Annotated in this window: 43 protein-coding genes and 1 pseudogene (2 of these 44 running past the window's edge); 19 read left to right on the top strand and 25 right to left on the bottom strand. The window is 71.9% G+C overall.

Going from position 1 to position 57,671, the window contains the following annotated elements:
- The 5 genes from U8331_RS00675 to folE form a co-directional block, all read left to right on the top strand.
- Positions 1-3,410, top strand: partial view of a UvrD-helicase domain-containing protein gene (locus U8331_RS00675; protein WP_481131715.1) — the 3' portion only. The gene continues 301 nt to the left of window position 1, outside the view; 3,410 of the gene's 3,711 nt are visible here — the last part of the coding sequence; its start codon lies beyond the left edge, outside the window; its stop codon occupies positions 3,408-3,410.
- Positions 3,407-5,308, top strand: a complete 1,902-nt coding sequence (gene recD / locus U8331_RS00670) for an exodeoxyribonuclease V subunit alpha (RefSeq protein ID WP_481131714.1) — start codon at positions 3,407-3,409, stop codon at positions 5,306-5,308. Before U8331_RS00675 ends, recD begins: the two co-directional genes overlap by 4 nt.
- Before the next feature lie 67 nt (positions 5,309-5,375).
- Positions 5,376-7,067 (top strand): GGDEF domain-containing protein, encoded by a 1,692-nt coding sequence (locus tag U8331_RS00665; RefSeq protein ID WP_481131713.1) that lies wholly within the window; start codon positions 5,376-5,378, stop codon positions 7,065-7,067.
- 148 nt (positions 7,068-7,215) lie between these two features.
- The gene (locus U8331_RS00660; RefSeq protein WP_481131712.1) at positions 7,216-7,677 is read left to right on the top strand and encodes a hypothetical protein; all 462 of its coding nucleotides are present in this window, start codon (positions 7,216-7,218) and stop codon (positions 7,675-7,677) included.
- A gap of 173 nt (positions 7,678-7,850) precedes the next feature.
- Positions 7,851-8,441, top strand: a complete 591-nt coding sequence (gene folE, locus U8331_RS00655; RefSeq protein ID WP_481131711.1) for a GTP cyclohydrolase I FolE — start codon at positions 7,851-7,853, stop codon at positions 8,439-8,441.
- 311 nt (positions 8,442-8,752) lie between these two features.
- On the opposite strand, the gene U8331_RS00650 is transcribed toward folE, so the two are convergent.
- Complete coding sequence (locus U8331_RS00650; protein ID WP_481131710.1) at positions 8,753-10,030, bottom strand: acetyl-CoA C-acetyltransferase; 1,278 nt, start codon at positions 10,028-10,030, stop codon at positions 8,753-8,755.
- Positions 10,031-10,171: 141 nt separating this feature from the next.
- Between U8331_RS00650 and U8331_RS00645 the strand changes: the two genes are divergently transcribed.
- Positions 10,172-11,116: a hypothetical protein gene (locus U8331_RS00645; RefSeq protein ID WP_481131709.1), complete on the top strand. Its 945-nt coding sequence runs from the start codon at positions 10,172-10,174 to the stop codon at positions 11,114-11,116.
- A 406-nt stretch (positions 11,117-11,522) separates the two neighbouring features.
- Here U8331_RS00645 and U8331_RS00640 read toward each other — a convergent pair whose 3' ends face one another.
- The 5 genes from U8331_RS00640 to U8331_RS00620 form a co-directional block, all read right to left on the bottom strand.
- Complete coding sequence (locus U8331_RS00640) at positions 11,523-12,038, bottom strand: GNAT family N-acetyltransferase (RefSeq protein WP_481131708.1); 516 nt, start codon at positions 12,036-12,038, stop codon at positions 11,523-11,525.
- A gap of 37 nt (positions 12,039-12,075) precedes the next feature.
- On the bottom strand, positions 12,076-12,666 hold the full coding sequence (locus U8331_RS00635; protein WP_481132859.1) for a superoxide dismutase family protein: 591 nt from the start codon (positions 12,664-12,666) through the stop codon (positions 12,076-12,078).
- Between the two features lie 79 nt (positions 12,667-12,745).
- On the bottom strand, positions 12,746-14,176 hold the full coding sequence (gene ntrC, locus U8331_RS00630) for a nitrogen regulation protein NR(I) (protein WP_481131707.1): 1,431 nt from the start codon (positions 14,174-14,176) through the stop codon (positions 12,746-12,748).
- Complete coding sequence (locus tag U8331_RS00625; protein WP_481131706.1) at positions 14,173-15,249, bottom strand: two-component system sensor histidine kinase NtrB; 1,077 nt, start codon at positions 15,247-15,249, stop codon at positions 14,173-14,175. Before U8331_RS00625 ends, ntrC begins: the two co-directional genes overlap by 4 nt.
- 365 nt (positions 15,250-15,614) lie before the next feature.
- Entirely contained in the window at positions 15,615-16,220 is a 606-nt protein-coding gene (locus U8331_RS00620; protein ID WP_481131705.1) for a histidine phosphatase family protein, read from the bottom strand.
- Positions 16,221-16,300: 80 nt separating this feature from the next.
- Between U8331_RS00620 and U8331_RS00615 the strand changes: the two genes are divergently transcribed.
- Both U8331_RS00615 and U8331_RS00610 read left to right on the top strand, forming a co-directional pair.
- Complete coding sequence (locus tag U8331_RS00615; RefSeq protein WP_481131704.1) at positions 16,301-17,389, top strand: polysaccharide pyruvyl transferase family protein; 1,089 nt, start codon at positions 16,301-16,303, stop codon at positions 17,387-17,389.
- Positions 17,386-18,822 carry a Coenzyme F420 hydrogenase/dehydrogenase, beta subunit C-terminal domain gene (locus tag U8331_RS00610; protein ID WP_481131703.1) on the top strand — a complete coding sequence of 479 codons (1,437 nt, stop codon included), beginning with the start codon at positions 17,386-17,388 and terminating at the stop codon, positions 18,820-18,822. Before U8331_RS00615 ends, U8331_RS00610 begins: the two co-directional genes overlap by 4 nt.
- 272 nt (positions 18,823-19,094) lie before the next feature.
- Here the strand turns inward: U8331_RS00610 and U8331_RS00605 are convergent, their stop codons facing one another.
- The 4 genes from U8331_RS00605 to glnA all read right to left on the bottom strand — a co-directional run bounded on the left by U8331_RS00605 (position 19,095) and on the right by glnA (position 23,997).
- Entirely contained in the window at positions 19,095-20,117 is a 1,023-nt protein-coding gene (locus U8331_RS00605) for a glycosyltransferase family protein (protein WP_481131702.1), read from the bottom strand.
- 4 nt (positions 20,118-20,121) lie between these two features.
- Positions 20,122-21,006: a glycoside hydrolase 5 family protein gene (locus U8331_RS00600; protein ID WP_481131701.1), complete on the bottom strand. Its 885-nt coding sequence runs from the start codon at positions 21,004-21,006 to the stop codon at positions 20,122-20,124.
- Positions 21,007-21,082: 76 nt separating this feature from the next.
- Entirely contained in the window at positions 21,083-22,408 is a 1,326-nt protein-coding gene (locus U8331_RS00595; protein WP_481131700.1) for an inositol-3-phosphate synthase, read from the bottom strand.
- 179 nt (positions 22,409-22,587) lie between these two features.
- Positions 22,588-23,997 (bottom strand): type I glutamate--ammonia ligase, encoded by a 1,410-nt coding sequence (gene glnA, locus U8331_RS00590; RefSeq protein ID WP_481131699.1) that lies wholly within the window; start codon positions 23,995-23,997, stop codon positions 22,588-22,590.
- 260 nt (positions 23,998-24,257) lie between these two features.
- On the opposite strand from glnA, the gene U8331_RS00585 reads away from it, so the two are divergent.
- The gene (locus U8331_RS00585; protein WP_481131698.1) at positions 24,258-25,055 is read left to right on the top strand and encodes an undecaprenyl-diphosphate phosphatase; all 798 of its coding nucleotides are present in this window, start codon (positions 24,258-24,260) and stop codon (positions 25,053-25,055) included.
- Between the two features lie 382 nt (positions 25,056-25,437).
- Here the strand turns inward: U8331_RS00585 and U8331_RS00580 are convergent, their stop codons facing one another.
- Positions 25,438-26,073: a YbhB/YbcL family Raf kinase inhibitor-like protein gene (locus U8331_RS00580; protein WP_481131697.1), complete on the bottom strand. Its 636-nt coding sequence runs from the start codon at positions 26,071-26,073 to the stop codon at positions 25,438-25,440.
- Positions 26,074-26,371: 298 nt separating this feature from the next.
- Entirely contained in the window at positions 26,372-28,444 is a 2,073-nt protein-coding gene (locus U8331_RS00575; RefSeq protein WP_481131696.1) for a tetratricopeptide repeat protein, read from the bottom strand.
- 83 nt (positions 28,445-28,527) lie between these two features.
- On the opposite strand from U8331_RS00575, the gene U8331_RS00570 reads away from it, so the two are divergent.
- Entirely contained in the window at positions 28,528-29,331 is an 804-nt protein-coding gene (locus tag U8331_RS00570) for a lysophospholipid acyltransferase family protein (RefSeq protein ID WP_481131695.1), read from the top strand.
- Positions 29,332-29,372: 41 nt separating this feature from the next.
- Positions 29,373-30,392: a YheT family hydrolase gene (locus U8331_RS00565; RefSeq protein ID WP_481132858.1), complete on the top strand. Its 1,020-nt coding sequence runs from the start codon at positions 29,373-29,375 to the stop codon at positions 30,390-30,392.
- A 187-nt stretch (positions 30,393-30,579) separates the two neighbouring features.
- Here U8331_RS00565 and U8331_RS00560 read toward each other — a convergent pair whose 3' ends face one another.
- The 9 genes and pseudogenes from U8331_RS00560 to U8331_RS00520 form a co-directional block, all read right to left on the bottom strand.
- Complete coding sequence (locus tag U8331_RS00560; RefSeq protein ID WP_481131694.1) at positions 30,580-31,023, bottom strand: hotdog fold thioesterase; 444 nt, start codon at positions 31,021-31,023, stop codon at positions 30,580-30,582.
- Positions 31,024-31,181: 158 nt separating this feature from the next.
- Positions 31,182-31,379: a hypothetical protein gene (locus U8331_RS00555; protein WP_481131693.1), complete on the bottom strand. Its 198-nt coding sequence runs from the start codon at positions 31,377-31,379 to the stop codon at positions 31,182-31,184.
- 161 nt (positions 31,380-31,540) lie between these two features.
- Positions 31,541-33,457 carry a phospholipase D family protein gene (locus U8331_RS00550; protein WP_481131692.1) on the bottom strand — a complete coding sequence of 639 codons (1,917 nt, stop codon included), beginning with the start codon at positions 33,455-33,457 and terminating at the stop codon, positions 31,541-31,543.
- Positions 33,454-34,071 carry a YceI family protein gene (locus tag U8331_RS00545; RefSeq protein WP_481131691.1) on the bottom strand — a complete coding sequence of 206 codons (618 nt, stop codon included), beginning with the start codon at positions 34,069-34,071 and terminating at the stop codon, positions 33,454-33,456. Before U8331_RS00545 ends, U8331_RS00550 begins: the two co-directional genes overlap by 4 nt.
- Positions 34,068-34,544, bottom strand: a complete 477-nt coding sequence (locus tag U8331_RS00540; RefSeq protein ID WP_481131690.1) for a SixA phosphatase family protein — start codon at positions 34,542-34,544, stop codon at positions 34,068-34,070. Before U8331_RS00540 ends, U8331_RS00545 begins: the two co-directional genes overlap by 4 nt.
- Positions 34,545-34,665: 121 nt before the next feature.
- On the bottom strand, positions 34,666-35,295 hold the full coding sequence (locus U8331_RS00535) for a nucleotide-binding protein (protein WP_481131689.1): 630 nt from the start codon (positions 35,293-35,295) through the stop codon (positions 34,666-34,668).
- 74 nt (positions 35,296-35,369) lie between these two features.
- A complete protein-coding gene (locus tag U8331_RS00530; RefSeq protein ID WP_481131688.1) occupies positions 35,370-36,632 on the bottom strand; it encodes a hypothetical protein in 1,263 nt (420 codons plus the stop codon).
- 33 nt (positions 36,633-36,665) lie between these two features.
- Positions 36,666-37,291, bottom strand: a pseudogene (locus U8331_RS00525) (AEC family transporter).
- Positions 37,292-37,432: 141 nt separating this feature from the next.
- Positions 37,433-38,080 carry a tetratricopeptide repeat protein gene (locus U8331_RS00520; protein ID WP_481131687.1) on the bottom strand — a complete coding sequence of 216 codons (648 nt, stop codon included), beginning with the start codon at positions 38,078-38,080 and terminating at the stop codon, positions 37,433-37,435.
- Positions 38,081-38,242: 162 nt separating this feature from the next.
- On the opposite strand from U8331_RS00520, the gene U8331_RS00515 reads away from it, so the two are divergent.
- Together U8331_RS00515 and U8331_RS00510 are read left to right on the top strand one after the other, a co-directional pair.
- The gene (locus U8331_RS00515) at positions 38,243-41,974 is read left to right on the top strand and encodes an indolepyruvate ferredoxin oxidoreductase family protein (RefSeq protein WP_481131686.1); all 3,732 of its coding nucleotides are present in this window, start codon (positions 38,243-38,245) and stop codon (positions 41,972-41,974) included.
- Positions 41,975-42,149: 175 nt separating this feature from the next.
- Complete coding sequence (locus U8331_RS00510) at positions 42,150-45,095, top strand: bifunctional diguanylate cyclase/phosphodiesterase (RefSeq protein WP_481131685.1); 2,946 nt, start codon at positions 42,150-42,152, stop codon at positions 45,093-45,095.
- Positions 45,096-45,284: 189 nt separating this feature from the next.
- On the opposite strand, the gene U8331_RS00505 is transcribed toward U8331_RS00510, so the two are convergent.
- The gene (locus U8331_RS00505; RefSeq protein WP_481131684.1) at positions 45,285-47,231 is read right to left on the bottom strand and encodes a M61 family metallopeptidase; all 1,947 of its coding nucleotides are present in this window, start codon (positions 47,229-47,231) and stop codon (positions 45,285-45,287) included.
- A gap of 354 nt (positions 47,232-47,585) precedes the next feature.
- Complete coding sequence (locus U8331_RS00500) at positions 47,586-47,876, bottom strand: hypothetical protein (RefSeq protein ID WP_481131683.1); 291 nt, start codon at positions 47,874-47,876, stop codon at positions 47,586-47,588.
- 181 nt (positions 47,877-48,057) lie between these two features.
- Here U8331_RS00500 and U8331_RS00495 point away from each other — a divergent pair, with 181 nt between their 5' ends.
- The 3 genes from U8331_RS00495 (at position 48,058) to U8331_RS00485 (ending at position 50,593) form a co-directional block, all read left to right on the top strand.
- Complete coding sequence (locus U8331_RS00495; RefSeq protein WP_481131682.1) at positions 48,058-49,542, top strand: MATE family efflux transporter; 1,485 nt, start codon at positions 48,058-48,060, stop codon at positions 49,540-49,542.
- 68 nt (positions 49,543-49,610) lie between these two features.
- A complete protein-coding gene (locus U8331_RS00490; RefSeq protein WP_481131681.1) occupies positions 49,611-49,967 on the top strand; it encodes a type II toxin-antitoxin system prevent-host-death family antitoxin in 357 nt (118 codons plus the stop codon).
- Positions 49,964-50,593, top strand: coding sequence for an ATPase (locus U8331_RS00485; protein ID WP_481131680.1), 630 nt, complete (start codon positions 49,964-49,966; stop codon positions 50,591-50,593). Before U8331_RS00490 ends, U8331_RS00485 begins: the two co-directional genes overlap by 4 nt.
- Before the next feature lie 21 nt (positions 50,594-50,614).
- Here the strand turns inward: U8331_RS00485 and U8331_RS00480 are convergent, their stop codons facing one another.
- Positions 50,615-51,244 carry a DUF938 domain-containing protein gene (locus tag U8331_RS00480; protein WP_481131679.1) on the bottom strand — a complete coding sequence of 210 codons (630 nt, stop codon included), beginning with the start codon at positions 51,242-51,244 and terminating at the stop codon, positions 50,615-50,617.
- A 256-nt stretch (positions 51,245-51,500) separates the two neighbouring features.
- On the opposite strand from U8331_RS00480, the gene U8331_RS00475 reads away from it, so the two are divergent.
- Positions 51,501-51,992, top strand: a complete 492-nt coding sequence (locus U8331_RS00475; RefSeq protein ID WP_481131678.1) for a hypothetical protein — start codon at positions 51,501-51,503, stop codon at positions 51,990-51,992.
- A gap of 216 nt (positions 51,993-52,208) precedes the next feature.
- Positions 52,209-54,131 carry an N-acetylmuramoyl-L-alanine amidase gene (locus tag U8331_RS00470; RefSeq protein ID WP_481131677.1) on the top strand — a complete coding sequence of 641 codons (1,923 nt, stop codon included), beginning with the start codon at positions 52,209-52,211 and terminating at the stop codon, positions 54,129-54,131.
- A 69-nt stretch (positions 54,132-54,200) separates the two neighbouring features.
- On the opposite strand, the gene U8331_RS00465 is transcribed toward U8331_RS00470, so the two are convergent.
- Positions 54,201-55,301 carry an MFS transporter gene (locus U8331_RS00465; protein ID WP_481132857.1) on the bottom strand — a complete coding sequence of 367 codons (1,101 nt, stop codon included), beginning with the start codon at positions 55,299-55,301 and terminating at the stop codon, positions 54,201-54,203.
- Between the two features lie 580 nt (positions 55,302-55,881).
- Between U8331_RS00465 and U8331_RS00460 the strand changes: the two genes are divergently transcribed.
- Positions 55,882-57,671, top strand: partial view of a DEAD/DEAH box helicase gene (locus U8331_RS00460; protein WP_481132856.1) — the 5' portion only. It continues 892 nt past the right edge of the window; the window shows 1,790 of its 2,682 coding nt (coding positions 1-1,790); it begins with the start codon at positions 55,882-55,884; its stop codon lies beyond the right edge, outside the window.

Genomic DNA, 57,671 nt, shown 5'->3' with positions numbered 1-57,671 from the left:
ACCTCGCCATCGGCGGCGAAACCCGCGAGCGGCTCGCCCGCCGCCTGCGGCAGGCGGTGTGGGAGGTCGACCTCGCCGCGATCTTCACCATCCACGGCTTCTGCGCCCGCGTCCTGCGCGAGCACGCGTTCGAAAGCGGCCACGTCTTCGACCCGCCGACCCTGCTCACCGGCGACGCCGCGTTGCGCGAGGAACTCGCCGCCGACCTGTGGCGCGCCTTCGCGGCCGAACCCGGCACCGCATTGCTGCTGCCGCGGCTGTGGACGCAACCGGAGCAGCTGCAGGACGACCTGCGCGCGCTCCTGGCGCACGAGCCGTTGCGGCCGGAGCCTGCCGCGCCGGGTGGCGACCCGCTGCCGACCCTGCAGGCGGCCGGGCGCCGCTTGTCGGAGGCGTTCGGCGCGCACGGCGGCACCCTGCGCGAGGCGCTGGACGCGGCGGTCGCGGCGAAGTTCATCAACGCCACCATGTACAGGGCCGAGACCCTCGACGCCTGCTGGCACGCGCTGCAACGCTGGTGCGACCGCGGCGACGCGGTGGCCACGTTCGACGACCGGCTCGCGCGGCTCGGCACCCGCGTCCTGCGCGACAAGACCAACAAGGCCGGCCAGGGCCGCACCCCGCAGTCACCGCTGTGCGACGCCATCGACGCCTTCCTCGATGCGCGCGCCGCGCACGAGGCCTGGCTGCACGCCCACACCACCGCCCTGCTCCACCGTGTCCGCGACGAAGCCCGCGTGCGACTGGCCGAACTCAAGCGGGTGCGCCGGCTGCAGACCTACGACGACCTTATCGACGGCGTCGCCGACGCGCTCGAAAGCGAGCACGGCGGGGCGCTCGTGGACGCGTTGCGCGCGCAGTACCGCATTGCCCTGGTCGACGAGTTCCAGGACACCGATCCGCGCCAGTGGGCGATCTTCCGGCGGGTATTCGGCGGAAAGGCGGATGACGCGGTGGAGGCGCCCGCGAACCCGCCGGAACATCCACCGGCGCTGTTCCTGATCGGCGACCCCAAGCAGGCGATCTACGGCTTCCGCGGCGGCGACGTGCACACCTACCTGCAGGCGCAGGGCGATGCCGAACGCGCCCCGCCACTGGACCGCAACTTCCGCTCGCGTCCCGGCGTGCTCAGGGCCGTCGCGGCGTTGTATGCCGCCGCGCAGGCGCGGGCCGAGGCCGACGCCGGCGTGCCGCCGCCGTTCGTCGTCGACGGGATCGCCTTTCACGACGTGCAGCCCGGCGGCCACCGCAGCGACGCCGGGTTCCAGCGCGACGGCCGGCCGGCGCCGGCGCTGACCGTGCGCACGGTCGTCGATCCCGACGCGCCCGACGATCCCAATGAGCCGGCTGCCGGGACCGGCGGCCGGGGCAAGGACAAATCCGCCTCGATCGACGCCGACCGCTCGCGCGAGCTGGCCACCCGCGCCTGCGTGGCCGAGATCCACGCGCTGCTGCGCGAAGGTCGCGCCGGTACGGCCGTGATCGACGGCGGGCCGGTGGCGCCCGGCGATGTCGCCGTGCTCGTGCGTACCCACGGCGAAGCCAGTCGCGTGCAGCTCGCGCTGGCCGCCGCCGGCATCCCCGCGGTCGCCGCCGGCAAGCAGAGCCTGTTCGCGACCGCCGAGGCGCGCGACCTGCTCGCGCTGTTCGAGGCCCTGCTGCAACCGGCCGACGACGGCCGCCTGCGCGCGGCGCTGGCCACCGTGCTGGTCGGGCTGGACGCCGCCGCGATCGCCACGCTCGACACCGACGGCGCCGCCCACGCCGCGCACCAGCAACAGGCCCAGCATTGGCGCGAACGCTGGCAGCGCAGCGGCCCGCTGGCGCTGGTCGCCGACCTGTGCGCCGCGGCCGGCGAGCGCCTGCTCGGCCTGCTCGACGGCGAGCGCCGGCTGACCAACACCCTGCAGCTGGCCGAGCTGATGCAGGACGTGCAGGCGCGCACGCCCGGGCTGCACGGCCAGCTGGACTGGCTGCGCGCGGCGGTCGCCGAGGCCGACAGCGACGACGAGGCGCAGTTGCTGCGGCTGGAATCGGACGCGCGCCGGGTGCAGATCGTCACCCTGCACAAGAGCAAGGGACTGGAATACCCGCTGGTGTTCCTGCCGTTCGTCGGCATCGGCGGCAACGGCCGCAACGCCGCGCGTCACCTGGCCGTGCACGACGGCGAACGCCGCGTGCGGCACTGGAAGATCGACAAGGAGGCGCCGGCGTGGAAGGACGCCTGCCGCGAGCACGAACGCGAGGCGCTGGCCGAGCAGGCGCGCCTGCTCTACGTCGGACTGACCCGCGCCCGGCACGCGCTGTGGCTGGCCGAGGGCGCGTTCCACCAGCACGCCAGGACCCGGCTGGCGCCGATGCTGGCCGGACTGGACCGGGCGTCCGCCGCAGGCGACATCGTCTTCGACGACCGCCCGCTCGCCGCCGCGCCGGCGCCGCTGCCGCCGCAAGCGGAGGACGCGGTGCCCGCCGCCCGCCGTGTCGCGCGCACGATCGCGCGCGACTGGTGGGTCTACAGCTTCACCCAGCTGGCCCGCGCCGACGCCGGCGAGGCGGCCGGCGCGGTCGAGGCCGCCGCGACCGGTGCCGAGCGCGGCGCCGCCGACGAGGCGCTGGCCGATGTCGCCGCACCGCCGCCGGGCGCTTCCGGGGACGCGCAGGAGCCGGCGGGGCCCGCGTTCGACCCGCGCTTCGCCGGCAGCCGGTTCGGCAACGTGCTGCACGACGCACTCGAGCATGTCGCGTTCGAGCGGTGGGCGGGGTGGCGCGCCGGCGACCCGCCGCCGTCCGGCCAGGCGCCACCGCTGCGCACGGCGCTGCGCGACGGCGGCTACCCGGATGCCGACCTCGACGACGGCGTCGCGCTGCTGACCACGCTGGTCGGGCACACCCTCACCGTGCCGCTGCCGGAGGGTGGCCGGCTGTGCGACCTGGGTGCCGACGCACGCCGCGCCGAAATGGAATTCCACTTCGCCCTGGCGCCCACCCGGGTCGACGCGCTGATCGAGCTACTACACCGCCACGGCGTGCTGCGCGGGCGGCGCGCGTTCGGTGCGCGCCAGCGGCTGGAGGGGCTGATGACCGGCAAGATCGACCTGACCTATGCAGCCGGCGGCCGCTGGTACGTGCTCGACTACAAGTCCAACCGGCTGCCGGCCTACGACCCGGCCTCGCTCGACGCCGCGATGGCGCACAGCGAGTACGACCTGCAGGCGCTGCTCTACACCCTTGCGCTGCACCGCTGGCTGCGTTTCCGGCTCGGCGACGGCTACGACTACGCCCGCGACTTCGGCGGCGTGCGCTACGTGTTCAGCCGCGGGCTGGCCCAGGGCGAAGGGGTCCATGCGCACCGGCCGGTCCCGGCGCTGGTGCATGCGCTGGATGCGCTGTTCGCCGGGGGTGCGGCGTGAGCCTGCTCGACGCCCTGACCCGCGGCGGTCACCTGCGCCCGCTCGACCTCGCACTGGCTTCGAGCCTGCGCCGGCTGGATCCGGCCACCCCGGAGCCGGTGCTCGCCGGTGCGGCGCTGGCGTCGCTCGCGGTCGCGCAGGGCCACGCCGGGTTCGATCCGGCGCGACCGCGGCTGGTGGTCGATGCCGGGCTCGACTGGCCCTCCGCGCAGGACTGGGCCGCGGCGCTGTCCGCTTCGTCGTGGGTGTCGACGCCGACGCCGGAGGCGACCGCATCGAACACGCCGCTGGTGTTCGACGCCGGCTTGCTCTACCTGCGCCGCTATCGCGAATACGAGCGCCGGCTGGTGGCGCGGCTGCGGGCCTTGGCCCGCACGCCCGTCGACCCGCCAACGCCGGAGGCGCTGGGCGCGGTGTTCGCCGCGCTGTTCCCGCCCGGCACCGCCGACCCGCTGCAGGCGCGCGCCGCCGCGCTGGCGCTGCACGGTGCGCTGTCGCTGGTCACCGGCGGCCCCGGCACCGGCAAGACCACCACCATCGCGCGCCTGCTGGTGCTGCTGGTCGCCCGGGCGCGGCTGGCCGGTGCGGCAACGCCACGGATCGCACTGGCCGCACCGACCGGACGCGCGGCCGAGCGCATGGCCGAGAGCCTGCAGGCGGCGGCCGGGCGGCTGCAGGCGGACCCCGGACTCGATCCGGCCTGGCTGGAGGCGCTGCCGTCCGGCGCCAGCACCCTGCACCGCCTGCTCGGCACCATTCCGGGCAGTCCGCGCTTCCGCCACGACGGCGACCACCCGCTGCCGTTCGACGTGGTGGTGGTCGACGAGGCTTCGATGGTCGACCTGCCGTTGATGTGCAAGCTCGCCGAGGCGGTGCCGGACGGCGCCCGCCTGGTCCTGCTCGGCGACCCCGACCAGCTGCCGTCGGTCGAGGCCGGCGACGTGTTGGCCTCCATCTGTGCCGCCGCGGGGGTGGATGCGGCGTGGCCGCCGGTGCTCGCCGGCTGGCCGGGCGAGGGCGCGACGCGTCCCGCCGAACCCGCCGAGCCAGTCGCGCCGGCCGAGGACGGCTGGACCGGCGACCTGTTCGCGCCGGTCCCCGAACCCACGCGCGAGCGCGTGGCGCCGGGGGTGGACCGCCCCTTCCTGCACGGCCATCGCGTCCACCTGCGACGCGGCTTCCGCCAGTCCACCGGTTTCGACCTCGTGCCGATGGCCGACGCCGTGCGCGCCGGCGATGCCGACCGCGCGCTGGCGTTGCTGCGTGGCGGGTCGCTGTCGGGTGTGCATTTCCACGAGGACGCCGGCGATGCCCTGGCTGCCGGCGCGGCCACGTTGCTGCCTCACTTCCGCGCGCTGGTCGACGCGCGCGATCCGGGCGAGGCGCTCGCGCACGCCGGCCGGCTGCGTCTGCTGACCGCGCTGCGTGGCGGGCCGCAGGGCGCCCACGCACTCAACGCCCGGGTCGAGGAGGCGCTCGCCGGACCGCGTCCGCCAACGCAGTTCCACGGCCGGCTGCTGCTGGTGACCGAGAACAGCTATCGCCACCGCCTGTTCAATGGCGACATCGGTGTCTGCCTGCGCGACGCCCGCGGCACGCTGGTGGCGTGGTTTCCCGACGGCGCGGGCGGGGTGCGCCCGTTCCACCCGGCCGCGCTGCCCGCGCACGAGAGCGCGTTCGCGATGACGGTCCACAAGGCGCAAGGCTCCGAGTTCGACAGCGTGTGGCTGCAACTGCCGCGGCAGGACCACCGGGTGCTCTCGCGCGAACTGGTCTACACCGCGCTGACCCGCGCCCGCCGCGAGCTGCACCTGTGCGCGGGCGAGGCGGTGCTGCGTGCGGCGCTCGCCCGCCATGCCGAACGGGTGTCCGGGCTGGCGGTGCGGCTCGGTGCCTGACCTGGCGCATCGTCCGCGGGCGACGGCGATGCTGGGCTAGACTCGGCCGGCTCGGGGGAGGGGATCGATGTTCCGGAATTCGCGCTGGCGGCTCGCGCTGGGCTGCGTCCTGTCGTCCTGGCTGTGGCTGGCCTCCCCGGCGGCCGCGCAGGCGCTGCGTGTCGAGCTTCTGATGGGCGACGGCGGCATCGACGGCCCGCCGGCATCGGCGCCGGTGCTGGCGCGCGGGACCGCCGACGCCGGTCGCACCCTCGAATTGCCCTTGCCCCGCAGCGAGCACCACTACTGGTTGCGGATCACCCACGACGGGGCGCTCGCTCCGGAGTCGCGTGCGCTGCTGGTCCTCGACGGCCCCGCCGGGCTCGGGCCGGTGACCTTCCACCCGCCGGGCGCACCGCCGCGGGTGATTGCCGATTCGCGCAACGGCGGCTCGCCGCTCCTGCGCCGCGGCTGGGCGCTGCCGCTGCCGCAGGGCTGGCCGCCGGCGGGCGTGGCGTACCTGCGGGTGGGCGGCATCGATGCCGAACCGCTGCGGCTGCGGCTGGCGAGCGAGCGGCAACTCGTCGTCGAGGAGCGCGGCGGCGCGCGCGCCAACGCGGCGGCATTCGCCGTCCTGGTGCTCGGGGCGATGGCGGTGTTCGCCCTGTGGTTGCTGTTCCGCGACGCGATGTACCTGGCCTACACCGGATACCTGCTCTGCATCGCGCTGTATTCGACCGTACTCAGCGGCGATGCGCACGAGATCCCGGGGCTGGGCTGGCTCGCCCACGGCGGCCCGACCGTGCACTGGACGTTCCCGACCCTCGCGGTGGTGCTGCAGCTCGCCTTCACCGTGCGCTTCCTCGACCTCGACCGCGCGCTGCCGCGCGCGGCGCGGTTGCTGCGCATGCTGCTGTGGCTGCACGTCGCCCTGCTCGCGGTGCTGTGGCTCGGGGGCGGGTGGGTCCACGACGTCTATTCGCTGGTCGGCAATGCGCTGCTGGTCGCCTGCGTTCCCCTGCTGCCGGTCATCGCCGTGCTGGCCCGCCGCCGCGACGCCGCCTACGCCGGCTACTACCTGCTCGGGTGGACGCCGATGCTGACGGTCGCCGCCCTCGCCGGCGCCCACCAGCTCGGCCTGCTGCAGGCGGCATGGAGCGAACGCGCGCTGCCACTGGTGGCGGTGCTCGAATCGCTGGTGCTGGCGGTCGCGGTGGGGCACCACGCGCTGGCCCGGCACCGGCTCGCGCTCGACGCCCGCGAGGTGCTGGCGCGCGACCCGCTCACCGGCGCGCTCGACGGCGCCGCGCTGCGGCAGATGCTCGATGCCTGGTACCGGCGGGCGAGCTTCGGCCGCAACCGCTACGGCCTGCTGCTGCTGGAGATCGACCAGCACCGCGAGCGGGTGGCACGGTTCGGCCGTGCCCGCGCCGATGCGCTGCTGCAGCAGGCGCTGGCCCGGATGCGCGGCCTGCTGCGCGCCGACGATGCCATCGCCCGCATCGACGGTGCGCAGTTCGCAATCGTCAGCGAGTGCCGTCGCGAGGACGTCGAGCACCTGTTGCAGCGCATCCAGGCGGGGTTCGCGGGGCAGCCGTTCCGCATCGACGGCCAGGACGTCGCGCTCATCGTCGACATCGGCCTCGTGATGTCGCGCCGCGGCGAGCCGGTCGCGGCGCTGTTCGAACGGGCCGGCCGTTCGCTCCAGCAGGCGCGCGAGCGCCGTGCGCTGCTCACCCGCTTCGATCCGGCGGCCGCCGAAGCACCGGTCGACGCCTGACCCTCGACACTGCATTGACGTGGCTGAGTACCGGGCCAACGTCGCGGCGATAACCGCGCTGCTTTCACTCCCGTTGCACCGCCGCGCGCCTACGTTCAGCGCACCGGTGCGATCGCTCCGGCCCCCCACCAATCAACGGAGCACACCCATGAGTGACGTCAAGAAAGACCACAGCATCGGCGCGGGTACCGGCGCGGTGGCCGGCGCGGTCGCGGGCGCGGCAGTCGGGTCGGTCGGCGGCCCGGTCGGCAGCGCCATCGGCGCGGTGGCCGGCGGCGTGATCGGTGCCAAGGCCGGCGACTCGATCGCCGAGGCGGTCAACCCGACCGAGTACCGCGAGCACTTCAAGCGCGAGTACCGCAGCACGCCGTATTACTCGAGCGAGCGCGAGTGGAACGACTACGAGCCGGCCTACCAGTACGGCTACGACACCTACGGCCGTTACCGCGGCCAGCGCTTCGAGGACGCCGAGCCGCACCTCGAGCGTGACTGGGACCGCACCCGCGGCGACTCGCGCCTGGAGTGGAGCGATGCACGCCATGCGGTGCGCGACGGCTGGCACCACATCGAACGCGCCCTCCCGGGCGACGCCGACCGCGACGGCCGCTGAGCCGCTTCGCGCCGCCGGCGGAACACACAACAACAACAAACAACAACGAACACAGCAGTTGGTGCCTGGACGGGGTCGCACGCGGCCCCGTCTTTTTTTGTCGTGATGCCCGCGGGTTCAGCCCCGCGATGGGCAGGAGTAGCATGGCAGCCCCCACGACAATCCCCCGCGCCATGGCCGATCCCCACAAACCGTCCCGCGAAGAGGCCGAGTCCGCCGTCCGCACCCTGCTGCGCTGGGCCGGCGAGGATCCCGCCCGCGAAGGCCTGCTGGACACCCCCAAGCGGGTCGCCAAGGCCTACCAGGACTGGTTCAGCGGCTACGCGCTGGATCCGGACGAGTACCTCGCCCGCACCTTCGAGGAAGTCGCCGGCTACGACGAGCTGATCGTGCTGCGCGACATCGAGTTCGAGAGCCACTGCGAACACCACATGGCGCCGATCATCGGCAAGGCCCACGTCGGCTACCTGCCCGACGGCAAGGTGGTCGGCATCAGCAAGCTGGCCCGCGTGGTGGACGCCTACGCGCGCCGCTTCCAGGTGCAGGAAAAGATGACCTCGCAGATCGCCGGCTGCATCCAGCGCGTGCTGCAGCCGCGCGGCGTCGGCGTGGTGATCGAGGGCGCGCACGAGTGCATGACCACCCGCGGCGTGCACAAGCGCGGCGTCAGCATGATCACCTCGAAGATGCTCGGCACCTTCCGCGAGGACGCCCGCACCCGCGCCGAGTTCCTGCAGTTCATCGACGTCGGCCCCGGGCGCTGAGCGCCGGGGCTGGTCTGGCGCACCCGGCTTTACGCTCCTGTCCTCGCGAATGCGGGTTCTTGTAGGAGCGACGTGAGTCGCGACCCACTGACAACCGTTTCCGTGTCGATCAACGCGCACCACGGTCGCGCGATTTCGAGGCGCGCGCTGAACGCAGCCACTCCTGGGGTCAATGGATCGCGACTGACGTCGCTCCTACAAAAGTCCACCAACCCCCGAACTCCGAACGCGAACCCGCGAACACACACCGCCGTGCTGGCATCACCTTTGATGGCGCCAGCCCGCGGCGCGCCAAGCGCCAAGCGCCGCCGTCAACGCTCCAGGATCGCCACCACGCCCATGCCGCCGGCGGTGCAGATCGACACCAGGCAGCGGCCGCCGCCGCGGGCGGCCAGCTCCTTCGCCGCGGTCGCGACAATGCGCGCGCCGGTGGCGGCGAACGGATGCCCGGTCGCCAGCGACGAGCCGTTCGGGTTGATCTTCGCCGGGTCGATCCGCCCGAGCGGCGCGTCCAGCCCGAGCCGGCCCCTGCAGTACTCCTCGCTCTCCCACGCCCGCAGCGTGCACAGCACCTGCGCGGCGAACGCCTCGTGGATCTCGTAGAAGTCGAAGTCCTGCAGGCTCAAACCGTTGCGCGCCAGCATCTGCGGCACCGCTACGGTCGGCGCCATCAGCAGGCCCTCGCCGTGGACGAAGTCGACCGCGGCCACGTGGGCGTCGCGCAGGTGGCACAGCACTTCGTGGCCGTGCGCCGCCGCCCACTCGTCGGAGGCCAGCAGGCACGCCGCGGCGCCGTCGGTCAGGGGCGTCGAATTGGCCGCGGTCAGGGTGCCTCGGCCAGAGGTGCGGTCGAACGCCGGCTTCAGCGTCGCCAGCTTTTCCAGCGTACTGTCGGGGCGCAGGTTGTTGTCGCGCGCCACCCCGCGGAAGCTGACGACCAGGTCGTCGAAGAAACCGCGCTCGTAGGCTGCGGCGAGCTTGAGGTGCGACGACAGCGCCCACTCGTCCTGCGAGTCGCGGCCGATGTTCCACTGCTTGGCCATGTCCTCGCAGTGCTCGCCCATCGACTTGCCGGTGCGCGGCTCGGCCACGCCGGGGAAGTCGGGCTTGAGTTCGCCCAGCGAGAATCCCTTGAACTCGGCCAGCTTGCCCTTGAGGTCGCGCGCCGCGTTCGCCGCCAGCAGGCGCCGGCGGAAGGCCTTGCCGTAGACGATCGGCACGTCCGAGGTCGAGTCCGAACCGCCGCCGATGCCGGCCTCGATCTGGCCGGTGGCGATCTTGTTGCCCACGGTGATGATCGAATCCAGCGAGGTACCGCAGGCGCGCTGCAGGGTGATGCCCGGCGTCAGCGGCGACAGCCCGGACGACAGCGCCGCCTCGCGGCCGAGGTTCCAGTCGCTGGAGTGCTTGATCACCGCGCCCATCGCCACCTCGCCGAGCACCTGTCCGTGCAGGCCGTACTTTTCGACCAGCGCGCCGAGGGTGCGCACCGACATGCCCAGGTTGCCGACGTCCGCGTAGGCGGTGTTCTGCCGGCAGAACGGGATTCGCACTCCGCCGAGCACGGCAACGGGACGGACAGGACGCATCGGATCACCTTCTGGAGGGCGCTGGCGGTGCAGCGCGGGGCTTGCGGGGCAGCCCGCAAGCGGGTGCGGGCATAATGGCCTGAGTGTAGCGCCGGGCTTCGGACGCGACCAAACGCCAGCGTATTTTCATTAAGGGAAGCAATGAGCCAGACCCCGCAACTCCACGTGCTCGGCGCACTCGCGCTGGAACTGACCGGCGCGGCACCCGTGGCACGCGACGCGCTGGCGCAGCCCGAGGTCGGCGCCTTGGCCGGGCTGGTCGCGCGCGACCTGGCGAAGTTCGCGCCGGAGGCCGCGCAGCTGGAGCTGGTCACCGTCGGTGCCCATTACGACCCGGTCGAACTGCTGCGGCCCGGCTGGCCGCTGCACCGGGAGCTCGACCAGCTCGCCGCGCGCGCCCCGAAGGAAGTCCCCTTGGGGGGCGCCCCGCGCCAGGGCCTCGGCCGCGACCAGGGCCGGGTGATCGCGTTCGGCGCGCACGAGGGCAAGCTGCCGGGCACGCTCGCGCCGTCACCGGATTTCGCCGGCGGGCCGCTGCGGCTGGTGCCGTTCGTGCTCGGCGGCCCGGCGGAGACAGTGTCGACGGTCGGCGACGCGTTCGAACGCGACCTGATCGAAACCGGCATGGCCGGCGCCGACACCGCACTGGCCGCCCAGGAGGCGTTCGGCCTGCAGGTCGAGCACGCCCGCTACCTGACCGTGCACGACCTCGCAGCGATGACCGCGATGCAGTACGAACACGCCGGCCTGGCCGCGCTGTGGCCGCTGCTGGAGACCGCCCTGCTCGAACCCGACGGCGAAGCCTGGCTCGACCAGCCGCCCGAGCCGCTGCTGCACTACACCGGCGGCGAGGCGCGGATCGCCCTGTTCTCGCCGAACGCCTGGCACCAGCGCTACGCTGCCGACGAGCACGACCCCGCTGATCCGGCGGGCGCCGATGACGCCACCCGCGAACGGCTGCAGCGCCGCCACCAGCTGTTCGAGGCCCGGCAGCGGCAGATCGCCGCCGTGCTCGCCGCCCACGGGGTCGCCGTCACCTTCGTCCACTGCGGCCGCGACAGCGACTATCGCAACGAGCTGCGCTGAGCCGGCGCGATTTGCGCGTGCGGAGCAGAGGTCAGCACCACCGGCCACCGGCATGCGCGTGCCGCGGTCCAGCGGCGTCTGTCGGGGCTGCTGTGGGAGCGGCTTCAGCCGCGATCGTGGAACGGGTACGGGCGAACGGTTGCCGGATCGCGGCTGAAGCCGCTCCTACAAAAGGCCGGCCATCCGCACGACTCCCTGTAGGAGCGAGGTAAGTCGCGACCCACTGACCGGCCGAGGCGCACCGTTCAACGCGCTCCACAATCGGGCGATCCCCTCCCGCGGACCGCTGCGCCGCCACCAGTGGACGCGACCTACCCCGTTCCCACAGGCGCCGCCACGTACAAACCGCCGCGCCACGTCGAACGGCACCCCGACCACGCCGCCGCTCACCCGGCCTTGCCGCTACTCACTCCGGCCGCGGCAGCGCGTGCTCCAGGATGTCGTATCCCGCGTCCACCATGCCCAGTGCCGCGTAGGTGCGTTGCGCGGCGGCGTTGCCACGCTCGACGTACAAGCGCAGCCCGATCACGCCATCGGTCGCCCGCGCGAGCGCCGCGACGTGCCGGTACAGCGCGGAGAACACGCCGCGCCGCCGGTGGGCCTCGTCGACGTAGACGCTCTGGATCCACCACCACTCGCCGTTGCGCCAGTCGCTCCATTCGCGGGTCAGCATCAGCGTGCCGACCGCGGCCGCGATGGTTTCGCGGCCGGCGGCGAGCGACTCGTCCATCGCCACGAAGTAGCGCGCCCGCGCCGGGTCGGCGATGCCGGCCGCGATGCCGGCGCGCACGGTGTCGGGATCGAGCGCCTTGTGCTCGGTTTCCCACGCCATTGCCGCCGCCCAGCGCGCCAGCAACGCGGTGTCGCTGGCGTGGGCGGGGCGGATCCGCAGCGGGCGCGTGGCGCCGGTGGCTTCGGTCATGGCGTCATGGCCGGACGTGGCGCGCACGGCGACCGGCTCAGCCGCCTGCGATCACGCCGCAGGCCACGCGCGCGCCGGCATTGCCGGACGGCTGGCTGGTGTAGTCGTCGGGCGCGGCGTGGACGATCACCGCCTTGCCGACCGCGTCGTTGGCGGCGCCGCCGCCCAACACCACGCCATTGGCATGCACGTCGACCATCGCCACGCCCTCGCCGTTGGCGACGATGTTGTTCATGTCGCCGGCGTGGTGGGTGGCGGTGTCGACCTTGCCGTGCGGCTCGGCGGTCGGGTTGAAATGACCGCCGGCGCTGCTGGCATCGGCCGCGCTGCAATCGCCTTTCTCGTGGATGTGGATGGCGTGGGTGCTGCCCGGCGCGAGGCCGCCGACCTCGCCGGTCAGGTGCAGACCCTCGCCCATCGGCATGATCGACAGCCGGCCGCTGACCAGGCTGCCCGAAGCCGCCGCCAGGTTCACCGACGCGTTCTGCAGGGTCGACGTGGTGGCCAGTTCGGGGGCCGCCGGCGCGGTGTCCGCGGCGGCGGTGTCGGAACGGGTCTGCGGGGTCGAGCTGCAGGCGGCGAGCAGCAGGGCGGTGGTGCTGGCAAGCAGGGCGGTCTTCATGGCGATCTCCTGATCAGGTGGTCGGGTGCCGCCGCGGACGGTAAGTCGCCGCGGGTTCAGCGATGGTGAATCCGGTCGCCGCACCTCACGGCCGGCGTGGCTTGAGCTTGCGGGTCAGGGTGTTGCGGCCGACTCCGAGCCGGGCGGCGGCCTCGGCGCGGCGGCCGCCGGTGTGGTCGAGCGCGGCCTGCAGCAGCACTTCGTCGAAGCGGGCCAGCGCGCGGGCGTGGATCGCGGGCGCATCGGCGTCGAGCGCCTGCCGCGCCCAGTCGGCCAACGCGTCGCCCCAGTCGCCGACACCGGTGTTGGTGGCGGGCCCACCAGCGGTTATCGCGCCACCGCGCCCCGGCCCGAGCGCCGCCTCGACATCGGCCGCGGTGACGGTGTCGGCCGGCGCCAGCGCGGCCAGCCGCCAGCAGACGTTCTCCAGCTCGCGCACGTTGCCGGGCCAGTCGTGCGCCAGCAGACGCCGGGTCGCGGCCGGCGCCAGCCGCTTCGGCGCGGCATCGAAGCGGCGCGCGGCGACGGCGAGGAAGCGCGCGGCCAGCAGCGGCACGTCGTCGATCCGTTCCCGCAGCGGCGGCAATCGCAGCCGCACCACGTCGAGCCGGTGCAGCAGGTCGGCGCGGAAGCGGCCGTCGGCCACACGCGACTCCAGGTCCTGGTGGGTCGCGGCGATCACCCGCACGTCGACCCGCACCAGCTCCCGGCCGCCGACGCGGAAGAACTCGCCCTCGGCCAGCACCCGCAGCAGCCGGGTCTGCAGCGCCGCCGGCATGTCGCCGATCTCGTCGAGGAACAGGGTGCCGCCGTCGGCCTGCTCGAACCGGCCGATGTGGCGGCGGGTCGCGCCGGTGAAGGCGCCGGCCTCGTGGCCGAACAGCTCGCTCTCCAGCAGCTCGGCCGGGATCGCGGCGGTGTTGAGCGCGACGAACGGCCGCGCCGCGCGCGGCGACTCGCGGTGCAGCGCGCGTGCGACCAGCTCCTTGCCGGTGCCGGTCTCGCCGGTGACCAGCACCGACAGCGGCGCCTGCGCGAGCCGGCCGATCGCGCGGTACAGCTCGCGCATCGGCGGTGAGTCGCCGACCAGCAGCGGTTCGCCGGCGGCCGGCGCGGGCGGCGGCGCGGCTTCGTCTTCGCGCGCGGCCAGCGTGCGCCCGGCCAGCGCCACCGCCTCGTCGAGGTCGAACGGTTTGGACAGGAACTCGCGGGCACCGCCGCGGAACGCACCGGCGGTGCTGGCGACATCGGTGTAGGCGCTCATCACCACCACCGGCAGATCGGGCACGCGGGTGCGCAGCTTGTCGAGCAGCACCAGGCCGTCGTCGCCGGGCATGCGCACGTCGGTGAACAGCAGCCCGGGCGTCGGCAGTTCCGGCGACGGGTGTTCGATGGCGGCGAGCGCGCTGGCCGCGCCCTCGAACTCGGTCACCGCGTAGCCCGCCTCGCGCAGCGCGGTGGCCAGCACGAAGCGGACCGCGCGGTCGTCGTCGACCACCCAGATGCGTGCGCTCATCCGTTGTCCTCCTTCGGCGCGGGTGCGTCGTCGCCGCTGTCGACCACCGCGTCCGGCAGGGTCATCGGCAGCAGCAGGGTGAACACGGTGTGGCCCGGCCGCGAGCGGTAGGCCAGCGAGCCGCGGTGCTCGCGCGCGACCTGCTGCGCCAGCGCCAGCCCCAGCCCGCTGCCTTCGGCGCGGCCCGACACCAGCGGCAGGAACACGCGCTCGGCCAGCGCTTCGGGCACGCCGCGGCCGTCGTCCACGATCTCCAGCCGCAGCACCATCGGGTGCGCATCCTCGCCGATGCGCACGCCGTGCCCGGCGCGCGTGCGCAGGGTGACGGTGCCGGCGCCGGCCTCGATCGCGTTGCGGACCAGGTTCCACAGCGCCTGGGTCAGGCGGTCGGGGTCCCCGGCGAACTCGGGCAGGCTCGGGTCGTAGTCACGCAGCAGGCGCACCGCCCAGCCGGCGTCGCTCTCAGCCAGCCGGAGCACGCGCTCGAGCACGGCGTGGATGTTGAGCTCGGCGTGCGGTCGCGGCGGCGCCGGGCTCAGCAGCTGGTCGAGCAGGGCGGCAAGGCGGCCGACCTCGCTGTCGATCAGGCCGACCAGCTCGCGTGAGGCGTCGTCGCCGACGCGGCGGCCGAGCAGCTGGGCGGCGCCCTTGAGCCCAGCCAGCGGATTGCGTAGCTCGTGGGCGAGGCCCTTGAGCGCGGCCGACAGCGCCGACGGCAGCAGCAGGGCGGGGTCGTCGCCGGGGAATTCGTCGACCGGGTGGGCCTCGACGAGGACGCCGTCGCCGTGGGCGCTGAGCCAGAGGTCGGCGAAGCGTTCGTCGGCCTCGGGGTGGCACAGGTGCATGCGGCGCAGGCGCAGCGGGGCGCCGTCGGGGTGGATGCGGGCGAGGGCGTCGGCCAGGCGCTCGGGCTGTTCGGCGTCGAGCGCGGGCAGGGGGCGGCCGACCACGCGGCGGGCGCCGACGCCGAGCCAGCGCGCGAAGGCCTGGTTGCAGCCGGCGATGCTGCCGTCGGCACCGGTCCACGCCAGCGGCGTGGTCAGGGCGTCGAACTCGGGCGCGTCGGCGGGCATCGCACCATCTTAGTGCAGCGCCGCGGCGTACCGTGGCACCCCGGCGTTCCCGTGCCATCACCGACGCGCTGCTTTTGTAGGAGCGGCTTCAGCCGCGAAGCCACCGACAACCGTGACCGACGATCAACGCCGCCCACGATCAAGCGATCCCTGCGGCAGCGACCCGCGACGTGGCCTTGCTGGATCTTGGGATTCGTGCCGGACGGCGCAGCCCTCCCGGCGCGGAGCCTGCGGTGATCACACGACCCACCAGGAGCGGAGAATCGCCCGGTGGAAGATTCCCGTCGAGCGCCGCGAAACCCGTTTCCAGTGGGTCGCGACTCACGTCGCTCCTACATGTCGGCCGGGGCAGACGGTCGAAGCGGTCAGGCCAACGACGTGCGGCCGGTGTCGTTGATCGCCAGCACCCGCACCGACGTCTCGTCCACTTCGACGATGCTCACCGAAGCCACGTCCACCACCAGCCGCAGCATCAGGTCCAGCGGCATCCCCAGGTAGTGCGCCAGCGCCGCGCGGATCGGATCGCCGTGGCCGACCACCACCACCGCCTGGTCCGCGTGCCGCGTCCGCACCGCCTCCAGCCCCTGCACCATCCGCGCCTGCACCTGCAGCATCAGCTCCCCGTGCGGCGCCCCCGAACAGCTGCGCAGCGTGTTGAAGCGGTGGAACCCGGCGTCGCCCTCGAGCGCCTCGAAGCGCTGCCCGGTCCACCCGCCGAACTCCATCTCGAGGAACTCTTCACGGGTGCTGACCGCCCGCCCCAGTACCGTCGCAATCGGTTCCGCGGTTTCCACCGCCCGCTCCAGCGGGCTGCTGCAGACCGCCGCCACCTCCGCCCCGGCGAACCGTTCGGCCAGCGCCTGCGCCTGCCGCCGGCCGGTCCCGTTGAGGCGCACGCCCGGCATGCGCCCGGCAAACGCATGGCCGGACACGTCGTTGGCGGCGTGGCGGATCAGGAACAGACGGGTCATCGGCATCGTCCACGGGCGGCGCCGGCCATTGTCGGGCCGCCGGGTGACCGCGCGGTGAGAACCCCCACCGGAGGGCGCGCGTGCGGATCGGAATACTGACTTTCCATCGCTGCATCAACTACGGCAGCTACTGGCAGGCGCGCTGCCTCGCCGACGGCCTGCGCGCGTGCGGCCACGAAGTCGCGATCCTCGACCACGCCTCGCGCCGGGTCGACATCGCCGAATGGCGTTGCGCGTTCCGGCCGACCCTGCCGCTGCCCACGCCCGCCGAAGACCGGCCGCGCTACCGCGGGAAGGTGCGGCGGTTCTTCGAAGCCTTCGAGGCGCTGCCGACCACGCCGCCCTTTCCGCTCGACGACCCGTCCCGGGCGCCGGCGTTCGACCGGGTGGTGGTCGGCAGCGACGAGGTCTGGAATCTCGTGCACCCGTGGTACGCGCAGCAGCCGCTGTTCTTCGGCGACGGCCTGCGCACGCCGCGGCTGGTGTCCTACGCGGCGAGCTTCGGCAACTACGACCCGTGGTGGGGGCTGGAGCCGCAATGGGCGGAGCGGCTGGGCCGGTTCGATGCGATTTCGGTGCGCGACCACGCCTCGCAGGCGATCGTCGAGAACGCCACCGGGCGGCGCCCCGAGCTGGTGCTCGACCCGTGCCTGCAGTTCCCGCCCGACCTCGACGGCGCAGCCGACGACGACGGACGCACCTGGGGCGGGCACGGCCACGTCGCCGTGTACGGCCACGGCTTCTCGCCGGCCCTGGTCGACCGCCTGCAGCGCTGGGCGCGCCGGCGCGGCCTGCCGCTGGTCAGCATCGGCTACCGCAACGACTGGGCCGACCACCAGTGGCTCGAAGCCGGTCCGCACCAGTTCGCCGGCTTCATGGCCGGCGCCGCGGCGGTGGTCACCAACTTCTTCCATGGCTGCGTGTTCGCGCTGCGCCACCGCAAACCGTTCGCCTGCGAGGAGTCGCCGTATCGCAGCAACAAGGTGCGCGCGCTGATGGCGATCGTCGGCGGCGAACCGCACCTGCTCGCCGAGGGCGACGCGTCGGGTGACCTCGATGCACTGCTGGGCGCGCCGCTCGATCCGGCGATCGGCGAGCGCATCGCGGCGATGCGGCGGCGTTCGGCGCGCTATCTCGACCGCGCGTGCATGGAACCGGCGATGGCATGAGGGCGACGGTGCACGCGACGCCCGGTACCGGTCCGATCGCCCCGGCGGCGGTCGACGGGAAGCCGATCGTGCCGGGCTCGATCGTGCGCGCCGGGCTGTGCATCGGTTGCGGCAGCTGCGCCGCGCAGGCCGGCACGCGTGACGTGAACATGGGCCTGGACGCACACGGCCTGCTGCGTCCGCAGGCCGCGCCGGAGTGGCTGCGCACCGGCCCGGAGCGGTTCGCCGCCACCTGCCCGTTCTCGCCGCTTGCGGCTGACGAGGATGACCTCGCCGCCGGGCTGTTCCCGGACGCGCCGCGCCGTGCGGCGTCGGTCGGGCGTTACCGCGCGGCGTGGGTCGGCCACGTCGCCGAACAGGATTTCCGGCACCGCGGCAGCTCAGGCGGGCTGGTCAGCTGGGTGGCGACCGAACTGCTGCGGCGCGGCGAGGTCGACGCGGTCGCGCACGTGGTCGCCTGCGACGATCCGCCGCATGAGGGACGCCGGTTCCGCTACCGCGTCTCGCGCACCGAAGCCGAGGTGCGCGACGGCGCGCAATCGCGCTACTACCCGGTCGAGCTGTCGGAGGTGCTCGCCGCCATCCGCGCGCAACCCGGTCGCTACGCCGTGGTCGGCATTCCCTGCTTCATCAAGGCGGTGCAACTGCTGCGCCGCGCCGATCCGCTCTACCGCGAGCGCATCCGCTACACGCTGGGCCTGTTCTGCGGCCACATGAAGAGCGCGCGCTTCGTCGACAGCATCGCGCTGCAGAGCGGGGTCGATCCGGCCCGGGTGCGCGGCTTCGATTTCCGCCACAAGGTGCGGGACCGGCCGGCGAACTGGTACAGCGCGCGCATGCGGCTCGACGACGGCGGCACGGTCACGCAGGACTGGTGGCACCTGGCGGATGGCGACTGGGGCGCGGGCTTCTTCATGGCGCCGGCGTGCAACGCCTGCGACGACGTGGTGGCGGAAACCGCCGACGTGTCGTTCGGCGATGCCTGGGTCGAGCCGTACGCATCGGACTGGCAGGGCGCGAACGTGGTGGTGGTGCGATCACCGGTGGTCGCGCGGCTGCTGGACGATGCGGTCGCCGCCGGACGGCTGGCGCTGGGGGCGGTCGATGACGCGTTCGTCGAACAGACCCAGGCCGCCGGGTTGCGGCAGCGGCGCGAGGGACTGGCGTGGCGGCTGGCGCGATGGCACCGCCGGCCGCCGCTGCCACGCAAGCGGGTCGCGCCCGATGCCCGGTCCCCGGCGCGCGGGCGCCGGCTGATCTACGCGATGCGGCGGGCGATCTCGGCGTGGAGCCACCGCGTGTTCCGCCTGGCCCGCGTCATCCGGATGCCGTGGCTGTACACCGGCTGGGCGCGCGGCGCGGCGGCGGTGTACCACGCGCTGGCGTACCACCGTGGCCGACTGGGCACGCTGGCGCGGTGGCTGCGCCTGTAGGAGTGACGGCAGACGCCGGGCACCGGACCCGCGCGGCAGGCCGCAAGCGTTGGCCGGACCCGCCATCGCCCACGCCTGTCCCTCGCGTGCCCGGGCCTGTGTAGGAGCGGCTTCAGCCGCGATCGTCGAATCGTTCGCCCGCGCCAAGGTCACGATCGCGGCTGAAGCCGCTGCTACAAAGGCGTAGGGCGGAAGCGAGTGGGAAACAGGGACTCGCGCTCGCCACGCGCATGCGGAGCGGCCCTGACGCCGGTCACTACCGGCGCGGCCGCTCATCGGAGCGGCCGCGCACCCGTGAGGGCGAAACGCCGCAACGCCGCGGCGACGTCGGCGACGACGCCATCCCAGTCTCCCGGCGCGCGCTGCCGGAACAGGCGCATGCCGGGATACCACGGGCTGTCGTCGCGCCCATCCATCCAGCGCCAGTCCGGATCGTGGTGCAGCAGGGTCCAGGTCGGCACGCCGAGCGCGCCGCCGAGGTGCGCGGGCATCGAGTCGATGGTGACCAGCAGGTCGAGTGCCTGCAGCACGCCCGCATACGCGGCGAGGTCGAACTCGCCGAGGTGCCGGCCACGACGGCCGTCCCAGCCCGCGACGCGGGCGCCAGGCTGGACGATGAACACCGTGCCCGCCGCGGCATCGATCAGCGGCGCGATGGTGTCGAACGACATCGAGCGCGCCGGCTCCCAGTCGCCGCCCTGCCAGACCAGTCCGACCGCCGGGCGGCGCACGTCCCCCGGCAGGGTGATCGGGTCCGCGCGGAGGTAGGGAATGCCGCGCGGCACCGTCGCCGGCGTGCTGCGGAACACGTGCGCGAGCTCCATCACCTCGACGTCGACATCGAAGTCCACGCCGGGTACGCCATCGTGCAACGGCAGCAGGATGTCGATCCCGTCGACGCCGGCGAGCAGCGGCAACAGCTTGGGCTGTGCCCAGACGATCACCTCCGACGCGATCGCGCGCAGCATCGGCATGTAGCGGATGAACTGGAGGGTGTCGCCGAGGCCGTGGTAGCAGCGCACCAGCACCCGTCTGCCGGTCAGCGGCGCGCCGGTCCAGATGTGTTGCAGGTGCCGCGGCAGGTGGCGGCCGTCGGTGGCGGCGCGGGCGGGCAGTCCGGCGTCGCCAATCGTCCACGCCTGTTCCCATTCGCCGCGCCGCATGTGCGCGGTCCACTGATCGGCCAGCGGCGCGGGTGGCGGCCCGGTTTCCGCCGCGGCCGTGGCGCCGGTGGCACCCCGCCGCGGTCGCGGGCGGGCCAGGTCGTCGCCGCCGTTCGCCATCGACCGGCGCATGCGCTCAGGCGTAGCGCCGCATCATCGTCGCGCAGAAATCGGCGAAGCGCTGCGGATCCTTGGGCGCGCTGGTGTGGTGCGGGGCGATGCCTTCGGACTCGGGGGTGAAGCAGAACGTCGCGGTCAGTTCGAAGCCGTCCAGCGCCGCCACCATCCGGTCGAACCAGCGTTCGGCGTCGGGCCGCAGCCAGTCGGCCCAGCTCAGGCCGGTGCGCAGGCGACGTACGCCCAGCCGGCGCAGCCAGGCCACCGCGTCGTCGAGCCGGTGGTCCTCGAAATGGAACCACTGGCAGATGCCCATCTCGGGCGTGTATTCGTGGAAGCGGCGCGCGGCCAGCTTGGGCGTGCCGTCCTCGCGCAGCAGGCCCATGTGGAAATGCCGGTAGTACGACGAGCCCTCCGCCTCCTTGTGCCGGGTGGTCGCCTCCCACGCCTGCGGCAGGTCGTACAGGCTGTACCAGTGGATGCGTGGCACCCGGCCGAGCAGCAGTTCGGCGGTGCGTTGCAGGCCGAAGTCCTGCACCTCCTCGGCGCCGAAGCTGGATACGCCCACCTCCGGCACCCACACCGGCAGCGGCGTGACCGCTTCGATCCCGGCGATCTTGTCGGGCCAGGCGTTCAGCGGCCACGGGTTCCAGTCGCACGGGAACCCGTGCACGCCGACCGCGTCGATGTCGTCGAGCGCACCGAAGGCCTGCATGCGCTGCACGAAGGCCGGGTCGATCGGCGACATGCCGCCGAGCACGCGTGTCACCCGTGGGTTCTCGGCTTTCACCGCCTGCGCGGCCGTGCGAACCATTTCCGCGTACAGCCGCCACTCCGGATCGATCTCCGGGTCCCAGTGCGATTTGTTGTTGGCCTCGTTCCAGAAAGTGACGGCTTCGATCATGTGGTGGGATGGTCCTGGGCGGAGGGAGCGACGTCATCGGAACGGCGGAATGAGGATGCGGACGACATGCGTGGCCTCATGAGGTCTCCACCAGTTCCTCGTAGTAGTCCAGCCCGAGGTGGGTGATCAGGTCCTCGCCCATCAGGTGGCGCAGGGTGTTCTGCAGCTTGATCAGCTGCTTGAAGATGTCGTGCTCGGGACGCAGGCCGGGCGCGGTCTGCGGCGACTTGAAGTAGAACGACAGCCATTCCTGGATGCCCGACATGCCGGCGCGCTTGGCGAGATCGGTGAACAGCGCGAGGTCGAGCACCACCGGCGCGGCGAGGATGGAATCGCGGCAGAGGAAGTTGATCTTGATCTGCATCGGCATGCCGAGCCAGCCGAAGATGTCGATGTTGTCCCAGCTTTCCTTGTTGTCGCCGTGCGGCGGGTAATAGTTGATCCGGACCTTGTGGTAGATGTCGCCGTACAGGTCGGGATTGAGGTCCGGCCGCAGGATGTCCTCGAGCACGCTGAGTTTGGAGACTTCCTTGGTCTTGAAGTTGTCGGGGTGGTCGAGCACGAAACCGTCGCGGTTGCCGAGGATGTTCGACGAGAACCAGCCGCGGATGCCGAGCGCACGCGCCTGCAGGCCGGGCGCGAGGATGGTCTTCATCAGGGTCTGGCCGGTCTTGAAGTCCTTGCCGCCGATGGGGGTGTCGGTCTGCGCCGCCAGCTCGATCAGTGCCGGCACGTCGCAGGTCAGGTTGGGCGCGCCGTTGACGAACGGCACGCCGAGCCTGAGCGCGGCGTAGGCGTAGATCATCGACGGCGGGATCGCCGGGTCGTCGTCGCGCAGGCCCTGCTCGAACGCCTCCAGACTGGCGTGCACCGCCGAGGGCTCGATGTACTTCTCGGTCGAGGCGCACCACACCATCACCAGCCGCGCGCAGTCGTTGGCCTTGCGGAAGCTTTCGATGTCGTCCATCAACGCGCGGGCCAGTTCCGCCTTGCCGGCGGCGGGCTTGACGTGGGTGCCGTCCAGGTACGGCACCACCGCGGGGTCGAACACCGCGGGCATCGGCCGGATTGCCTCGAGTCCGGCGCGTACCGACTGCAGCAGCGCCGGCTCCAGCACTTTGGCGTTGCTCGCCGCTTCGAACACGTTGTCGCTGTAGACGTCCCAGCCGCCGAACACCAGATCGTCGAGTTCGGCCAGTGGGACGAAGTCCTTGATCCGCGGCACGCGGTTCTCGGTGCGTTTGCCGAGCCGGATGTTGCCCATCTGGGTGAGCGAGCCGACCGGTTCGGCGAGGTTCCTGCGGATCGCCTCCACGCCGGCGATGAAGGTGGTGGCCACCGCGCCGAGCCCGGGCATCAGGATGCCGAGCTTGCCGTGCGCCGGTTCGATGATGGTCTGCATGCGCGCCTCCCAGCTTTGTAGCGTCAGGATTGGGGCTGGCAGGTTTTGTGAAGGTGAAGACAACAGTGGCCAGCGGCTGCGCGCCTACGGTGGGCGAGCACGCGAGTGGTTGCGCAGAACGACGACGGCCCGGATAACCGGGCCGTCGGGCGCTGCAGTCGGAACCGCGCGGATCGCGATCAGATCGCGTAGTACATCTGGTACTCGAGCGGATGCGTCGCGGCGCGGAACGCGGTGACTTCCTTCATCTTCAGCCCGATGTAGGCATCGATGAAGTCGTCGGTGAACACGCCGCCGGCCTTGAGGAAGTCGCGGTCCCTGTCGAGCGCCTCCAGCGCCTGGTCGAGGCTGTGGCAGACGGTCGGGATGTTCTTTTCCTCTTCCGGCGGCAGGTCGTACAGGTCCTTGTCGCTCGGCGCACCCGGGTCGATCTGGTTACGGATGCCGTCGAGGCCGGCCATCATCAGCGCGGCGAAGATCAGGTAGCCCGAGTTCATCGGGTCGGGGAAGCGCATCTCGATCCGGCGCGCCTTCGGGTTGGCGACGTACGGGATCCTGCACGAGGCCGAACGGTTGCTCGCCGAGTACGCCAGCATCACCGGCGCCTCGAAGCCCGGCACCAGCCGCTTGTAGCTGTTGGTGGTGGAGTTGGTGAAGGCGTTGATCGCGCGGGCGTGCTTGAAGATGCCGCCGATGTACCAGAGCGCCATCTGGCTGAGGCCGCCGTAGCCGTCGCCGGAGAACAGGTTGGTGCCGCCCTTGGCGAGCGACTGGTGCACGTGCATGCCGCTGCCGTTGTCGCCGACCAGCGGCTTGGGCATGAACGTCGCGGTCTTGCCGTTGCGGTGGGCGACGTTCTTGACGATGTACTTCATCGTCAGCAGCTCGTCTGCCTTCCTGGTGAGCGAGTTGAATTTGGTGCCGATCTCGCACTGGCCGGCGTTGGCGACCTCGTGGTGGTGCACCTCGACCTCGATCCCGACCTGGGTCAGGGTCTTGCACATCTCGGCGCGGATGTCGTGCAGCGAGTCCAGCGGCGCGACCGGGAAGTAGCCGCCCTTCACGCCCGGCCGGTAGCCGGTGTTGCCGCCCTCGTACTCGCGGCCGGAATTCCACGCGGCTTCTTCCGAATCGACGTGGAAGAAGGTGTGGCCCATCTCGTTGGCGTAGCGCACCGAGTCGAAGATGAAGAACTCCGGCTCCGGGCCGAAGAACGCCTGGTCGGCGATGCCGCTGGACTTCAGGAACGCTTCGGCGCGCTTGGCGATGCCGCGGGGGTCGCGCGAGTAGGCCTGCATCGTCGCCGGGTCGAGGATGTCGCAGGTCAGCACCAGCGTCGGGTCGGCGGTGAACGGGTCGAGGAACGCGGTACCGGGGTCGGGCAGCAGCACCATGTCGGAGTCGTGGATGCCCTTCCAGCCGCCGATCGACGAACCGTCGAACATCTTGCCGTCCTCGAACAGCGCGTCGTCGACGATCGATACGGGGTAGGTCACGTGGTGCTGCACGCCGCGCATGTCGGCAAAGCGCAGGTCGACGAATTCGACCCGGTGGTCCTTGATAAGTTTTTCGATGGTGTCGATCGACATGAGGGGCTCCGGAGGCTGGCGGACAGGTGGGCTGCAGGGATGCGGCCGTCGCGGCGTTCGGCGACGGACAACAGGGTGGTTGAAGCATCGTTCGTGCCAACAGCGGGGCAGCTGCAAGTGATTGATCCGGCTAGACTCGCGGTGGCTTGTACGACCGCCGCTGCACCGATGCGGTGCTTCGTTCCGCGACTTGCCCCGTTATGGTGCGGCCGCGCCCGCGCTATTCTCGCGACGTCACCGCCCCGTCCGGCCCTGCTTCCATGTCCGACCTGCTCGCCGCGCTGCTGCTCGGCATCCTCGAAGGCCTCACCGAGTTCCTGCCGGTGTCCAGCACAGGCCACCTGCTGATCGCCCAGCACTTCATTGGCGAGCAACGGCCGGACCTGTTCAACATCGTGATCCAGGCCGGTGCGATCCTCGCGACCACGCTGGTGTTCCGGCGCCGGCTGTGGACGCTGGCGACCGGCCTGGGCGAGCGTGGCAACCGCGACTACGCGATGAAGCTGGCGGTCGCGTTCGGCGTGACCGCCGCGGTCGGGCTGCCGGTGCGGTTGATGGGCTGGGAGCTGCCGGAGACGGTCACGCCGATCGCGTGGGCGCTGATCCTCGGCGGCGTGTGGATGGTGGTGGCCGAGCGGCTGGCCGCGCGCCGTCCCGAGTCGGCCCACATCACCTGGACGGTGGCGGTGCTGGTCGGGCTGGCGCAGGTCGTGGCCGGCGTGTTCCCGGGCACCTCGCGCTCGGCCGCGGCGATCTTCATCGCGCTGCTGGCCGGCACCGGGCAGCGCTCGGCGGCGACCGAGTTCGTGTTCCTGGTCGGCATCCCGACCATGTTCGCGGCCAGCGCCTACGCGCTGCTGGAGCACTTCCTCGACGGCAACGCCGCGCCGGTGGCCTGGGGCGAGCTGGCGCTGGCGTTCGCCGCCGCCACCGCGACGGGCTTCGTCGCCGTGCGCTGGCTGCTGGGCTACATCCGGCAGCACAGCTACACGCCGTTCGCGGTGTACCGCATCGTGCTCGGCGTGGCGTTGCTGCTGTGGTTGCCGGCGGGGATGTAGGAGCCGCGGCGGATCTTCACGGGTGTCCGGCGGCGCGAAGCGGCTTATCGGAAAGCGGGTGTCCGCGCCGGCAGTGGAAGGGTCGGAAGGAACGGGTCCGGCCGGACGTCCGTTCGCCACCGGGCTTCTGTAGGAGCGGCTTCAGCCGCGATCGGATGATCGTCCGCCCACGCCGGTTCCACGATCGCGGCTGAAGCCGCTCCTGCACAAGCCCGTACATTCGCGGGCCGGCGGAGGCATCCAGCGATCGGTAGGAGCGACGTGAGTCGCGAACGGGTTGGACGCGCAGTGGTGCACGTTCAACGCGTCACCGACTGTCGGCGGGTCGCGACTTACGTCGCTCCTCCAAACATCCCGGAGAGCGCAGTGCTGCGATGGCGTCCTAAACCGCCGGTGTGGGCTGCGTGGGATGCAGGCTGTAATGCCCCTGCACCAGCGCCTCGGCGAGCACGTGGCCGTGCATCGCGCGCTGGACGTCGGCGGCGGCGAAGCGGTCGGGCACGTCGAGGTGCTCGACGTCGAGGGCGAACAGGCGGAAGAAGTAGCGGTGGGGGCGCAGGTCGTTGGGCGGCGGGAACGGACCGTCGTAGCCGTGCCAGTCGCCGGCCAGCGCGTCGTCGCCGGCGAACCAGCCGGTGTAGTCGTTGAGGCCCTGCCGCGCCCCGGCGGGGCCGGACGGGTCGTGCTTGCCGTGTTCGGTGACGCTGTCGCTGGCGCTGCCGGCCGGGATCGCGCGCACGTCGGCGGGGATGTCGACCATCGCCCAGTGGCAGAAGTCCGCGCGCGGCTGGTCGACCGGGATCTCGACGCCGTCCTTGTTGACCGTCTCGGCGACGGTCGGGGCATCGGCGTCGATGCACAGCAGGGCGAACGAGCGGGTACCGGCGGGCACGTCGTCCCAGGCCAGGTGCGGGTTGCGGTTGCGGCCGAAGCCGACCGCGTCGGCGTCGCGCACGCCGAGGGCGAACTCGGCCGGGATCGCGCCGCGATGGTCGAAGCTGTCGCTGTGGATGCGCATGTCGGGACTCCGTCGGGACCGGGCCGATGAGTCTGCCAGACCGCCGTGGCGGTGCGGATCTGCGCGGAATGCGCGGGTCCGGATCCCTGTCGTCCGAGGCTTCCGCCGGATGTAGGAGCGGCTTCAGCCGCGATCGGATGATGGCCCGCCCACGCCGGTTCCACGATCGCGGCTGAAGCCGCTCCTACAAGGGCTCGGCACGTACGCACGAGCCCGCGAGTCATCTCGGCACGTCAGGACGCGCGCGGTCCAGAAAACGCTCCCGCGCCCGCCCGGCATCCCAGCGGGCGCCGGGTTATCAGCTGTCCGAATACCCCAGCCGGCGGGCGACCGGCTCCAGCACTTCGAACGCCTCGCGCAGGGGCTCGGCGAAGGTGCGCCAGTGGCCGGCGGGGAAGCGGCCGGCGCCCAGCCGCGCGCGCGGGGCGGCGCGCAGGCGCACGCCCATCGCGTTGGCGAGTGACTGGGCGATCGCGCCGGGGTCCTCGCCGATGCCATCCATGCGCACGAGGCGGTGCGGGAACAGGTTGTCCTCGTGCAGGTCGGCGACTTGCCCGAGCACCTGCGCCAGCCACTGCGCACCGGCCTCCGGCGAGGCCAGCGCGAACGGCGCCGGCGCGCCGAACGCGAGCCAGTCCAGCAGCATGTCGCGCGGGTCGCGCACGGCGACCAGCAGCAACGCTTCCGGCAGGTGCGGGCGCAGCGCGAGCAGCGCCGCGTTGTCCCACCACAACAGCCAGTCGAACACCTGGCCATCCTTGATGCCGCGGCCCGGCAGCGCGGCCCGCCATTCGGCCACCAGCGCGGCCGGATCGGCTTCGCCGCTGCCAAGCGCGTCGATGGTCAGGTAGCGCTGGAACAGGTCGTGCGGCGGGTTGGGGCCGAAGCGGTCGGCCCGCAGCGGGGCGCCGTTGGCGTCGAGGGTGGCGGCAAGCCGCTCCACCAGCGAGCCGGGCGCACCCCACAGCAGCAGCACCGCCGGTGCCGGCGTTTCCAGAGTGGCCAGCGCCGGCCACTCCGCCGGTGCGGTGCCGGGTTGCGGCAGCGGCAGGCGCTGGTCGACCACTTCGGCGTGGATCTCGGCCCAGGTCGCGGCGGCCGCATCGGGCTGGCCCGCGGCGTCGAGGGTGCGGCCGAGCAGCTGGCGCAGGTGGCGCCGCGCGGCGTCGTTGCCGGCATTGGCGAGCAGGCGCTCGACCTGGGCGACGGCGGCGTCCGGGTCGCGCTTGAGCAGGGCGTCGACGATGCGCAGCTCGGCCTGGGCGTGGCCCGGCTGGAGCTCGGTGATGCGGCGGGCGACCGCCTCGGCCTGGTCGGACTCGCCGGCGCGGTCGTGGACGGCGGCCTGCGCCTCCAGCGCCGGCACGAACCCGGGCATCGCCGCCTGCCAGCGCGTGATCACCCCGCGCGCGCCTTCGCCGGCGAACTCCTCGAACAGCAACCGGGCGCGCCACAGGTCGGGCTGCTGCGGGTGCGTCTCCAGCAGCCGGTCGAGCGCGGTGCGGGCCTCGTCGCCGGCATCGAGGCGGCGCCACGCCTCGCCCAAGGCGAGGATCGCGCGACGGTCGGTCGGCTGCGCCTCGAGCGCCGCGAGCAGCAGGTCGCGGGCACGCTCGTTGCGGCCGGCTTCCAGTTCCATCTCGCCGACCAGCCGGCGCAATGCCGGGGTGGCGCGCTCGCCCTCCAGCAACGGCGCGAGCTCATCGGCCGCCTCACCCGCGCGCCCCTGACGGCGCAGCAGGTCGGCGACCAGCGCGCGCAGCGGGATGGAGTCGGGCTGGCCTTCGCGCAGGCGGCGGAACGCCTGCTCGGCAAAGGCGAGGTGGCCCTTGGCGAGATAGGCGAAACCGAGGGCGTGGCGCAGGCTGTGTTCCTCCGGATAACGCTCCGAGGCGCGGCTGAGGATGGCCAGTGCGCGATCGGCATCGCCGCGGCGGAGCGCGAGGTTGCCTTCCAGCGCGGCGATCTGCGGGTGTTCCGGCGCGATGCGGGCGGCGGTGCGGGTCAGCCGCTCGGCCTCGTCGATTTCGCCGCGTCCAAGCGCGAGCTGGGCCTGCAGGATGTACGCCGGGAACTGGTTGGGATCGAGACCGATGCTCCGGGCCAGCGCGGCCTGCGCCTCGTCGAGCTGGCGGGTGCCCAGCAGCATGCCGGCGCGGGCCAGGTGCAGGCCGGCGTCGTCGGGGGCGAGCGCGACCGCGTGGTCGATCGCCTCGATCGCCGCCTCGTTCTGGCCGGACAGGCGCAGCGCGGCGGCCAGCAGGTGGTGCGGTGCCGGGTCCTGCGGCTGCTCGGCCACGGCGGCGCGCGCGGCGGCCAGCGCCTCGTCGGCGGCGCCGCGGCGCAGGGCGTCGATGATCGGTTCGTACATGCAGGACTCTTGCGGTTCGGGACGATCGGCCATTGTAGGCGGGCGGCCACTGGCGCGCCCGGGCGTTGGGTATCATCGCGGGAATGAATGCGCCGCTCTCCTCCACCGGCGCCGCGGCCCGTTCGACGCCGCTGGCGCGCGCCCTCCGCTACCTCGTGCGGGTGCCGATGCTGCTGTGGCACGTGGTGGTGGACCTGCCGCTGGTGCTGTTGCTGATCACCCCGCTCACCAAGGACCTGCGGGTCGGCGGCAGCACCCTCGAACACCGGCTGATCCGGGCCTGGTCGACCGGGCTGATGCGGGTGTTCGGCTTCCGCATGCGGCGGGTCGGCACGCCGTTGCCAGGGGCGGCGATGTTCGTCGCCAACCACGTCAGCTGGGTCGACATCACCGCGCTGCACAGCCAGCGGATGATGGGCTTCGTCGCCAAGCGCGAGATCCGCAGCTGGCCGCTGGTGGGCTGGATGGCGACCCGGGCGCAGACCATCTTCCACGCCCGCGGCAGCACCGAGTCGCTCGGCGGGGTGCTGCACGAGATGCTCGCGCGCCTGCGCAACGGCCAGGCGGTCGGGGTGTTTCCCGAAGGCGGGGCGCGCGGCGGCGGCGAGATCGGGCCGTTCCACGCGCGGATCTTCATGGCGGCGGTCGAGGCCGGCGTGCCGGTGCAGCCGGTCGCGCTGCTGTACGGCGAGGGCGGATCGGCCCAGCGCCTCGTCGCGTTCGCGAAGGGGGAGAGCTTCCTCGGCAATTTCCTGCGCCTGCTTGGCGAGCCGGCGCGCGTGGCCGAGGTGCATTTCCTCGCCCCCATCGCGCCGGACGAGCTGGAAGGGCGCCGGCGCATCGCCGAACTCGCCCGCACCCGCATCATCGAGGCCATGGCCGCTTGAGCGGCGGCCCGGCTCCTGCCGCCGGCGTGCCCGCCCCGTCGTTGACCGCCGCCGGTTTCCGCCCGCCCCGCTGGCTGCGCGGCGCCCATCTGCAGACCGCGCTCGGCTCCAGCGGGCTGCGCCAGCGCCGCGGCGAGCGCGATCTGCTGGCCAGCGGCGCCACCACCACCGAGCACCTGGTCGACGGCGGCGACGGCGTGCGCCTGCTCGGCCTGCACAGTGTGCCGCCAGGGATCGAACCGCGTGGATTGGCGCTGCTGCTGCACGGCTGGGAGGGCAGCGTCGATTCCAGCTACATGCGGCTGACCGCGGCGCAGCTGCTGGCCCGCGGGTTCGAGGTGTTCCGGCTCAACTTCCGCGACCACGGCGATACCCACCACCTCAACGAGGAGATCTTCCACTCGTGCCGGATCGACGAAGTGGTGCACGCCGCGGTGGACGTCGCCCGGCGCTTCGCCCGGCGGCCGCTGGTGGTGGCCGGCTACTCGCTCGGCGGCAACTTCGCCCTGCGCCTGGCGCTGCGCGCGCCGGCGGCCGGCTTGCCGCTGGCCCACGTCGCCGCGGTCTGCCCGGTGATCGACCCGGGCCGCACGATGGACGCGATGGAACGCGGGCTGCCGGTGTACCAGTGGCATTTCGAGCGCAAGTGGCGCAGCTCGCTGGTGCGCAAGCGCGAGCTGTTCCCGCAGCGGCATGATTTCGACGACGCCGTGCTCGGCCTGCGCCTGCGGCCGCTCACGCGCTGGCTGGTCGAGCGGCAGACCGAGTTCGGCACGCTCGAGCGCTATTTCGACGGCTATTCGATCGCCGGTGACCGGCTCGCCGGCCTGCAGGTGCCGACCAGCATCCTGATGGCGGCCGACGACCCGGTGATCCCGTTCGACGACTTCCGCGCGTTGCAGCTGCCGGCGTCGACCCGGCTGGAAGTGTCGCCGCGCGGCGGCCACTGCGGGTTCATCGAGAATGCGCGGCTGGACGGCTTCGCCGAGCGCTGGATCGCGCAGCGGCTGGCCGACGCGGTATCGGGGCTGGTGCCCGGCGCGGGTTTCGGGTCCTTGTAGGAGCGGCTTCAGCCGCGATCCGAACGTGGCGAGCCCGCGCCGGCATCCGATCGCGGCTGAAGCCGCTCCTACAAGAGCCCTGCGGCGCGCGTCGATGTGCGGTCGCTCCGCTCCTGCCGGTGCCGGCGGCGTGAAACCCGAGCTGCCGTCGCAACCACCGTCCCCGCCGGTGCGGCGGCCGGCAGGCTCAACCCGCGCTGATCACCGCCAGCGTCAGCCGCGAGATGCAGACGAGGTGGCCGGCATCGTCCTCGATCCGGATTTCCCAGACCTGGGTGCGGCCGCCGACATGCACCGGCCGGGCGGTGCCGGTGACGGTGCCGGAACGCGCCGCGCGCACGTGGTTGGCGTTGATCTCGAGCCCGACGCAGACCTTGCCTTCGGGCACGCACAGGTTGCCGGCGCTGCTGCCCAGGGTTTCGGCCAGCAGCACCGACGCGCCGCCGTGCAGCAGGCCGTAGGGCTGGCGGGTGCGCTCGTCGACCGGCATGGTGCCGCGCAGGTAATCGGCGCCGACCTCGGTGAACACGATGCCGAGCGGCTCCATCGCGGTGCCGCGGGACAGCTCGTTGAGGCGCTGCACGCTGGCGGTGCGGCGGAAAGGCGAAACAGGGCGGTCGTTCTGGCTCATCGGGCCACGATAGCCGAGCGCCGCGGCCACCGGCCAGCAGAAAACCCCGGGGCCGGACGGCTGACAGGGGAGGTCAGCGGACCGGTCCCGGGGTGCCGGGGAAACATTGCGGAGGGCGCCACGGCCCTGCGTGGCGGTGCGTGCCGGACAAGGCGCGCTCAGGCGCAGCGGAACAGGCGCGGACCGTTGCCGCTCACGTACTGGCGCGAGGTGGCGTAGCCGCTGCTGGAGCCGTAGCCGACGCCGAAGTCGCGCTCGCGGCGGCTGCCGGTGGAGGACGGGGCGTTCGAGGTGTACGGGCGGGTCGCCTGGGTCGGGCGCGGGGTGGACGGGGTGCGGAGGGCGATGGTGTTCATGGCGGTTTTCCTGCGGTCGGGGGAGTGTTGGTGCCTCGGTGTGTTGGTAAAGTACAACACCTGAGCGCGACCGCCATGGGCCGGAAGTCACCCCACCGACGACAGGGGCGGTACGGGCACGTGCCTGCAGGGTTCCGGCGCGTCCGCGCGCCGCGGGGCGACTACAGAATGGGTGCCAGCCCGGCGCCAAACGCGGTGAAAAGCCGCGTCGGCAGGCCCTTCAGGGCCGGATTGACCTCCGGGAAGTCGCCCACCGGCCGATGGCACTCCCGGAAGCCCGGATCGTCCGGCGGCAGCGGCGCCGGGCAGGACGGCCCCGGCACGTACTCGTAGCTGGTGGCATACCGCACCGGCCACAGATCGAACAGCGGCAGGTACTCCGACGCCTTCGCCAGCGAGTACTCCAGCCCCGACAGCACCGGCGGCTTGTCGCGCGGCGCGATCACCCACGAATTGGCCGGGCTGATGTCGCGCCGGATGCTCTGCGCCAGCGCGGCCGCGAACGCGGGGTCCTCGATCACCACCGCGCTTTCGGTGTTGTAGCGGTCGCCGCGGGGATCGAAATTGTGCGTCCCCACCACGCCGATGCGCTCGTCGATCACCAGCGACTTGGCATGCATCCCGACCCGCACTCCCGCGCGCTTGAGCGGCACCGGCTCGTTCGCGCGGCGATGCAGGTAGCGCGTCGCCCCGTACTCCGAGCCCAGCGGCTGCCGGTAGCGCGCGGTGCGCAGGACGCTGTCGCGGTCCGGCGGGCGGGTCTGCGGGCGCTCGGGCCGTGGGACGTAATCGGGCAGGAACGCCCCGGTGGCGCCGAGGTCGACCGGCGCATCGGCCGGGAACGGCCTGTATTCGTAGATGTTGAAGCCGAACTCGCGCAGGTAGCGGCGCTTGTACTTGTACGACAACGCGTAGGCGATGAACGCGTCGGTCGCCGCCAGGCTGTTGGTCGATATGACGATGCGCGGCGCGTCGGCGCGCTCGTGCAACTGGCCGAACATCTCCTGCGCGGCATCCGACAGCACCAGGTAGGGCGTCTGCAGCAGGACCTCGTCCTGCGCCGATTCGATCAGCCCGCGCAGCGAGTCCGACGCGACCGCGCGGCTGGCCGCGTTCTCGGCGCGGTGCTTGTCGGGGGTGTCGGAGATGTAGCGCACGTCGCCCACCGGCAGCGCCGGCTCGACCAGCCGTTCGCGCACCAGCGCCGCATCGGCGGCGTCGGCGCGCATCGCCTCGGCGCGTTCGGGGCGCTCGTAATCGTGCGGCGGCAGTTGCGGTACGCCGTCCTCCAGCAGCGCGCCGCCGACGTCCACCAGGCGCGCCGGCGGCACGCTACGGCGGTCATTCCAGAACATCTCGAAATCCGCGCCCATCTCGCGCGCGACCGGGCCGGCGACCAGCAGGTCGCGGTCGCGGAAGTTGTACTCGTCGTCCCAGTCGTAATAGGTGTCCTGGTAGTTGCGCCCGCCGGTGATGCCGATCGCGCCGTCCACCAGCAGCAGCTTGGTGTGCATGCGCTGGTTGAGCTGGCGCCAGCAGCACGCGGCGGCGAGCACGTACTGCGGATAGCTGATCCGCGCCCGCCGCAGCACCGGGTTGTACAGCTTGACCCGGAAGTTGGCGTGGGCCCCGGCCAGCGCGGCCAGCGTCTCCACGTTGCGCAGCGCCGAGAGCTGGTCCATCAGCAGCCGCACGCGCACCCCGCGGCGGGCGGCGGCCAGCAACTCGTCGAGCACCAGCCGGCCGGCATCGTCCTCGTCGAAGATGTAGGTCTGCAGGTCGATCGCGGTGGTCGCGCTGCGGATCAGGTTGATCCGCGCCAGCAGCGCGTCGGTGCCGCGGTCGAGGATCAGGGCGTAGTGGCGCGGCTGCTCCGGGGTGGATTCGGCGAACGCGCGGCCGGCCAGCTCCCGCAACGGCGACGGCTGCGCGCAATGGTCGTCGGCCTCGCAGGTCAGCGTGGCCGGGCGCGCCGCGGCGGCGATCGCGACCGCGCGGTCGGCCTCCTGCGGAGACAGCGTCGCGCACGCCGACAGCAGCAGCGCGAGCATCGCGCCGGCGAGACGCCACGGCCTCATGCCGGATCGTCCTGCAGGCGCACCCGCATGCGGAAACGCACGGTGTCGGTGATCACCAGGCGCCAGCCGTCCAGGCCGTAGTCGCTGCGCGAGACCACGCCGGTGGCGACCACGTCGCAATCGTGCCCGGGCCGCGAGCAGGTCGCCGGCGACAGGGTGAACGTCTCCATCCGGCTGACCCCGTGCATGGTCAGCCGCCCGCGCAGGCGGCCGCCATCGTGGGCGAGCTCGGCCAGGTGCGGTTCGGACACGAACTCGATCCACGGAAAGCGCGCCGAATCGAAGAAGCGGTCGCCGCGCGCCAGTTCGGTATAGCGCTCCGAACCTTCCACCTCGACCGCCGCGGTGGCGAGCATGATCCGCACCTGCATGCGGCCGTCGGGCAGCGTGTGCAGCGCGCCCTGATGCCGCGGGAACACGCCGTCGACGCGCTGGCCCCAGCGGGTGCGCAACTCGAACGCGAACCGGGTGTGCACCGGGTCGAACCCGGTCGGCGCCGCCCCGGGTACGGACTGCGGCGCATAGTCGGAACCCTGCTGCAGCGACAGCGCGGCCGCCGGCCCCGCCAGCGCCCCCGCCATCAACCAGCCGATCCAGTGACGCTTGCGGGTCACGGCCACCAGAAGGCGCTGAGCTGCGCGATGCCCGGTTCCAGCGGCACCCCGGCCGGCAGGCTCAGCACCGCGATGCCGGCCGGCGGCATGCCGCGGTAGTCGCCGGACTGGCCGCTGTGCAGCAGCGCGGCGAGTTGCTCCATGCCCGGGTTGTGGCCGACCAGCAGCAGCCGCTCGACCTCGGCATGGCTGTCGGCCAGCGCGATCAGCGCGCCCGGGCTGGCCTCGTAGATCGAGTCCTCGACCCGTTGCTCGACGTAACCAACCACCCCGAGCACCGCCTCCAGCGTCTCGCGGGTGCGCCGCGACGGCGAGCACAGCACGCAGTCGGGGACCAGCTTCTGCGACGCCAGCCAGCGGCCGGCGGCCTCGGCTTCGGCGATGCCCTCGGCGGAAAGCGCCCGGTCGAGATCGGCCTGGTCCGGCTGGGCCGATTCGGCGTGGGCGTGGCGGAGCAGGATCAGTTCGCGCATGGCGGAGGACTCGACGGGAGAAGCAGGGAAGGCGGCGGCAGCGGTGCCGGCGAGGCGGCAGCATGGCGCGACCGGCGTGAGCGGGCCGTGGCGCCGCGGCCGCCGGTCGCGCGGGCGGGCACTAGCGCTTCAGCCACCGCAGCAGCGGCTGCCAGTCCGCCTGGTGTTCGCGCACCTGGGCGGAATGGTAGTCGAACAGGCTCTTGCCGAGCCCGCACAGCAGCACGTAGGCCTGGCTGTCGCGCAGCTGCGCCACCACCGGGTACGGCCACTGCTTGAGCAGGCCGACCACCTCCTGCGAGGCGTGGGTCCATGGCCGCAGCCGGTTGGCGACCAGTCCGACCCGCAGCTCGCCGCGACGGACCCGCGGATGGCGCGCGAGGGTGTCGAGGAAGTCGACGCTCGCCTCGATATCGAATGTCGACGGCAGCACCGGCACCACCACCGCGTCCGCGACCTCCAGGAACGACCCGAGGTCGTCGGCCATGGCGCCGGCGGCGCCGTCGATCACGACGCGGTCGGTGCCCTTCGGCAACTGTGACTGCCATGACTTGCGACCGGTGCCGTCGACCGGCAGCACCGCGCTGGGCAGGGCCGAGCGCCGTTGCGCCCAGCGCATGGACGAGCCCTGCGGGTCGGCGTCGACCAGCACGGTGTTGCACCCGTCGAGCGCCGCCTGGGCGGCGAGGTGGGTGGCGATGGTGGTCTTGCCGGCGCCACCCTTCGAACTGGCCACGAGTACGGTCTTCATGCGGTTCCCCTGTCAGGCGGCGCAGACGGCACTGGAAGCCGGAGCGTACACCGGTGGGCGCCGCACGGCCGCGCTCAGCCGGCCGACGGCACGCGTCCGGTCGTGATCAATGCCCGCTTGCGAGTGTCATCGGGCAGCCAGTCGGCCGGAGGCTCAGGTGCGATGCCATTCTGGTCCAGAAGGGCGCGCCACGCGCCCACTTCGCCGGCCTGCGCCCACAGCCGCGCGTGTTGCGACGGAGTCAGTCCGGACGTCGGGCCGGCCAGCGGGAGGGCCCGCTCGTACAGCCACGCGTACTCGCGCAACCGCTCGCGCCACGGTCCGCCGGCGGGCTCATGGGTGGTCAATCGGACCAGCAGGTCCAGTGCCAGCGCGGGATACAGGACCATGTTGGTGTTGCCGGCCATCTGTCCGAGCACCTCGACGCAATCCTGCTTCAGTGCGGCCTCCATGTGGGCATCGGGATCGCACATGCCGGTCAGCGACTGCAACGGCATCATCGACAGTGCGGCCCATTGGGCCATCGCTTCGACCGCGTGGAGGTCCTCGCTGGTGAGCGGGCCGCCGAACCCGTACGCCACTCCCAGCGCCTCGCCCACGTCCGGCGGGAGCGGCGGCAGCGTGACGCCCGATTTCGCCTCGAGGACCAGCTCGAGCAGAGCGAGGTCATAAGGTTCGAAGCGCCCTGCCTCCGCGGCCAGCCGCAGGTGGGTGTGGGCCGCTATGACGTCGCCGGCCGAATGCGCGGCGTGCAGCGCCAGCAGCTGGACGGCCGAACTGTCCGCATCGACCTGGAGCAGGCGCGAGGTGGCGCCGGCGCTGTCGCAATCCAGATTGGCCACGACGCAACCGGTGGCTTCCCACCAGGCGACCAGCGGATCGGCCGGGGTGGCATGGCGCGCGGCGTCGAACCAGCCGACGACGTGCTCCGGCAGGACCAGGGTGAAGTCCGACATCGCACCGGGGCGCGGGTCGGCGTCGGTGGCCTCGGGACGGGACAACAGCACGGCTGCGAGCAGGTTGCGCGGCGTGCCGGTGGCTGCCAGCGCATCGATGTGCGCACGGGTCGCGGTGTCCGCCGCCCGCTGCCAGCGCTCGTTGGCTGCGCGGATGGCCGGGTCGGCGGCGAGGTTGACGAGGCGCTGCATCTCCGGCGGCAGCGGCAGCTGGAGAGCTTCCAGGCATTCGGCAGCGGCCCGTTCGTCGGGCAATTCAAAGCATGCGTTGAGGGCGGCCTGCTCGGCTTCGCTCAACTCGGGCGGTTGCGGCATCGCGGCGCAAACGTTACCGGCCCACATCAGCGACAGCGCCATCGCTGCCTTCAGCGTTCTGTACATCCGTGTTCTCCTTCTGACGGATCCCATCCGAGCTTAGCTCCAACCGGCAACCAGATGCGCCCACAACGGCAGGGTCGCCAACGACAGCAGCAGGCCGTAGCCGACCATGGCCGCGGCCAGTCTCGGGGCGGGGTGGTGGGCGATCGCGAGGGCGCCGGCGGTGACCATCGGCGGCATCGCCGACTCGAGCACGGTCGCCTGCGCCATGTCGCCATGCAGCCCCAGCCGCGGCACGATGGCCCAGGTCAGTGCCGGCAACACCAAGAGCTTCAGCACCAGGCCGCCGGCCAGTGGCTTGAGTTCGTCGCGCGGCAGGGCGAAGCGGACCGACAGGCCGATGGTCAGCATCGCCAGCGGGAGTAGCGCGTCGGATAGCCGCTGTAGGCCGCCGGCGATCCACGCCGGTGGGTCGGCCGGCATCACCGTGAAGCCGAGCAGCAGCGCCCACAGCGGTGGGAAGCGGACGATCCGCGCGGCCACGCCACCCATCGTTCGAAGACCAGCCGGGGTGCGTAACGCAGCACCGCCGCCGGCAGGCAGACATACAGCACGACCAGGTTCAACGTCTGCGCGGCGCTGGCGGGCAGCACGCGCAGGCGCTGGAACAGGTAGCCCAGCGCGAGCATCGCCAGCACCAGGGCAAACGCGTCGAAAGCCATCGGATCACGTCATCGGCGCCGCGGCGCACGGCGGGGCGGGCATTGTCGCAGCGGCAATCGGTCGACCCTACGACCGGCGATGCCGGCAGGCAGGCCGTTAAAACAAAACCCGGCCGGAGCCGGGTTCGTGGGTGTCCGCCGTCAGCGCCATTCCGGCGGGTCGGCCGCCCATGCCTGCTGCACCTCGGCCAGCAAGGCACGGTCTTCCCCGCGCCATCCCGGCAGCAGCGATGCGTAGTGCTCGCTGGTGCTCCAGCGGGTGGGCTCGCTGCGTACCGCGGCGGCGTACCAGCGCACGGCTTCGTCGCGCCGGTCGAGTTGCCACAGCGCCACCGCGAACGTGGTGGGCATCCAGTCCGCGGTGATGTTGCGCGACGCCAGCAGCGTCTGCCACTGCGCCAGCGCACCCGCATGGTCGCCGGTGCGGAACAGGTCCCAGCCGTAGTTCCACAGCACCGAACGGTACAGCCCGTCGTTGGCGTCGACCTGGGCCAGCACCCGGCCGTACAGCTCGCGGCCGAGCTCCGGGCGGCCGCCGGCCATCGCCACGTGGGCGAGCTGGGCGGTTTCGGACTTGGCGCGCGGGTTGCGCGAAATCGCCTTCAGCAACTCCTGCACCAGCGGATCACCGCTGCCTTCCACGGCCACGATCAACCGCGTGGTGCGGGCGTCCTCGTCGAAGTAGAACTCGGAAGTGGGCACCAGCGGTGCCGCGGACTGCGCCAGCGCGCTGCCGGCGATGGCCGACAGGGCCAGCAGCCCCGGAAAGATGAGCTTGCGGATCGACATCGGTAGTTCCCCCTGTGTTGCCCGGCCATGGTACCCGAAGCGCGGTCCGCGTTTGTGTCCGCTGCTACACTCCCGGGGCTTTGCCCGGCGGTTTTGAACCCGCCGGGCTGTTCATTTTCCCCGCAGCCACCCCGCGGCCGTCCGGCCGCGCCGGAGCCACGCATGACCAGCACCGCCGAACTCAGCTCGCCGTCCTCGGCGGGCACCGCCCTCACGTCGTCCGTGGTCGACCCCGACTACAGCCTCGACCACCGCTACAGCAGGCAGTCCGGCCGGATCTATCTGTCGGGCGTGCAGGCGCTGGTGCGGCTGCCGCTGATGCAGCGCCTGCGCGACCAGGCCGCCGGGCTCGACACCGCCGGCTTCATCTCCGGCTACCGCGGCAGCCCGCTGGGCGGGTTCGACCTGGAGCTGTGGCGGGCCAGGAAGCACCTTGAAGGCGCCGGGGTGAAGTTCGTCCCCGGCCTCAACGAGGACCTCGGCGCAACCATGGTCTGGGGCACCCAGCAGACCCAGCTGTTCGCGGGCGCGAAACACCAAGGCGTGTTCGGCATGTGGTACGGCAAGGGCCCGGGCGTGGATCGCAGCGGCGACGTGTTCAAGCACGCCAACGCCGCCGGCACCTCGCCACTGGGTGGCGTGCTCGCACTCGCCGCCGACGATCACGCCTGCCGCAGCTCCACGCTGCCGCACGGCTCGGAAGGCGAGTTCACCAGCGCGATGATGCCGATCCTCAACCCGGCCGGGGTGCAGGACATCCTCGACATGGGCGCGATCGGCTGGGCGATGAGCCGCTACACCGGTCGCTGGATCGGCTTCAAGACGATCGCCGAGACGGTCGAGTCGTCGGCCTCGGTCGAGCTCGACCCGCTGGCGCTGCGGATCGTGGTGCCCGGCGACGACGAGTTCGAGATGCCCGCCGGCGGCCTCAACATCCGCTGGCCGGACCCGCCGATGGATCAGGAAATGCGCCTGCACCGCTACGCGGTCAAGGCCGCGCAGGCGTTCGCCCGGGCCAACCGGATCGACCGCATCGTGATCGACTCGCCCACGCCGAAGCTGGGCATCATCACCACCGGCAAGTCCTACCTCGACGTGCTGACCGCGCTGGAGTACCTCGGCCTCGACGAGCGCGCCTGCAGCGACCTCGGCATCCGCGTCTACAAGGTCGGCATGACCTGGCCGCTGGAGCCGGTGGGCCTGCGCAACTTCGTGCGCGGCCTGTCCGACATCATCGTGGTCGAGGAGAAACACGCCTTCATCGAGAACCAGATGAAGGAGTCGATGTACAACTGGACCGAGGCCGACTTCGGTGGCGCGCGGCCGAGCATCATCGGCAAGTACGACGAGTCCGGCGCGTGGATCCTGCCGAGCACCGGCGAGCTGACCCCGGCGACGATCGCCGGCGTGATCGGCCGCCGCATCCAGAAGAACATCGCGCTCGACGGCGGCGCCGCCGAGCGGATGGACAACATCCTGCAGTGGATGGCCGGCAAGGAGGCCGAGCTGGCGCTGCCGCGCGCGCAGTTCCCGCGCGTGCCGCACTACTGCTCGGGCTGCCCGCACAACACCTCGACCGCGGTGCCGGAAGGTTCGCGCGCGCTGGGCGGCATCGGTTGCCATTACATGGTCACGTGGATGGACCGCCGCACCGACACCTACACCCACATGGGCGGCGAAGGCGTCACCTGGGCCGGGCAGGCGTCGTTCACCGACACCGCGCACGTGTTCCAGAACCTCGGCGACGGCACCTACTTCCACTCCGGTTCGCTGGCGATCCGGCAGGCGGTCGCGGCCGGCGTCAACATCACCTACAAGATCCTCTACAACGACGCGGTGGCGATGACCGGCGGCCAGCCGGTCGACGGCCAGCTGAGCGTCCCGCAGATCGCCCACCAGGTCCGCAGCGAAGGCGTGCAGGCGATCGTGGTGCTGTCGGACGACATCGCCAAGTGGAGCGACCGCTCGATCTTCCCGGCGGGCGTGGAGTTCCTCGACCGCAAGCACCTCGACGACGTGCAGAAGCGCCTGCGCGAGGTGAAGGGGACCAGCGTGCTGATCTTTGATCAGACCTGCGCGACCGAGAAGCGCCGCCGCCGCAAGCGCGGCAGGATGGTCGACCCCGCCAAGCGCGTCATGGTCAACTCGCTGGTCTGCGAAGGCTGCGGCGACTGCGGCAGGAAGTCGTTCTGCGTGTCGGTGCTGCCGAAGGAAACCGAGTTCGGCCGCAAGCGCGAGATCGACCAGTCCAACTGCAACAAGGATTACAGCTGCGTCGAGGGCTTCTGCCCGAGTTTCGTCACCGTCGAGGGCGGCGCGCTGAAGAAGGGCATGCCCGCCAAGGGCGGCAGCAGCGCGAAGGACCGGCTCGCCGACCTGCCGCGGCCGGTCCTGCCGGCGCTCGACCGCCCCTGGAACATCCTGATCACCGGCGTCGGCGGCACCGGCGTGGTCACCATCGGCGCGCTGCTCGGCATGGCCGGGCACCTGGAAGGCAAGGGCGCGACCGTGCTCGACCAGACCGGCCTCGCGCAGAAGGGCGGCGCGGTCACCACCCACATCCGCATCGCGCAGACCCCGGCCGACATCCACGCGGTGCGCATCGCCGCCGGTGAAGCGGACCTGGTGCTCGGCTGCGACATGGTCGTGGTCAACGACTACTGGGCGCTGTCGAAGATCCGCGGCGGCCGTTCGACCGTCGTGCTCAACAGCTACGAGGCGATGCCGGGCACGTTCACCACGCGGCCGGACATGCAGTTCCCGGCCAGCGACATCGTCGACGCGGTCCGCAAGGCGCTCGGCGGCGGGGAGCCGGTCGTGGTGGACGCCACCCAGCTGGCGACCGCGCTGCTCGGCGACGCGATCATGTCGAACCTGTTCATCCTCGGCCACGCCTGGCAGCAGGGACTGGTGCCGCTATCGCTGGAATCGATCATGCGTGCGGTTGAGCTCAACGGCGCGGCGATCGACAAAAACAAGGCGGCGTTCGCCTGGGGCCGGCTCGCGGTGGTCGACCCGGCCGCCGTGGCCGAGGCGGCCGGGCTGGTCCGCAACCGGCCGACCGCGGCCGAGGCGACCCCGCACGCACTGCCGATGCTCGGCGCCGGCGAGTGGGAAGGCCACGAATTCGGCAGCCCCTCGGCGCCGCGCGCGACCGCCGCACAGGACGAGCTGCGCCACGTGCCCGAACACGGCGGCGAGATTGCCTTCCTGCCGCTCGACGACGCCCGCCTGTCACGCTCGCTCGACGAACTGATCGCACGGCGCGTCGCGTTCCTGACCGACTACCAGAACGCCGCCTATGCGCGCCGCTATTCGGACTTCGTCGCCCGGGTGCGCGAGGCCGAGCACGCCAAGGCGCCGGGCAGCAGCGACCTGACCGAGGCGGTCGCGCGCTACGCGTTCAAGCTGATGGCCTACAAGGACGAATACGAGGTCGCCCGCCTCTACACCAGCGGCGACTTCATGCGCCGCGTGCAGCAGCAATTCGACGGCGACTACAAACTCAAATTCCACCTCGCCCCGCCGCTGCTGGCGAAGAAGGACGCGCACGGCCGCGGCATCAAGCGCGAGTTCGGGCCGTGGGTGTTCACCGCGTTCAGGGCGCTGGCGAAGCTGCGCCGGCTGCGCGGCAGCGTGTTCGACGTGTTCGGCTACACCGCCGAGCGCCGGATGGAGCGCCAGCTGGTCGAAGACTATTTCCGCACCGTCGACGGCCTGCTCGGCAGGCTGGACCGCGGCAACGTCGGCCTCGCCGCCGAGATCGCCTCCATCCCCGAGCACATCCGCGGCTACGGCCACGTCAAGGACGAGCACCTGCACAAGGCGAAGGCGCGCGAGGCCGAGCTGCTGAAGGAATGGGACAACCCGCTGCGCCTGGTGCAGGTGGCGTGAGGGCTCCGGCGGCGGCGAAGGGGGGTTAAAGAACTTCACGCCGCCGCCGATAAGATGGCTGCGTCGGTCTCCCTGTCGGCTGCGGCTCCACGATGTCCCTGCGCTCCTGCCAACCCTGTGCTGCGATCGGCGCCCGGCTGAAGACCGGTGACCGGCGGCTGCGGGTGACCGGCGCATGAGTGCCCGCCCGCAGCCGGTCGACGCCGCCGCTCCCGCGGACTGGCGCGCGGTGCTGCTGGATGCGGTCAACGCCCGCGAGCTGGTCCAGGGGGCGGTGTCGATCGCGCGATCGCTGCCGGCCGTGCGCGATGCCTGCCTGATCTGGGAGCTCGGTGCGCTTGGCCCCCTGTCGGACCTCTCGCTGCCACCGGACGCCGGGGCCGTGGCGCTGGCCGATGCCGCGTTGCTGGCCGGCGCGCCGCGCATCGGCACGGCGCCGTGCAGGCTCGCGATTCCGCTGCCGGCGAGCACGGCCGTGCTGCTGCTGGACACCGTCGCCGGCGCGGACACCGGTGCGCTGGCCGCCGGGCTCGCCGCGCCGTTGCGGATCATCGACCGCCGCCTCGACAAGAGCCTGCGACTGGCGGTGCTGGAGCACGAGGTCGCCCGGCTCGAACGCTCCGAGCAGGTCCAGCGCGCGCTGTTCGATATCTCCGAGCTGGCCGGCTCCGACCTCGACATGGCCGAGGTGCTGCGCGGCATCCACGCGATCGTCGGCGATCTGATGTACGCCGAGAACTTCTTCATCGCGCTGCGCGACCCGGCCACCGACACCATCCGCTTCCCGTATTTCGTCGACGTCGAGGACGAACCGCCGGCGGAGAAAGTGTCGCTGGACGAGCTTCGACACTCGACCACCTGGTACCTGCTCCGCGACGGCAGGCCGCTGCGCGGCAGCGAGGACCAGCTGCGCACCCAGGTCTCCGGCCCGCTGCGGACCTTGGGTACCGACAGCCACGACTGGCTGGGCGTGCCGATGCTGCGCGAGGGTGTCGTGCTCGGCGCGATCGTGGTGCAGAGCTACCGTCCCGGCATCGGCTTCAGCGCCGCCGACCAGACCCTGCTCGGGTTCGTCGCCAGCCACATTCTGACCACGCTGGAGCGCAAGCGCAGCACCGAACTGCTGGAGCGCAACGTCGCCCTGCGCACCCAGGAGCTCGCCGAGGCCAACCGCGGCCTGCAGCAGGAGGTCGCCGAACGCCAGCGCGCCGAGCGCCTGCAGGCGGCGCTGTTCCAGATCGCCCAGCTGGCCACCGACGACAGCGACGAGGAGACGTTCTACGCGCGCATCCACGCCATCATCGGGCAGCTGCTCAACGCCGAGAACTTCTTCATCGCGCTGGTCACCGACGACCACGATCTTGTGTTCCCGTACTACGTCGACTCCCACGGCGGCAACCGGCCGATGCGGCGGCCGCTGTCGCGGGGCCTGAGCGAGTACGTGCTGCGCCATCGCCGGCCGCTGCTGGTCGACGCGGGGGCGGCGGCGGAGCTGGAGCGCAGCGGCGAGATCAACTACCGCGCCAGCCGTGGCCCGCGTTCCGAATGGTGGCTCGGCGTGCCGCTGTTCCTCGATGACGAGGTCATCGGCCTGGTCGCGGTGCAGAGCTACGACCCCGCCGTGACCTACGGCCCCATCGACCGGGAGCTGCTCGGCTTCGTCGCCTCGCAGGTGGCCAACAGCCTGCACCGGCGCCGCAGCGCGCAGTTCCAGCAGCAGGCCTACGCGCAGCTGGAGGAACGCGTGGCCGAACGCACCGTCGAGCTGCGCCGGCAGATCCGCGAGCGCGAGCGCATGCAGGACCGGCTGCGCCACGAGGTCATGCACGACGCCCTGACCGGCCTGCCCAACCGCGGCCAGATGCACGACCGCATCGAGGCGGTGCTGGTCCGCCTGCAGGAGGACCCGGAGCGTCGTTGTGCGCTGCTGTACCTGGACGTCGACCGGTTCAAGGTGATCAACGACAGCCTCGGCCACCTCGCCGGCGACGACTTCCTGCGCGAGGTCGCGCGCCGCCTGCAGGCCTGCGTGCGCCAGCCCGACCTGGTGGCGCGGCTGTCGGGCGACGAGTTCGCGATCCTGCTGGAGGACATCCAGTTCGATGCCGCCGGTGCGCCGGTCACCGCGACCGCCGTCGCCCAGCGCGTGCTCGACCTGCTGACCGAGCCGCTGCAGGTCGGCGGGCGCCGGCTGGAGCCGTCGGCCAGCATCGGCATCGCGATCGGCGATGCCCGCTACCAGCACGCCGACGAACTGGTGCGCGACGCCGACATCGCCCTGTACCGGGCCAAGGCGCTGGGCCGCAAGCGCTGGCAGCTGTTCGACGACTCGCTGCAGCGCTCCAAGGTCGACGTGCTAGCGATGGAGGTGGAGCTGCGCGACGCGATGCGGCTGGACCAGCTGGAGCCGTACCTGCAGCCGATCGTACGGCTGGCCGGCGGCGAGGTGGTCGGCTACGAGGCCCTGCTGCGCTGGAACCACCCGCAGCGCGGCGTGCTCGGCCCCGGCCAGTTCCTGCAGGTCGCCGAGGACAGCGGGATGATCGAGGCGATCGACTGGCGCATGTTCAAGCGCAGCTTCCTGCACGCGGCGCGGTTGCCGTCCGGCGGCTACCTGTCGATCAACGTCGCCCCGCGCCACCTGCACCGCGCGGATTTCGATGTCCGCCTGCTGGACCTGCTCGCCCGCACCGGGCTGCCGCCGTCGCGGTTGCTGATCGAGGTGACCGAAGGCTCGCTGCTGGAGGATCCCGACCACGTCCGCGCGATCCTCGAGCGGCTGCAGGCCGCCGGCGTCGGCGTGGCGCTGGACGATTTCGGCACCGGCTACTCCTCGCTCAGCTATCTGCACGCGTTCCCGCTGCGGGTGATCAAGATCGACCGCACCTTCCTGGCCGCGCTGGGCAAGCAGAGCAACAGTGCCGCGGTGATCGCCGCCGTGCTGGCGCTGGCGCGCGCGCTCGGCCTGGACGTGGTGGCCGAGGGCATCGAGACCGAAGAGCAGCGCGCGGCGCTGGTCGGGTTGGGCTGCGAGTTTGGCCAGGGCTACCTGTTCGGGCGGCCGGCGCCGGCCGCGAACTGGCTGCAGGCCGACCCGCCCGCCACGTCCGGCTCTTTGTAGGAGCGGCTTCAGCCGCGATCGGATAATCGTTCGCCCGCGCCGGTTGCACGATCGCGGCTGAAGCCGCTCCTGCAAGGCCCTGACAATCCGGGGCGCGACAGCGGGCGAACCGGAATCGCGAATCGAGTGTCCAGGGCCGGTGTGGCGCGGGCGCGATGCGGCCGCGATGCGGCCGCATCGCCGGATGGATCACAACGGCGCGAGGATCCGGCTCAGGCGGTCCTTTTCCCCTTCGATGCGCTCCAGGTGCGGGTACTTCGGCCCGCCGCGGTAATCGATCGACACCGTCTGCACCACTTCGCCGTGTTTCACCACCAGTTCGATCGGCGTGCCGTCGGCCTGCGCGGCCTTGATCGCATCGTCGAGCAGGTCGGTGGCGAACGCGTAGCCGTTGACCGCCAGCAGGGTGCTGCCCGGCGCGATGCCGGCGTTGAAGGCGGGGCCGTCCCAGCGCACCGCGCCGACCCCGGCGTCCTTCTTCGATACCGCCATGCCGAGCGAGGCGGTGTAGTCGGCGGTCTTGCGCGCGGCGAGCAGGCGCTTGTGGTAGTCGCTGGGCTTGTCGCGATAAACCAGCTGCCAGCCGCTCGCGGCGAGGCCGTCGAGCGGCGGCGCGTGGGCATCCAGCCGGCTGCGCAGGAAGCCGGCCCAGTCGTGTGCGGCGACGTCGTCGAGCGCGGCGACCACGTCGTCGAACCCGTACGGCACCACCTCCCAGCGGCCGTCCTGGACGCCGAAGAACGCGCTGGCGAAGTCGTCGAGCGAGCGCCGTCCGCTGCTCAGTTCGCGCAACTTGGCGTCGACCGCCAGCCACACCAGCGCGCCGGCGTTGTAGTAGTCCTCGCTCAGCTGGTAGCTGCGGTAAGGCTGCGGCCGGCGCATCGCGATGATCGGGTCGTGGGTGGTGTCCTGCACGGTTCGCCACTTCAGGCCGGGGCGGTCGTCGGCGTAGGTGGCCGCCACCAGCGCAAGTGCATCGAGCGCGTCCTGCCGCTCCCACAGCCCCGAGCGCGCGGCCAGCACCATGCCCCAGTACTGGGTCTGGCCCTCGTAGACCCACAGCAGGCTGTCGACCATCGGGGTGTGGAAATCCGGCGTGGCGAGCCCGGCCGGACGGCGGAACTTGCCGTTCCAGGAGTGCACGAATTCGTGCGGCAGCAGGTCGCGCGCGCTGACGCTGGCCTCCCACTCGGTGAAGTAGCCCGGCTTGACCCCGTTCTCGCTGGAGCGGTGGTGCTCCAGCCCGTTGCCGCCCATCCGGTCCGACAGCGAGAACAGGAAGTCGTAGTGGTCGTAGTGCTGCGAGTCGAACAGCTTGTAGACCTGGTCGACCAGCTTGCGGTGCGGCGCGATCTGCGCCTCGGTCGCCTCCAGGTACTTCGGTGCATCGGCGACGATGTCGAGCATTACCGGCCGGTCGGCGCCCGGGTCGAGGTCGATCCGGCGGAAGTGGCGGCCGGCGTAGACCGGCGAGTCCTGCAGGGTTTCGAAATCGACCGTGCCGTAGCGCAGCACGTCGCCGGCGCGCGACTGCAGCTCCAGCGCGGTGCCGGCCTGCCAGCCGGCCGGCAGCTTCAGCGTCGGGGTGACCGCGATGTGGTCGGCGGGGTGGCCGGCCGGGTACAGCACGACCGTGCCCCATTCCAGGTTGAGCATGTCGCGGGTCATGACGATGCGGCCCTGGTTGCCGGCGGTCGGGGTCAGCATGTCGAACGAGACCTCCAGCGCGCCGACGCCGGTCGGCACGTCGATATCGAACGCGTAGACGTCGGACGGGTCGCGCGTCCACTCGATGCGCTGGCCGTTGCCGTGGATCGTCAGCCCGGCCAGCCGGTGGATCGGGCCGTCGGGGCGGTGCTTGCCGGGGATCCACTTGGGGAACAGCAGGGTCAGCGGTCCCGCCTGCACCGGAATGGTCTGGCGCACATGGAACACGCGCCGTGCCAGGTCGGTGGCGTCGACGTCCACCGTCAGCGTACCCGGATAGACAGCATCGGTCGTTGCCAGAGCGGCAGGGGCGGGCTGCACAGGCGCGGGCGATTGCGCCAGGGCGACCGACACCGGCAACAGGGCGGCGAACAGGCCGGGCAGGAGCAGCGCCGGCGAGAGGACGGGCAAACGGCTGGGACGCGACATCGACAAACCTCACGAGTGGTGACCGCCCATCGTACGGGCCGGACCTGTCGAGGCCCCTGCCAAACGGCACGGGTGCGACGCGGGTCGGAAGTGGGATGCGGTGATGCCAGCGGCGTTCGTGGCGGTGCGGTAAAGGCGGCGATGCGGATGCCATCGCTCCACCAGGCCTCCGCCACACCCGGCGCCTCCGGGCACCTGTAGGAGCGGCTTCAGCCGCGATCGTGGAGTCGGCGCGGGCGAACGGTGGCCGGATCGCGGCTGAAGCCGCTCCTACAAAGTCACCGCGACGGCGAAGGACGAATCAAGACGGCCGTGTCCATGGCGTCCGGACGAACCGCCGCCCCGTGCAGGATCTCAGCAGTGATCCTGCAGCTTCCCCGCGAAACCCGCCGCGCTCTCGCCTGCACTGGCGCGGCCGGCACTGCAGATCACCCGGGCGATGTACGCCCACACCCAGAGGGCGGCGCTCAGCACGACGATGCGGACCACGTTGACGGGGCTGCGCAGCTCGTTCCACAACTCGCCGGCCGGCGGCTCGGCCAGCCAGACGAAACCGGTCACGAAGGCGATCGCCAGCAGCACCGCGAGTGCCACCCAGGTGCATTCGCCGACCCACCATCGCGTCCACCGGATCGCCGCGCTCATTGTCGAGGTCCCTGCCTGCTCATGGGGAAAGTGTCGCCCGGCGCCGGTCACGGCAGCGTCGACGCCGACGGCAAGCTGCGTTCCGCGCGTCGCACCGGTCAGCTGGCGGACAGCCATGCGCCGCCTCATCGCGGCCCCTCCACCGCACCCGGCTAAGCTGGCGGCTTCCCGCATCCGTCCGGTGCCGATGCAGCCGCGCAACCTCACCGAAGGGCCGATCGCCCGCACCCTGTTCGTGTTCGCCCTGCCGATCCTCGGCGGCAACGTGCTGCAGTCGCTCAACGGCTCGGTCAACGCGATCTGGGTCGGCCGCTTTCTCGGCGAGGAGGCGCTGGGTGCGATCGCCAATGCCAACAACATCATGTTCCTGCTGCTGGGCGGGGTGTTCGGCTTCGGGATGGCCTCGACCATCCTGGTCGGGCAGGCGATGGGCCGGAAGGACCTGCCCGGCGCGCGCAGGGTGATCGGCAGCGCGGCGACGTTCTTCCTCGGCATCTCGGTGGCGCTGGCGGCGATCGGCCTGCCGCTGTCGCGCCACGTGCTGGTGTGGATGAGCACGCCCGAGGCCGCGCTGCCGCTGGCCGACGCCTACCTCAAGGTGATCTTCCTGGCGCTGCCGTTCCTGTACGCGTTCGCGTTCCTGTCGGCGATCCTGCGCGGCGCCGGCGACACCCGCACGCCGTTCCTGTTCCTGCTGCTGGCGGTGGCGCTCGACATCGTGCTGGTGCCGCTGCTGATGTTCGGCGTCGGCCCGCTGCCGGAGATGGGCATGGCCGGCAGCGCGATGGCGACGCTGGTGGCCAACCTGGCCGCGCTGGCGGCGATGCTGGGCTGGCTGCGCCACAAGCGCCACCCGCTGTGGATCGGCCGCGGCGAGCGCCACCTGTTCGTGCCCGACTGGACGATCGTGCGCACGCTGGTCACCAAGGGCGTGCCGATGGGCCTGCAGATGGTGATGATCTCGATGGCGATGATCGCGATGATCACCATGGTCAATGCCTACGGCACCCACACCACCGCGGCCTACGGCGCGGCGCTGCAGCTGTGGACCTACGTGCAGATGCCGGCGATGGCGATCGGTGCGGCGTGTTCGTCGATGGCGGCGCAGAACGTCGGCGCCGGCAACTGGCCGCGGGTGGAGGCGACCACGCGCGCCGGCGTCGGCTTCAACTTCCTGCTGACTGGAGCGCTGATCGCGCCGCTGATCCTGCTCGACCGCTTCACCCTGTCGATGTTCATGCCGGCCGGCAGCGAGGCGCTGGAGATCGCGCGGCACCTCAACCACATCGCGGTGTGGTCGTTCCTGTTCTTCGGCGTGACCTTCGTGGTCGCCGGCGTGGTGCGTTCGACCGGCGCGGTGATTCCGCCGCTGGTGATCCTCGGCATCGCGCTGTGGGGCGTGCGGGTGCCGTTCGCCAACGGGCTGCAGCCGGCGTTCGGCGTCGACGCGATCTGGTGGAGCTTCCCGGTCAGCGCGGCGGTGTCGATGGTGCTGTCGCTGGCGTATTACCGCTGGGGCCGCTGGCGCCAGGCGCGGATGCTGCCGGTCGACCCGGACGCGATCGCGATCCCGTCGGAGGTGCCGGCCCAGGTGCCGTCCCCGGTGGCCGACGAGGGTGCGCGGCTGGAGCACGACGGCAGCGAGGCGGTGGCGATGCCGCGGTAGGTCCGTTCGCAGTATCCCGATATGGCCATTTTGGGTATATTGGCCCTATCCCGAACGAGGTTCCCGCCATGGCCCTGCCCCTGCATCTGGATGCGCTGGACGACCTGCCCCGCACGCCGGCCTCCGACGTCAAGAAACTGGGCTGGCGCGGCGTGATGAAGTCGGTCGGGCGCATCGGCAAGGTGGTGGTCACCCACCACAACGAGCCCGAGGCGGTGATCCTGTCGGCGGCCGAGTACGACCAGATCCTGCGCGCGCTGCAGCAGGCCGCGGCGCAGGACGCCGACGCCCTGGACACGCTGCGCCGTCGTTTCGACCAGCGCCTGGCCTCGCTGCAGGCCGACGATGCCGGCGACCGCCTGCGCGGACTGATGGACGGTCCGGCGCGGCTGGATGGCAAGGTCCGGGCCGGGACCGGGCATTGACGGGGCGACCGGTCCTTTACGTCCTGGCGGGCGTCAACGGCGCCGGCAAGAGTTCGATCGGCGGCCACCTGCTGCAGCGCGCCGGGCTGGGCTGGTTCAATCCCGACACCTTCGCCCGCGAACTGGTCGCCGCGACCGGCTGCCACCCGACCGAGGCCAATGCCGCCGCGTGGCACGAGGGCATGCGGCGCCTGGACATCGCCATCGACCAGCGGCGCCACCATGCCTTCGAAACCACCCTCGGGGGACGAACCGTGCCGCAACGCATCCTCGATGCCAGCCGCAGCCACGACGTGATGGTCTGGTTCTGCGGACTGGCCTCGCCGGAGCAGCACCTCGCCCGGGTGCGCGCCCGGGTCGCGGCGGGCGGACACGACATTCCCGAAGCCAGGATCCGCGCGCGCTGGGACGCCTCGCGCCGGAACCTGATCGCGCTGATGCCGCACCTGGCCCGTCTGCAGGTCCATGACAACAGCATCGACGTCGCGCCGGGCGAGGCGATCGGCGATCCGCGGCGGGTGCTGGAGATGGTCGACGGTCGCTGCGTTTACCCCGTCGACCCCGCGGCCCTGGCGCAGACGCCGGACTGGGCCAAGCCGCTGGTGGAAGCCGCCCTGGCGTCCTGACGCCGCCCGCGGGCGCAGGCCTTACCGGACGGCGGAACCCGCGCGCCACGCCAGGCAGCGGTTGTTCGCCGGCATCGCGACGTCGGCCCGCAGGTTGAGCCCGGCCTGGCGCGCCAGCGCATCGACCGCCTCGAAGTCGCGGAGGCCCGACGCGGGATCGCGCGCGCGCAGCCAGCCGTCGAACTCGCGGTTGCTGTCGCTGGTGTACTCGCCGCCGCGGTTGAACGGCCCGTACACGACGAGCGTGCCGCCGCCGGACAGCAGCGCACCGGCCCCGGCGAAGAACGCCTGCACCTGCGGCCAGCCCATGATGTGCAGCGTGTTGGCGCTGAACACCGCGTCGAACGGCGCCTCCCGTGTCCCGCCCGCCACGTACTCCGGCCAGTCGTCGACATCCAGTTCGATCGGCACCGGCGTGTTCGGCAGGCCCGCCTCCTGGAGCCAGGCGCGGATGCCTTGCAGGTGCTCGGCGCGGTCGCTGCATTGCCAGGTGAGCCACGGCATCGCCGCGGCGAAGTGCACCGCGTGCTGGCCGGTGCCGCTGCCGATCTCGAGCACGCGTCGGGCATCGGCGAAGTGTTCGCGCAGGACCGCGAGGATCGGCTCCCGGTTGCGTTCGCAGGCGGGGGAGAACGGCTTGTCGGGAAGCATGGCGGCGGCGATGACAGGGCGGTCCAGTGTCGCGCACGGAGGTCCGCCGCGACGTGCGCGACGCCGGGCGGGCCGCCAACGGGTCTCCGTCAGCCGCGGCCGTCGCCTGCGGCTGCCCGCCGCCAGGGGTGCCGCCGCACCCGCGCGTGAGTGTCCACGGCCCGACACCGAGCGCCGATCGAGCGGACGTCAAAGAGGACGCGGCTTCCGCAGCACACCGACACGCCAGTGACGCCCGGCGCTCCACACTCGCCGCATGCGCCCGACGTTCGACCAGACCCTGATCCTGCCGGTGTCACCCGAACGCTGGCCGCTACCCGACGCGGGCGTCCGCGTCGACGGCATCGATCTCGAGCCCAAACCCGAGCTGCACATCACCCTGATCGGCGGCGCGCTCGCACGGGAGCTGCGCTCGGACTTCGGCGACGCGCGGGCGCGCACCCTGGTGGCCAATGCGTTCGATGCGCAGGACTGGACGTTCCGGCGCACCGGCCGCTACGTGCTGTTGCGCGAGCAGTCCGGCGCGGCGGCGCGGCCCGCCCACTCGATCATCGAGCGGGTGGAGCTGTCCGCGATGGCGCCGTTCCACCGGGCGCTCGGCCGCCACCTCGGACGCCAGCTGCCGGTGCCGCCGCCGCACGTCACCCTGTATGTCCCCGGTCGCAGTCGCGGCATCGGGGTCGCCAGCGAGCCGGCGTTGCGCGCGCTGCGGGTGCGCGACGTGGCCGCGCACGAACTCGGCCGCTGATCCGCGCCATACGGTTCGGCGGCGCAGAGTGTCGACGCACCGCGTCATCGGCCCGCGGGCCGAGGCCGTCCGCGTCCGCTGAACAGCCATCGACAAAGATGAAACCACTACCGCCATCACACTTCGACGCGGGATTCGCGCGCGCCCCGGCGACCGGCCGCCCCAGCGGGTAGAACCGGGCGGGCAGGGGGTCAGCGAACCAGAGGGGTTCATGGAATGAATCGCAAGAACGTCGTGTTGCTGTCCGCCGTGATCGGCGCCCTGCTCGTCCCGTCCGTCGCAAGCCATGCCGCGCCGCCGCCCGCCGACCCCGCGCTGCAGGCGCGGCTCGATGCCGAAGAGGCCGCACTGCGGCCGCAGCGGCAGGCACTGCAGGGCCACTTCCGCCAGGCCTACGCGCGCTACCCGTCGATCCCCGCCGGCACGCTGGAAGCCATCGCCTACGTGCAGAGCCGCTGGATGGACCTGCAGCCGGACCCGAAAGAGATGCAGGGCGAACGCCACCACCACATGCCCGCAGCCTACGGCCCGATGGGCCTGTACGCCGGCGACGGCTTCGCCGACCAGGTCGGCGCGGGCGCGCGGCTGATCGGGGCATCGGCGGCGCAGGTGCGCAGCAGCCCCCGCTTCAATGTGCTGGCGGCGGCGGCGCTGCTCGACCGCGAGATCCGCAATGGCGGCGACACGCGCGGCCGCGTCGCACGCACGCCCGAGTCGATCCGCCCGGCGCTGATGCGCTACGCCGGCTACGCCGACAGCCCGGCGGCCGCCACCAGCGACGTCGGCCGCTACGCCCGCACCAGCTTCGCCTATGACGTGCTGCTGGCGCAGGACCGCGGCGTCGACGACCGCGGCATCAAGGTGCCGGAACGGCCGATCGAATGGGAGCGCGCGTTCGACATCGACCAGCTGGTGAAGCTGCGTGCGCCGTTCGTGCGGCTCGACGTCGCCCGCGACCGCATCGAAACGGCCGCCTACGCGATCGACCCGGTGACCGAAACACTGAAGCCGAAGACGCCGGCGAAAGTGCCATTGAAGGCTGCGGCGGCCGACGACGGTGGGCCCGACATGAGCACCCGGAGCACCGACTACGGGCCGGCGCTGTGGGTCGCCTCGCCCTACCACCGCACGCGCAGCTCCTACAGCTCGGTCACCATCCACACCGCGCAGGGCAGCTACGGCGGCACGATCTCGTGGTTCCAGAACAACCCGTACAGCGTCAGCGCGCACTACGTGATCCGCAGCTCCGACGGCCAGGTCACGCAGATGGTGCGCAACTCGCGTGGCGCCCACCACGTCGGCGTGCACAACGGCACCACCCTGGGCATCGAGCACGAGGGCTACGTCAACAACAGCTCCTGGTACACCACGGCGATGTACAACAGCTCGGCGGCGCTGGTGCGCGACTTCTGCGGCAAGTATTCGGCGATCACCTGCGCCAACGCCTACGACGGCCCGGCCCACAGCGGCGTGGTGGTGCTGTCGACCGCGATCGACATCAAGGGCCACCAGCACTACAGCAGCCAGACCCACACCGACCCGGGCATCAACTGGAACTGGGGGCGCTACTACGACCTGCTCAATCCGGGCGGCGGCGGTGGCGGCGGCACCACCCTCCTCGACAGCTTCGAGGGCAGCGTCGGCCACTTCAACACCAGCCCGACGTACTCGGGCAGCACCACTGGCATTTCCACCGCGTCGAGCGCCGCCCGCACCTGCACCACCCGGCGCAACGGCAACTGCTCGCTGCGGGTACTGCTGAAGGACAACATCGGCACGTCGGCGAACTGGGCGGTACGGCTGCTGTCGGGCAGCGGCAGCCCGTCGGCCAATGTCGCGCTCACCCGCGCCAATGGCACGGTGGGGTTCTGGGTGTACTCGGGCGGCAGCGGCATGAGCGTGGCCGTGGGCATTGACGACAGCGACGGCACCGAGCGCTCGGTCAGCCGCGCGCTGCCGGCCAACAGCTGGACCTACGTGTCGTGGTCGCTCACCGACGCCGGGCAGTGGAACGCCTGGGTCGGCGGCAACGGCGCGATCACCGCCGGCACGGTCAAGCTCGACGCGATCTGGCTGTACCGCGCGCAGACTGCGTACGACGTCAACGTCTACATCGACGACGTGCAGGTCAACCACTGACTGTCGCGGCCCCCGCCGCCGCGCGGGGGCCGCGCTTCGCGGCGGAGCGCCGGCGCGTCGCGGGGCGCTTCAGCCCTCGACGAGTGCCGCGTCCGGACGGCGCTCGTCCCACCGCGCCCACGCGTAGACCAGCAGGCCGCCGACCGCGGTCGCCGCGCCGACGTAGCCGGTCGAGGTCCAGCCCAGCCCGGCGCTGATCGCCAGCCCGCCGAGCCACGGCCCGAGTGCGTTGGCGGCATTGAAGGCGGCATGGTTGGACGCGGCGGCCAGTGTCTGCGCCTCGCCGGCGACGTCCATCAGCCGGGTCTGCATGACCGCGGCGAGCGCGCCCATCGTGCCGACCGCGACCACCGCCGGCAGCATCGTCCACAGCGCGTGCGCGGCCAGCGGATAGAGCAGCAGCACGGCGGTCGACCACAGCAGGATCACCGGCGCGGCGCGGAACTGCAGCCGATCGACCAGCCAGCCGCCGACCAGGTTGCCGATGATCGAACCGATGCCGAACACGCCCATCGCCACCGGGATCCAGCCGTCGGCCACGCCGGTGACTTCGGTCAGCGTCGGCGCGAGATAGCTGAAGGCGCAGAACATGCCGGCAAAGCCGATCGCACCGATCAGCAGGGTCAGCCAGACCTGCGAGGTGTTGAACGCACGCAGCTCGCGCAGCGGGGACTGGCGCGGCTCGGCCGGGTCCTCGGCCAGGAAGCGCGCGACCAGCACCACCGTCAGCGCCGCCACCGCCGCCACCAGCGCGAAGGTGTAGCGCCAGCTCAGCGCCTGCCCGAGCCAGGTCGCCAGCGGGTTGCCGACCAGGATCGCGACCGACAGCCCCAGCATCACCCGGCTGATCGCCGCGCCACGCCGGGTGGGGCCGCCGATCGACGCGGCGACCAGCATCGCCACGCCGAAGTACGCCCCGTGCGGCAGCCCGGCGATGAAGCGCGCCGCCATCATCGTGGCGTAGCCGGGCGCGAACGCGGTGGCGAGGTTGGCCAGCGCGTAGAAGCCCATCAACGCCAGCAGCAGCGTGCGCCGCGGCAGCCGCGCGCCGCCGATCGCCAGCAGCGGCGCTCCGACCACCACGCCCAGCGCGTAGGCGCTGATCAGGTGGCCAACCTGCGGCTCCGTGACACCGAGGTCCTGCACCAGGCTCGGCATCAGTCCCATCATCGCGAACTCGCTGGTGCCGATGGCGAAGCCGCCGACCGCGAGCGCGAACAGGATCGCGGCGTAACGGGCGCGGTTGCGCTGGTGGGCGGTCGGGGTGGGGGCGTCGGTCAAACCGGGGTCCTTGCGGGAATCGACCGCGTATTGTGCGCCGCAGCACGGTGGACCGGGATAACGTCGGATGAAACAGGGTGTTGCAGCACACCGGGGCCTTGGCCGCATCCGGCTGACACATTCGTAGGAGCGACGCGAGTCGCGACCCACTGACATCGCGGCAAGTGCGTTCAACGCGCATCCCGTTTCGTCCATCGATATCCCGCGTTCATCACGGCGACTGGACGGGTCAGTGGGTCGCGACTCACGTCGCTCCTACAAACCGCGTGCCGGAAAGACGAACACGCGATCTGAACCATTCATCCGCCGTCTCACCGATTGCGACACGTTGCTGGCCTACTGCGCGCCTTTGGCGGGAGCGGAATACATGGGGCGGGCAGGTGCGCAGCGGGACGACGGGCAGCGCGCGGGCGGGGCGCTGGCGGCCGCCGAGAGGCCCGGCGCCACGGAGACCACCGGCCACGACCTCATGCGTCTCGACCGCCTCGAACCGCTCGACCCCGACGCAACCCTGCCGGTGCGTGCACACCGCCGGCGCGGCGATGGCGCCGCCCTGACCCAGGCGCTGTCGAAGCGCTACGCCGACCGCATCACCGGCCACTTCACCATCCCGGGCCGCGAGGGCGACTACGCGCCGATCCCGGACGACGTGCCCGCCGCGCTCGCCTCCGCCCTGCGCGCACGCGGCGTCGACCGCCTCTACCGCCACCAGTCCGACGCCTGGCACGCCGCGCAACGTGGCGAGAACACCGCCATCGTCACCCCGACCGCGTCGGGCAAGTCGCTGTGCTACACGCTGCCGGTGGTCAGCGCGGCGATGCAGGGCAATGCGAAAGCCCTCTACCTGTTCCCGACCAAGGCGCTGGCGCAGGACCAGGTCGCCGAACTGCTCGAACTCAACCGCGCCGGCGACCTCGGGGTCAAGGCGTTCACCTTCGACGGCGACACTCCCGGCGATGCACGCCAGGCGATCCGCCTGCACGGCGACATCGTCGTGTCGAACCCCGACATGCTCCACCAGGCGATCCTGCCGCACCACACGAAGTGGGCGCAGTTCTTCGAGAATCTGCGCTACGTCGTCATCGACGAGATCCACACCTACCGCGGCGTGTTCGGCAGCCACGTCACCAACGTGCTGCGCCGGCTCAAGCGGATCTGCGCGTTCTACGGCGTGACCCCGCAGTTCATCCTGTGCTCGGCGACGATCGGCAACCCGGCCGAACATGCGCGCGCGCTGATCGAGGCGCCGGTGCACGCGATCACCGAGTCTGGCGCGCCGACCGGCGACAGGCACGTGCTGCTGTGGAACCCGCCGGTGATCAACGCCGACCTCGGCCTGCGCGCCTCGGCGCGCTCGCAGGCCAACCGCATCGCCCGTATCGCGATCAAGGCCGGGCTGAAGACGCTGGTGTTCGCGCAGACCCGGCTGATGGTCGAGGTGCTGACCAAGTACCTCAAGGACGTGTTCGATTCGGACCCGCGCAAACCGCCGCGCATCCGCGCCTATCGCGGCGGCTACCTGCCGACCGAGCGCCGCGCGGCCGAGCGCGACATGCGCGCCGGCCACGTCGACGGGATCATCTCGACCTCGGCGCTGGAGCTGGGCGTCGACATCGGCTCGCTCGACGTCGTCGTGCTCAACGGCTACCCCGGTTCGGTCGCGGCGACCTGGCAGCGCTTCGGCCGCGCCGGCCGGCGCCAGCAGCCGTCGCTCGGCGTGCTGGTCGCGAACTCGCAGCCGCTCGACCAGTACGTCGTGCGCCACCCGGACTTCTTCGCCGACGCCTCGCCCGAGCACGCGCGCACCGCGCCGGACCAGCCGCTGATCCTGTTCGACCACATCCGCTGCGCCGCGTTCGAGCTGCCGTTCGTGGTCGACGAGGCGTTCGGTCCGATCGAGCCGGAGGTGTACCTCGAAGCATTGGCGGAAACCGAAGTCGTGCACCGCGAGGGCGACCGCTGGGAGTGGATCGCCGACAGCTACCCGGCCAACGCGGTGTCGCTGCGTTCGGTCGCCGACGGCAACTTCGTGGTGGTCGACCGTACTGGCGGCAAGCAGCAGATCATCGCCGAGGTCGATTACTCGGCGGCCGCGCTGACGCTGTACGAAGGCGCGATCCACATGGTCCAGAGCACGCCGTACCAGGTCGAGCGGCTCGACTGGGAGGGCCGCAAGGCCTACGTGACGCGCACCCATGTCGACTACTACACCGATTCGATCGACTACTCGAAACTGAAGGTGCTCGAACGCTTCGACGG

The sequence above is a fragment of the Lysobacter sp. CC-YZS074 genome (assembly GCF_056739745.1).
Note: the sequence above shows the minus strand (reverse complement) of the source record. Positions and strands in the feature narration are given on the sequence as shown.

What these genes read in the sequence shown, in the direction of transcription:
- U8331_RS00470 (WP_481131677.1), top strand. Translation starts at nt 52,209, where the DNA reads ATGAATCGCAAGAACGTCGTGTTGCTGTCCGCCGTGATCGGCGCCCTG.
- U8331_RS00475 (WP_481131678.1), top strand. Translation starts at nt 51,501, where the DNA reads ATGCGCCCGACGTTCGACCAGACCCTGATCCTGCCGGTGTCACCCGAA.
- U8331_RS00510 (WP_481131685.1), top strand. Translation starts at nt 42,150, where the DNA reads ATGAGTGCCCGCCCGCAGCCGGTCGACGCCGCCGCTCCCGCGGACTGG.
- U8331_RS00665 (WP_481131713.1), top strand. Translation starts at nt 5,376, where the DNA reads ATGTTCCGGAATTCGCGCTGGCGGCTCGCGCTGGGCTGCGTCCTGTCG.
- U8331_RS00505 (WP_481131684.1), bottom strand. Translation starts at nt 47,231, where the DNA reads ATGTCGCGTCCCAGCCGTTTGCCCGTCCTCTCGCCGGCGCTGCTCCTG.
- U8331_RS00585 (WP_481131698.1), top strand. Translation starts at nt 24,258, where the DNA reads ATGTCCGACCTGCTCGCCGCGCTGCTGCTCGGCATCCTCGAAGGCCTC.
- folE (WP_481131711.1), top strand. Translation starts at nt 7,851, where the DNA reads ATGGCCGATCCCCACAAACCGTCCCGCGAAGAGGCCGAGTCCGCCGTC.
- U8331_RS00500 (WP_481131683.1), bottom strand. Translation starts at nt 47,876, where the DNA reads ATGAGCGCGGCGATCCGGTGGACGCGATGGTGGGTCGGCGAATGCACC.
- U8331_RS00645 (WP_481131709.1), top strand. Translation starts at nt 10,172, where the DNA reads ATGAGCCAGACCCCGCAACTCCACGTGCTCGGCGCACTCGCGCTGGAA.
- U8331_RS00600 (WP_481131701.1), bottom strand. Translation starts at nt 21,006, where the DNA reads ATGATCGAAGCCGTCACTTTCTGGAACGAGGCCAACAACAAATCGCAC.
- U8331_RS00530 (WP_481131688.1), bottom strand. Translation starts at nt 36,632, where the DNA reads ATGTACAGAACGCTGAAGGCAGCGATGGCGCTGTCGCTGATGTGGGCC.
- U8331_RS00570 (WP_481131695.1), top strand. Translation starts at nt 28,528, where the DNA reads ATGAATGCGCCGCTCTCCTCCACCGGCGCCGCGGCCCGTTCGACGCCG.
- U8331_RS00605 (WP_481131702.1), bottom strand. Translation starts at nt 20,117, where the DNA reads ATGCGCCGGTCGATGGCGAACGGCGGCGACGACCTGGCCCGCCCGCGA.
- U8331_RS00650 (WP_481131710.1), bottom strand. Translation starts at nt 10,030, where the DNA reads ATGCGTCCTGTCCGTCCCGTTGCCGTGCTCGGCGGAGTGCGAATCCCG.
- U8331_RS00540 (WP_481131690.1), bottom strand. Translation starts at nt 34,544, where the DNA reads ATGCGCGAACTGATCCTGCTCCGCCACGCCCACGCCGAATCGGCCCAG.
- glnA (WP_481131699.1), bottom strand. Translation starts at nt 23,997, where the DNA reads ATGTCGATCGACACCATCGAAAAACTTATCAAGGACCACCGGGTCGAA.
- U8331_RS00515 (WP_481131686.1), top strand. Translation starts at nt 38,243, where the DNA reads ATGACCAGCACCGCCGAACTCAGCTCGCCGTCCTCGGCGGGCACCGCC.
- U8331_RS00575 (WP_481131696.1), bottom strand. Translation starts at nt 28,444, where the DNA reads ATGTACGAACCGATCATCGACGCCCTGCGCCGCGGCGCCGCCGACGAG.
- U8331_RS00560 (WP_481131694.1), bottom strand. Translation starts at nt 31,023, where the DNA reads ATGAGCCAGAACGACCGCCCTGTTTCGCCTTTCCGCCGCACCGCCAGC.
- U8331_RS00625 (WP_481131706.1), bottom strand. Translation starts at nt 15,249, where the DNA reads ATGCCCGCCGACGCGCCCGAGTTCGACGCCCTGACCACGCCGCTGGCG.
- U8331_RS00580 (WP_481131697.1), bottom strand. Translation starts at nt 26,073, where the DNA reads ATGCGCATCCACAGCGACAGCTTCGACCATCGCGGCGCGATCCCGGCC.
- U8331_RS00535 (WP_481131689.1), bottom strand. Translation starts at nt 35,295, where the DNA reads ATGAAGACCGTACTCGTGGCCAGTTCGAAGGGTGGCGCCGGCAAGACC.
- U8331_RS00620 (WP_481131705.1), bottom strand. Translation starts at nt 16,220, where the DNA reads ATGACCCGTCTGTTCCTGATCCGCCACGCCGCCAACGACGTGTCCGGC.
- U8331_RS00595 (WP_481131700.1), bottom strand. Translation starts at nt 22,408, where the DNA reads ATGCAGACCATCATCGAACCGGCGCACGGCAAGCTCGGCATCCTGATG.
- U8331_RS00550 (WP_481131692.1), bottom strand. Translation starts at nt 33,457, where the DNA reads ATGAGGCCGTGGCGTCTCGCCGGCGCGATGCTCGCGCTGCTGCTGTCG.
- ntrC (WP_481131707.1), bottom strand. Translation starts at nt 14,176, where the DNA reads ATGAGCGCACGCATCTGGGTGGTCGACGACGACCGCGCGGTCCGCTTC.
- U8331_RS00490 (WP_481131681.1), top strand. Translation starts at nt 49,611, where the DNA reads ATGGCCCTGCCCCTGCATCTGGATGCGCTGGACGACCTGCCCCGCACG.
- U8331_RS00520 (WP_481131687.1), bottom strand. Translation starts at nt 38,080, where the DNA reads ATGTCGATCCGCAAGCTCATCTTTCCGGGGCTGCTGGCCCTGTCGGCC.
- U8331_RS00480 (WP_481131679.1), bottom strand. Translation starts at nt 51,244, where the DNA reads ATGCTTCCCGACAAGCCGTTCTCCCCCGCCTGCGAACGCAACCGGGAG.
- U8331_RS00610 (WP_481131703.1), top strand. Translation starts at nt 17,386, where the DNA reads ATGAGGGCGACGGTGCACGCGACGCCCGGTACCGGTCCGATCGCCCCG.
- U8331_RS00465 (WP_481132857.1), bottom strand. Translation starts at nt 55,301, where the DNA reads ATGATGGGACTGATGCCGAGCCTGGTGCAGGACCTCGGTGTCACGGAG.
- U8331_RS00660 (WP_481131712.1), top strand. Translation starts at nt 7,216, where the DNA reads ATGAGTGACGTCAAGAAAGACCACAGCATCGGCGCGGGTACCGGCGCG.
- U8331_RS00555 (WP_481131693.1), bottom strand. Translation starts at nt 31,379, where the DNA reads ATGAACACCATCGCCCTCCGCACCCCGTCCACCCCGCGCCCGACCCAG.
- U8331_RS00640 (WP_481131708.1), bottom strand. Translation starts at nt 12,038, where the DNA reads ATGACCGAAGCCACCGGCGCCACGCGCCCGCTGCGGATCCGCCCCGCC.